We start from the raw sequence: 57,671 nt of genomic DNA on the forward strand, positions 1-57,671 counted from the left end.
AACTGCGTCCGCCGACAGCATCGGCTGGATCGACGCGCCGGTTTCAGGCGGCGTGGCCGGCGCCACCGCCGGCACGCTCGCCGTCATGGCCGGCGGCGCCGCGGTCGACGTCGAAGCCGTCAAGCCCTTGCTCGGCGCCTACGCGTCGCGTGTCACGCACATGGGCGACGTCGGCGCCGGCCAGACCGCCAAGCTGTGCAATCAGACCATCGTCACCGCGACGCTGGCGGCAATTGCCGAAGCGGTGAGCCTCGCGCAACGCAGCGGCCTCGACGCTTCCCGGCTGACCGAAGGTCTGGCGGGCGGCTGGGCCGATTCCGTGCTGCTGCAGACGTTCGTGCCGCGCATGACCCAAACCGGCCTCGCGCCGATCGGCGCGTTCCGGACATTTCAGAAGGACATCGACACGGTGGCGGCGACCGCGTACGAGACCGGCACGCCGATGCCGGTGTCGTCGACGGTTCAGCAATTGTTGCGGCTCGGCGCGGCGATGGGGCTTGGCGAGGCCGACCTGTCGGCCTTCATCGACGTTCTGCAGACGCCGCGCGGCGTCCCAAGCCGGTAGCTCGATGGGCGCGCGGGTTGAATTCGCGATAACCTGCTAAAATATTGGGTTTTTCGCCGATATCACATTCAAAGGGACGCGCCGTGCTGTCTACCGCCAATATCACCATGCAATTCGGGCCAAAGCCCCTCTTCGAGAATATCTCGGTCAAATTCGGGGGAGGGAACCGCTATGGCCTGATTGGTGCGAACGGCTGCGGCAAGTCCACGTTCATGAAGATCCTGGGCAGCGACCTGGAGCCGAGTTCGGGCAACGTCATGCTCGAACCGAACATCCGCCTCGGTAAATTGCGCCAGGATCAGTTCGCGTACGAAGACGTGCGCGTGCTCGACGTGGTGATGATGGGCCACGCCGAAATGTGGGCCGCTATGACCGAGCGCGACGCGATCTACGCGAACCCCGACGCGACGGACGACGACTACATGCACGCAGCCGAACTCGAAGCGAAGTTCGCCGAGTACGACGGCTACACCGCCGAGGCGCGCGCGGGCGAGCTGCTGCTCGGCATCGGCATCGCGATCGAGGACCACAACGGCCCGATGAGCAACGTGGCGCCGGGTTGGAAACTGCGCGTGCTGCTCGCACAGGCGCTGTTCTCGAAGCCGGACGTGCTGCTGCTCGACGAACCGACCAACAACCTGGACATCAACTCGATCCGTTGGCTGGAAGACGTGCTCAACCAGTACAACTCGACGATGATCATCATCTCGCACGATCGACACTTCCTGAACCAGGTCTGCACGCACATGGCCGACATGGACTACGGCACGCTGAAGGTCTATCCGGGCAATTACGACGACTACATGCTGGCGAGCACGCAGGCGCGCGAGCGTCAGCAGAACGCCAACGCGAAGGCGAAGGAACGTGTGGCCGACCTGCAGGACTTCGTGCGCCGCTTCTCGGCGAATAAGTCCAAGGCGCGTCAGGCTACCAGCCGCTTGAAGATGATCGACAAGATCAAGATCGAGGAATTCAAGCCGTCGTCGCGCCAGAACCCGTTCATCCGCTTCGAGTACGAGAAGAAGCTGCACAACATTGCAGTGGTGGCCGAGAAGATTTCGAAGAAGTACGAACGCCAGATTTTCAACGACTTCAGCATTAGCGTGCAGCCGGGCGAACGTATCGCAATCATCGGCGAGAACGGCGCGGGCAAGACCACGCTGCTGCGCTCGCTGCTCGGCAAGCTGACGCTCGATCACGGCACGGTGAAGTGGGCCGAAAACGCGAACGTCGGTTACATGCCGCAGGACACGTACGAAGAGTTTCCGGACGACGTCACGCTGATGGACTGGATCGACGGCTACCGCCAGGAAGGCGACGACGAGCAGATGGTGCGCGGCACGCTCGGCCGGCTGCTGTTCAACGCCGACGACATCCGCAAGTCGGTCAAGGTGCTCTCCGGCGGCGAGAAGGGCCGCATGATCTGGGGCAAGCTCATGCTGGGCCGCCACAACGTGCTGCTGATGGACGAGCCGACCAATCACATGGACATGGAATCGATCGAGTCGCTGCAGATCGCGCTCGACAAGTTCGACGGCACGTTGATTTTCGTGTCGCATGACCGCGAGTTCGTGAGCGGGCTGGCGAATCGGATTATCGAAGTGAAGACGAATGGCACGTTGAACGACTTTGGTGGCAACTACGAAGACTTCCTGCTGAGCCAGGGCGTGCAGTAAGCACGGCTGAACGCCACGCCGCAATCACGTCGCACCGCAAAGCCCGCTTCTCCGAAGCGGGCTTTTTTCATGGCGCGCGCTTCATGCATCGGCCTTCCCCGCAGCGCTGGTTAGAATAGAAGACCATTCCGGCGACACACACAGGGACCGACCATCATGAAGACCTACGAGCAACTTTATATCGACGGCAAGTGGATCGCGCCATCCGGCACCGGCACGATCGACGTGATCGACTCGGGCACGGAAGAGATCATGGGCCGCATCCCTGAAGGCGTCGAGGCCGATGCCGAAAGCGCGATCGCCGCCGCGCGCGTGGCGTTCGACGGCTGGGCCGCGACGCCGGCCGCCGAGCGCGGCGAGTATCTGCGCAAGATCGCCGCGAACCTGAAAGCGCGCACCGACGAACTGGCCGGCCTGATTGCCGGCGAAGTCGGCATGCCGCTGAAGCTCGCGCGCGCTATTCAGGTGGGCGGTCCCGTCTACAACTGGGGTGCGTACGCGAAGCTGGCAAGCGAGTTCCAATACGAGGAACGCGTCGGCAATTCGCTAGTGGTGCGCGAACCGGTCGGCGTGGTGGCGGCGATCACGCCGTGGAATTACCCGCTTAATCAGGTCACGTTGAAGGTCGCGGCGGCGCTCGCGGCGGGTTGCACGGTGGTGCTCAAGCCTTCGGAGATCGCGCCTCTGAATGCGTTCGTACTGGCCGAGGCGATTCACGAAGCCGGGCTGCCGGCCGGCGTGTTCAATCTCGTGAGCGGCTATGGGCCGGTGGTGGGCGAGGTGCTGGCGAGCCATCCATCGGTCGATATGGTTTCGTTCACCGGTTCGACTCGCGCCGGCAAACGCGTGTCCGAACTGGCCTCGGCGACGGTCAAGCGCGTGGCGCTCGAACTCGGCGGCAAGTCGGCGTCGGTCATTCTCGACGATGCGGACTTCGCCGCGGCAGTTAAAGGCACGGTCAGCGCGTGCTTCCTGAATTCGGGGCAAACCTGTTCGGCGCACACGCGCATGCTGGTGCCCGAAGCGCGCTACGACGAAGCACGCGCGCTGGCGAAGCAGGCCGCCGAAGCCTACGTCGCCGGCGATCCGCGCAATGAGACGACGCGTCTTGGGCCGTTGGCGTCGGCGGCGCAGCAGGCGCGCGTGCAGCAGTACATCGCCAAGGGGATCGAGGAGGGCGCCGAACTGGTGACGGGCGGCGCGGGCCTGCCCGACGGCTTGTCGAAGGGCTTCTTCGTCAAACCCACCGTGTTCGGCCGCGTGCATCCCAAGGCGACGATCGCGCAAGAGGAAATCTTCGGCCCGGTGCTGTCGATTCTGACCTACAGGGACGAAGAGGAAGCCGTTCGGATCGCCAACGATTCGCCGTATGGCCTGGGCGGCGCGGTATGGGCCGGCAGCGACGAGCGTGCCGCCGGTGTCGCGCGGCGCATTCGCACCGGCCAGGTCGATATCAACGGCGGCACGTGGAACATGGCCGCGCCGTTCGGCGGTTTCAAGCAGTCAGGCTTTGGCCGGGAAAACGGGGTCTACGGACTCGAAGAATATCTCGAACTCAAGTCCATGCAGTTCAAGGCGTGATTCGACTGACCGGCATCAATAGAAGGGCACACATGACCCGGACACTCGCCCGCTCATTGACCTGAAGCAACGCAGGCTGCGCCCGACCGACGATTATCAGCGTTTCGATAATCCGCCATCGGGCCAGTCATGCTCACCTCTCATTCCTTCCCACCGCTCGTCATTCGCGGCCGCTCACTACTGCCGATCGTGCAAGGCGGCATGGGCGTCGGCATCTCGGCGCACCGTCTGGCCGGCAGCGTCGCTCGCGAAGGCGCGCTGGGCACCATCGCAAGTATCGACCTGCGGCATCATCATCGCGATCTGATGGAACGCTGCCGCGAGTCGCCTGACCGCTCGACTCTCGAAGAAGCCAACCTCACCGCGCTGGCCCGCGAAATCCAGTCTGCCAGGGCATTGAGCGAAGGCCGCGGCATGATCGCCGTCAACGTGATGAAAGCGGTCAGCGCGCAAGCCGACTACGTGCGCGTCGCGTGTGAGAGCGGCGCCGATGCGATCGTCATGGGCGCGGGCTTGCCGCTCGATCTGCCGGACATGACCCAGGGCCACGACATCGCGCTGATTCCGATTCTGTCGGACAGCCGCGGCGTCGCGCTCGTGCTGAAGAAATGGATGAAAAAAGGCCGTCTGCCCGATGCGGTCGTGATCGAACATCCGGCGCACGCGGGCGGCCATCTCGGCGTCAACAACCTGGCCGATCAACACGACGGGCGCTTCGATTTCTTGCGCATCCTCGAGGAACTCGACGCTGTATTCGCCTCGCTCGGCCTGAACCGTCAGGACGTGCCGTTGATCGTCGCGGGCGGCATCAACAGTCACGGGGCTTTGCGCGCACTGCTGAACGCGGGCGCCAGCGGCGTGCAACTCGGTACGCCCTTCGCCGTCACCGAGGAAGGCGACGCGCATCCGAATTTCAAGCGCGTACTGGCTGAAGCTACGCCCGAGGATATCGTCGAATTTGTCAGCGTGACGGGACTGCCCGCGCGCGCCGTGAAAACGCCGTGGCTGATGCGCTATCTGCGGCATGAAACGAAGATTCGCGAAAGAGTCGGCGCGCTCAAACATAGTTGCCCAACAGCGCTCGAATGTCTCAGCGCGTGCGGATGGCGCGATGGTATCGAGAAGTTCGGCCACTTCTGCATCGACACGCGGCTCGCGGCGGCGTTGCGTGGCGACGTGGCGAACGGTCTGTTCTTCCGCGGCCGCGAAGCGTTGCCGTTCGGCACGGCGATTCGCAGCGTGCACGACCTGCTCGAACTGCTGTTGACGGGCGCGACGCGACCGGCTGTCGCAGGGCGCTGGGCATTCTCGCTAGGTTGATACGCGTCAACCTGACGCGCGACGAGAACTTCGACAATCCCCGCATGCAAACAAACAAAGCGGGGAAGCACATGAAGCAGTCGTCCAGAAAAAGAAACAGAATCGGAACCGCCGCCATCGCAGCGAGCCTGCTGTTCGCGGGCGCGCTCGCGCCGCAGGCGCATGCCGCCGGCGACGACGCGATCAGCGGCATTCATGCCGGCGACGTACTGGTGCGTTTGCGCGCCATCAGCATCATGCCGAACGTGAGCACGACCCAGTCTCTGAGCGCGCTCAACGTCGGCGTGAATAACGCGATCGTGCCGGAACTGGATCTGACGTACATGATCCGCGACAACCTCGGCGTCGAGCTGATTCTCGGCACGTCGCGGCATCAAGTTACTTCGAACCTCGGCGGTCTCGGCGGCGTGAACGTACTGCCGCCTACGCTGCTGTTGCAATATCACTTCAATCACGCGGGCCGCATTCGTCCGTATGTCGGCGCGGGTCTGAACTACACGCTGTTCTATAACAACGGCCTGAACGCGGGCGGCCAGCCGATCTCGATCAACAATCACAGCTGGGGACCGGCGTTGCAGGCGGGCGTCGACGTGCAGGTCACCAAGTCGTTGTTCGTCAACGCGGACATCAAGAAGATCTGGATGCATACGGATGCTTCGCTCGGCGGTCAGCCGCTTGGCCGCTTGAGCATCGAGCCGGTGGTGGTCGGTTTGGGTGTCGGGATGCGGTTCTGATTGTCACGCGTCACTTGCCAGCTTGACCGACAAGCATTGCCGTGTGAAAACGCCGGGTGCAGTTCATTCAGCCCCGGCGTTTTCTTTTGACGTTTGAATTCGAGCGGCCAGCGCCGCAAGCATCATGCGGCCGCAAGCCGCCAGGCAAATCTACAGCTTGTCGTTCGCAAACCGCATTGCCGTGCCTTCCTGCTCGATGCGAACCCATACGGCGCGCTTTTCCTCGTCGCTCAGGAAGACCCAGTTTGAGACTTCGCCGGCGGTGCGGCCGCAGCCTTTGCAGACGTCGTCGAACAGCGTGGAGCAGACGCCGATGCACGGGCTGTCGGGAAGATCGTGGAGATTCGAAGCCATCGGAAACCTTGGGGCGGAGAAGCGAAGTTCCGCTATGTTAACCGATGCGCGCCATGCACCCCGCCGTGCGCGACCGGCATGGCCGCGGTTCGCGCACGGTTGGCAGCATCCGCCGCATGTTTCGACGCCACCTTCGACGCGCGAAATTGCCCGCACACATCAACATCAGCGCGCGATGCTGTAGCCGATCCGCGCCATCCAGTGCTGGCGGTTGTTGTAATCGAGCAGGTCTTCGCCGTAGCCGTTGAAATAGCCCACCCAAACGTAGCCGCCCCACGCGCTGCCCAGCAGTCTGGCGAGCGGATAGGTGAATTGCGAATCCACGCTGCCGTACCAGTGCTTGGTGCCCTTGCGCAGCGTGGTCGCCAGTTGCCAGCCGTCCGGGCTGCCGTATTTGACGAGCAAGTCGACATAGCCGCGATAGTCGGCGATATCGGGGTTGCTGCTCGTGCCGACGTAGTAATAGATCTTCGGCGACACCGTCAGGTGGTTGGCCGTCAGATCGCCGAATTCCCAGGTCGGCCGGATAAACGGCATGTTGATGCTGCGCGAGTCCGCGCCCGCCTTGCCGTTCGATTCGTGCGCAACGCCAGCGGCGAAACCCATGCGCGTGAAGAACGGGCTCTGCCAGCCGGTGTCCGGCACGTAGTAGAACAATTGCGGCGAGTAGGTCGTGTCGCGGAACGGCCGCGAATCGGCGGACAGATCCCAGATCGAGGTTTGCGTGTACGCGAAGTACAGGTTGTCGAGGAAGGCTTTGGAGCGCAGATCGTCCGGTATCAGGATGCGGTATTTGAAGCTCAATTGCAGTCGCGCATTCGTGTCGCCGTTGTGGCCGAAGGCGATGTACATCGGATCGTAATAGGAAAGGTGCGAGAGCACGCCGCGTCCGGTGGTCGCGAGCGAATCGCCGGGCGGCGCGATGGCGTCGCCGGTCGGGCCGCCGACCACGGCTGCCGTCGCCGCAACTTGAGCGGGCGTGGTCGCCTGGCTTTCCGCGCGTTCCGCCTGGGCAATCGCGTCCTGCTGCGGGCCGCGATTGATCGCGACGAGCGCCGGCGACGCATCGAAACCCACCGGGTCGATGCGCACCTCGCCACGCGCCGACTGTGACCAGGGCGCCGAGAAACGCACCTTGCGGAACTCGCCTGGCCGCAGATGCAGCGTGTCGGGCGCGCCGGGCTCGCGCTGCAAATCGAGCGGCTGCGGCGACTGTTCGCCGGCGCTCAGCGTCACGCGGATGGTCGGCGGGACGGTTATGGTCAGGGGTTTGGCGTCGTCGGCGGAGTAGAGCAGCGTGATCTGCAACGGCTCGTTGGCCGCGGCCACGCGAGCAGGTTGCAGCATCGCGACCGTCGCGCGCGCCTCGTTGGACAGCGCAGCGCACACGACCAGCGTGGCGGGCAGCATGACGCGGGAGAAGCGCGCCGTGAGTTGACGGAACTGGGGAAAGGCGTTGCGGGCAAGGCGGTCGATCGAAGTGTCAAAGCGCATGGGGCTGTCGTCCAGGAGCATGGGCGGCGAGCGAACCGGACGCGGCGGGCATCGAAAGACGACACCCGTGATGCTCACCGGATCGATCGCGCGAAAGCGCTGAAGGGCGCAAAAATGGGCACAAAAACGGCTGCCGCAGACCACCCGGCAGCCGCGATGAAACAGGCCGCATGGCCGGCGCGCCGCGAAAGCAGGCCGCGTCGCCGGTCATGGCGAGATACTCAGAGAATACTTACAAAGTCACTTCATTGACAGCCCGGTTGAGAAACGGACTCTCAGACGCCGAACGCCAGTTGCCACAACAACGCGCCGTTGAGCGTGACGATGAACGCGGCGGACAGCCACGCGAGCACGAGCGGCACGCCGCGCACGCGCCAGCCGCGCATCAGCTTGGCGTCCGACGTGAAGCGGATCAACGGCACGACCGCGAGCGGCAATTGCAGGCTCAGCACCACCTGGCTTGCCACCAGCAACTGATTGGAACCGTGCTGGCCGAACAGCGCGACCGCGAAGAGCGCCGGCCCGATCGCCAGCGCGCGGGTCAGCAGGGCGCGCTTCCAGCGGGGCAGGCGGATGCGCAGAAAGCCTTCCATGACCGCCTGGCCCGCCAGCGTGCCGGTGACGGTCGCGCTCAATCCACAGGCGAGCAGGGCCGCCGCAAAAAGAATGCCGGCCCAATGCGTGCCGACAAGCGGTGCGATCAGACGGTGGGCATCCGCGAGATCGGTCACGTCGCGATGGCCGCTCACGTAGAACACGGCGGCGGCCACGATCAGCAGCGCCGCATTGATCACGAAAGCAAACGACAGCGATCCGAAAGTGTCCAGATTGACCACGTGCAGCGCGACCTTGATCTGCGCGTCGCTGCCGTCGGGCGCGTGATGCTTGACGAGCGCCGAGTGCAGATAGAGGTTGTGCGGCATCACCGTCGCGCCGACGATGCCCGCCGCGAGCCACACCATGCCCGCGTTGCGCAGCAACTCGACGCTCGGCACGGTGCCGGCGAGCGCCGCGTGCCAGTCCGGCCGCGCCAGCGCGAGTTGGACCACGAAGCACAGGCCGACGAAGCCGATCAGCGTCGCGATCACCGCTTCCAGTTTGCGGCCGCCTTTCTGCTGGAGCGCGAGCAGCGCGAAGGTGCAGACCGCCGACATCAGCACCCCGACCGTGAGCGACACGCCAAGTAGCATTTGCAATGCGACGGCGCTGCCGACCACCTCGGCGACGTCGCACGCAATGATCGCGACCTCGCTGGTCAGCCACAGGAAAAGGGTGCCGCGGCGGCCCGTGCGTTCGCGGCAGACCTGCGCGAGATCTCGCCCGGTCACGACGCCCAGGCGCGACGACAGCCACTGCAGCAGCATCGCCATCAGGCTCGACAGCAGCACCATGCCGAGCAGGCGGTAGCCGTAACCCGCGCCGGCGCCGAGCGCGGTTGCCCAGTTGCCCGGATCGATATAGCCGACCGCGATCAACGCGCCCGCGCCGACGAACGAGAACCAGTGCGGCGGACGTGCCGGCCCATCGGCCGGCAGACGCCGGCGGCGGTTGGGACGCAATGCGAACGGATTTGTGTTCATCGATGCCTGAGGTTCAAGACTGCATCCTCTTGCAAGCCACGTGCCCGCTGCGCGAACGGCGGGCGGCGCGTCGAGGCTGGGACGAAGCGGCGACGCGATTCGCGGCGCGCCGTTGCCCGGCCGGTGAGAGCCTTTGAGGCTATTGTGCACCGTCGAACGCTTCGCGGCTTGCGTGCACTTCGACCTTAGCGGTCCGGTATCGAAGTCACGGATTACGGCCGTGGGCCACCCCCGTTTGCGCGAACGCGGCGCGCCCTGCACAGCGTCAACTTGACAACCAGATAAAAGCGCGCCGGCACGGGTGTTTTTTTCGGGTGGACACGCGCGCATAACCCGCTAAAATTGCGGCCAATTTTCCAGCGGTACGGCTTGCGCTGTACCGTTTGCGCGACAGCCCGGCAATTTTTTTGGAGCGCGCAATAATTGATGGTACTTTTCGGGTTTTTCAGGGGAGCCGTGGGCGCAGTGCCGCGGCGCAGGTGAGGACGGCCGGCAACGGGCCGGTCAGGATCGGAGAACGGAATGAAAAGACGGGTAGTGGGGCAAGTGGCGGCGCTGGTCTTGTGCGCGGCGCCGTGGTTGACGGCTGCGGCGAAAGACACGCAGCTCAACGTGTATAACTGGTCCGATTACATCGCCAAGGACACCATCCCGAACTTCACCAAGCAGAGCGGCGTCCAGGTCAAGTACGACAACTACGACAGCGACGACACGCTGCAAGCCAAGCTCCTCACCGGCAATTCCGGCTACGACATCGTCGTGCCGACCAGCAATTACGCCGGCAAGCAGATCGCCGCCGGCATCTTCGCGCCGCTCGACAAATCGAAGCTGCCGAACCTGAAGTATCTCGATCCTTCGCTGATGGCGCTCGTCGCCGGCGCCGATCCGGGCAACAAGTTCACGGTGCCCTGGGCCTACGGCACGACCGGCCTCGGCTACAACGTCACCAAGGCGCAGCAGATTCTCGGCAAGAACGTGCCGCTCGATAGCTGGGACGTTCTTTTCAAGCCGGAAAACATTTCGAAGCTGAAGGCATGCGGCGTGTCCGTGCTCGACGCGCCGGACCAGATGTTCGCCGCCGCGCTGCATTACATCGGCAAGGATCCCATGAGCACGAACCCGGCCGACTACCGCGCCGCGCTCGAGATGATGAAGAAGATCCGCCCGTACATCACGCAGTTCAACTCGTCGGGCTATATCAACGACCTGGTCGGCGGCGACGTGTGCTTCGCGTACGGCTGGTCGGGCGACGTCGTGATCGCCAAGCACCGCGCGGTCGAGGCGAAGAAACCCTATAAGGTCGAGTACTACATTCCGAAGGGCGGCGCGCCGGTGTGGTTCGACGTGATGGCGATTCCGAAGGACGCGAAGAACAAGGAAGCCGCGCTCGAGTGGATCAACTACATCGAAACGCCGCAGGTGCACGCCGCGATCACGAACGCCGTCTATTACCCGAGCGCGAATCTCGAAGCGCGCAAGTACGTGGACAAGGACGTCGCGAACGACCCGGCAGTGTATCCGTCGCCTGAAGTCATCAAGACCCTGTTCCTGCTGAAGCCGTTGCCGCCGGAAATCCAGCGGCTGCAAACGCGGCTGTGGACTGAATTCAAGTCCGGCCGCTGACCCGCGGCCAGAGTGAACGGGTAAGCATCATCCAGAAGCCCTCGGTGTTCACCGGGGGCTTTGTTCGTCAAACGCCGGAGTCAAGCATTGTGATGAGTAGTGACCAGTCGGGCGCGCTGGCAGGGGCCGTCGCGCCGTCCCCGAGCCTGAACGCCGTTACGGGCGACGCCACGGACAACTTCGTCCAGGTCGTCGATGTCGTGAAAAAGTTCGGCGAGACCGTGGCGGTCAAAGGCGTCAACCTGTCGGTGAAGAAGGGCGAACTGTTCGCGCTGCTCGGCAGTTCCGGCTGCGGCAAGTCGACCTTGCTGCGCATGATGGCCGGGCTCGAAAGCGTGAGCTCGGGCAAGATCCTGATCGACGGTGAAGACCTCGCGCAATTGCCGCCGTACCGCCGGCCGGTCAACATGATGTTCCAGTCGTATGCGCTCTTTCCGCACATGACGGTGGAAGGGAACGTCGCTTTCGGTCTGAAGCAGGAAGGCGTGCCGAAGGCCGAACTGAAGGACCGCGTGCAGACCGCGCTCGAACTGGTGCAGATGGGGCGTTTCGCGAAGCGCAAGCCGAATCAGCTTTCCGGTGGTCAACAGCAGCGCGTGGCGCTCGCGCGTTCGCTGGTCAAGCGGCCCAAGCTGCTGCTGCTCGACGAGCCGATGTCCGCGCTCGACAAGCAGATCCGTCAACGCACCCAGATCGAACTGGTCAATATTCTCGACAAGGTCGGCGTGACCTGCATGATGGTGACGCACGATCAGGAAGAAGCGATGACCATGGCGGGCCGCCTTGCCGTGATGAGCGAAGGCGAGATCGTGCAACTCGGCACGCCGCACGAAGTGTACGAGTATCCGAATAGCCGCTTCTCGGCCGAGTTCATCGGCTCGACGAATCTGTTCGAAGGCCATACGGTTGAAGACGAGCCCGATCACGTGTTCATCGAAACGCCGGACCTGCCGTGCCGTTTGTATGTGAGCCACGGCATCACCGGTCCGCTCGGCATGCCGGTGACGATTTCGGTGCGACCCGAGCGCATCGCATTGACGCGCAAACCGCCTGAAGGCGCCTACAACTGGGGCAAGGGCGTCGTCACGAATATCGCCTACATGGGCGGCTATTCGCTTTATCACGTGAAGCTCGACGCCGGCAAAACCGTGATCGCAAACGTGACGAGCCTCGCGCTGACCGAGATCGATCCGCCCACGTGGGGCGACGAAGTGTACGTGCGCTGGAGCGCATCGGCCGGCGTGGTGCTGACGTCATGAAGCGCTCGTTCAATTCCTTCGCCACGTGGCCGGTGCGGCGCTTCAACCTGACCGGCCGCACCGCGGTGGTGGCCGGGCCGTTCATCTGGTTGCTGCTGTTTTTCCTCGTGCCGTTCCTGCTGGTCGTGAAGATCAGCTTCGCCGATTTGCAACTCGGCATTCCGCCGTACACGGAGTTGACGAAGTTCGCGGACGGCGCGATTCACATCACGTTGGATCTGTCGCATTACGCGTTTCTGCTGACGGACAGTCTGTACTTCGCGACTTATGTGAATTCCGTGGTGGTCGCGGCGATCTCGACGCTATTGTGTCTGCTGATCGGCTATCCGATGGCGTATTACATCGCGCGTTCGAGTCCCGGCAGCCGCAATCTGCTGATGATGGCCGTGATGCTGCCGTTCTGGACTTCGTTTCTGATTCGCGTGTATGCGTGGATCGGGATTCTGAAGAACAACGGCTTGCTGAATAATTTTTTGATGTCGATCGGGCTGATTCACTCGCCCATCGAGTTGTATCACACGAATACCGCCGTTTATATCGGCATGGTCTATTCGTATCTGCCGTTCCTTGTGATGCCGCTGTACGCGCATCTCGTGAAGATGGACATGACGCTGCTGGAAGCCGCCTATGACCTCGGCGCGAAACCGTGGAAGGCATTCTGGCAGATCACGTTGCCGCTCTCGAAGAACGGCATTATCGCCGGCTGTTTGCTGGTGTTCATTCCGGCGGTGGGCGAGTACGTGATTCCCGAATTGCTGGGCGGCGCGAATACGCTGATGATCGGTCGCGTGATGTGGAATGAGTTCTTCGACAATGCCGATTGGCCGATGGCGTCCGCCGTGACGTGTGCAATGGTGTTGTTGTTATTGGTGCCGATGGCGTTTTTCCAGTACGCGCAGGCGAAGGCGATGGAGGAAAGGCGCTGATGAAACCGAACCGGATTTTGCAGTTGATTGCGTTAGGGATCGGTTTTCTGTTTCTGTACATACCGATCGTGAGTCTGATTGTGTATTCGTTCAACGAATCGCAACTTGTTACGGTGTGGACGCGGTTTTCGACGCGCTGGTATGCGGCGTTGTTGCGCGATGACGAGTTGATTGCGGCGGCCTGGTTGTCGTTGCGGGTGGCGTTGTTGACGGCGTTTGCTTCTGTTGTCATTGGCACGTGGGCGGGTTTCGTGCTCGCGCGGATGGGGCGCTTTCGCGGCTTCACGCTGTATACGGGGATGATCAATGCGCCGTTGGTGATTCCAGAAGTGATTCAGGGGATTTCGCTGCTGCTGCTGTTCATCGAAATGGCCAAGTGGTTGGGGTGGCCGGCCGGACGTGGCATTTTCACGATCTGGATCGGGCACGTGATGCTGTGTATTTCTTATGTGGCGATCATCGTGCAGTCGCGGGTGAAGGAATTGCATCCTTCGCTCGAAGAGGCGGCGCTGGATCTTGGGGCTACGCCGTTGCGCGTGTTTTTCTTTATTACGTTGCCGTTGATTTCTCAAGCGCTTGTTTCTGGGTGGTTGTTGTCGTTCACTTTGTCTATCGATGATCTGGTGCTGTCGGCGTTTTTGTCTGGGCCTGGGTCGACTACTTTGCCGCTCGTTGTTTTCTCGCGAGTTCGGTTGGGGTTGAATCCGGAAATGAATGCGTTGGCTACGCTCTTTATTGCCGTGGTTACTGTTGGGGTGGTGGCGACTAATTATTTTATGCAGCGGGCGGAGAGGAGGCGGGCTGTGATGGCGGTTTGAGGTTTTTTTGGGTTTTGGTGGGGGGTGGTTTTGCGTTTTGGCTTTTCCTTGCTTTGTTTGCGGTCTATTAGCGTTGCCCCCGTGCGGGGTGTGGGGACCACTTACTTCTCTTTGCCGGCCAAAAAACCTCAAACCCGATACCCAACCCGAACCCCACCCCAATGCCGCCCGCCAACAAAAACCGGCGCCGACGCATCCTTCATCAACACGAATTCCCCGCCACCCATATCCCGCCGATACGTCTGCAGCAAAAACCGCTTCGTATGTGAAGCCGCGGCAATCCCAGTCCGATCATCGAACATCCGCCGATTCCGGCAATTCGCCGTATTCCAGACCACATCGCCATCGCGCTGCGGCAAAGAAAACTTCAGATTGTGCGTCGGCAAATAACCCCGCAAATCGACCGCGGCGCAAAATGCGACACGCGGATCGAGACCAAGCAAAGGCTCCTGAATAGCGGGCAAAACACGATCGGTCAACGCAGTGAACCGCGTCAAAAACTGCGGCGGATTGCTCCCGACCACCGGCACATAATGCCGGTCGAACAGATCCTCAATCGACACTTCACCACGCGCCACCGCCGTTTCGAATGCCTTGCTCACGGCGGCCGCCGCCCGCTGCACCGCCTCGATAAAACGCGTATCCGCCGTTTCCACACCCGTCGCGGCGGTCAGCTCGATCAGAGTTTCGGACACACCGAGCAGATTCCCCAGGCGGTCCTTCGCCTGCACGAAATTCTCGCTCGAATCCTCGACGCCGCTCGCCATTTCCAGCACCTGCGCCTCGAGTCCGTCGCACTGCGATTCGATCTCGCCGGTCAGCACGGCGATCTGGCCCGCTTCGTCGTTCAGATGCGCGATCGCATCGCCGGTTGCATGCACGACGTCGCCGATCTTGCGCGCGCCTTCGCGCACGCGGTGCGCCCGCGCGGTGTTCACGGATCCCTCGCTGATCAACTGCTCGGTCTGTTGCGTAAGCTGCGCCAGCGTCGTCTCGATCTGCCCGGTGGCCTGCGCGGTCTTCGCCGAGAGGTTCTTCACTTCGGCCGCGACGACCGCGAAGCTCTTGCCGGAGTCGCGGGCGCGCGCAGCTTCGATCGCGGCATTCAGCGCCAGCAGATGAGTCTGACGCGCGATCAGCGAAATCTCCTCGGAGACACGGCTCACATGCGCCAGCGCGCTGCGCAGCGCGCCGATCTGGCTTTCGATGACGGTCACGCCTTCCACGAGTCCGTGAATGTCGGCCAGCGACGCTGCGAGCGTTTGCTGCGATTCCTGCACGCCGGTCGCGGCTTCGGCGGATACGTGGCTCATTTTCCGCGCGGCAGCGGCAATGCGATGATTGCCCGCGAGCGTCTGCGCGGCCGATTCGCGCAACGCGCGGCATACTTGCGCCTGGTGTTGCACGCGCGCGGCCACTTCTTCGACGTGGCCCGATACGTCGCAGATCTCGATGCCCAGTTTGCCTGCTTGCGCGGCAATATCGCCGACGACCGTGTGCGAACGGGCCGAACGGCGAAAGCTGAAACGCGTCATGGTGGTCTCCTTCCCATGCAATATGTTTTCTGCCGCCGCGCTCGGCGCATTCGATCGACGCAATCACCCAACGCGTTTACAGCGTCTCCTCGACGCCTTTACGGCAGTCTTTCAAGCGACTTGATACGGGGTATCCCGCAGTCGTTATGATGTGCGGTCCAACTGCGATCAACACCCGTATCCGCAGACCTTTCCGTTTCTTACCGGTAATTCATGATCGACTCGTTCGCACGCGTTTCGGGCTGGCAACAGCTCTATCATCTGTGGGAGCTGATCGTCATGCTCTGCAAGTTTCTCTGGGGACTGTTGCGTCTGCTGGGCGGCGGCTGACCACGTCGACGCGACGCGAGGGAAGGGCGCGCAAGATTCGCGCGCGCCATATGCACGCGCGAGCACGCGCGAAGCATCGATCGAATGAATCGCGGGGACGAAAGCCGTCGGGTCAGGCCGGCGCGCGACGCGTGCCTTCATCAACCGGAACGCGCGCGCCACGCGTGCCGAGAAAAGCGCGCAGATCGGCCATCACGCGCTCGGGCGCTTCTTCCATCGGAATATGACCGAGCCCCGGATACATGACCGACTTCGCGCCCGGAATGCGGCTCGCGAATTCGGCGGCGTGCGCAGTCGGAATCCAGCGATCCTTCGCGCCCCATAGCACGAGCGTCGGCACGTCGAGTGTCTTCAGCACGTCGGTGTCGACATCCTTGAAGTCGAGCGTGGGCACCATCTTGCCGATCGCCGTGCGCGTGCCTTCGCCGTGGAAGAACTCGACGTAGCGCCGCAGCGTCACCGCATCGATCTTGCGCGGATCGCCATACACGTTGCGCACCGCGCTTTTGACGATGACTTCAGGCAGCCACCACGGCGAGCTGACCCGCACCAGCGCGCTGTTGAACAGGCCGATGTAAATCGGCAGTTTCATCGGAAAGCCCGCCGAATCGATCAGCACGAGCCGTTCAACCGCATCGCGATGCCGCACCGCGTAGTCCCACGCAATCAGCCCGCCGAGCGAATTGCCCATGAAGGTCGCGCGCGAGATGCCGAGCGCCTGCATGAACGTGTCGATGAAGCGCCGATAGGTCGGCAGATTCATCGTTTCGATTGCGCCGCTGCTGGAGCGCAGCGGTCCTGTCACGCCGAACGGCGGCAGGTCGAGGCGGATCACGCGATGCTCGCGCTTGAGTTCATCGGCGACGCGATCCCACGTGTGCAGCGAAGACGCGAAGCCGTGGATCATCACGATGATGTCGCCGCTGCCTTCGTCGACGTAATGCACGTCGGCGCCCATGATCTTCACGAAACTGGAGCCGCTTTGCGTATAGCGCCGGCGCAATGCGTCGCGCGGCACGCTGGTGATGCCGAGGCGCGCGGCGAGCGAGCGCGGCGGCAGCGGGGATGTCGAGGCGGGCGTGGTGGTGTCGATGCTTGCCATGTTTGTTGTCTCCCTTGTAGTTCGATTTCTGGTTCGCGTGGCTTCGAATCGGATTGCATCGGCGGCGTCGTGTTCTCCCGGGCTGTCAGCCGCCGCTCACGGCGTCAGGGCGCGAAGCGGTAGTCGTGCGGACGCGCGCGGCGCGTGCGTTTGCGAAAGCTGAAGCTGAAGCCCGGCCACAACGCTGTCACTTTGCCGCTGCGGGTCTGATAGTAGCTACGACATCCGCTCGCCCACACCGAGCGCTGCATGTCCTTCTGCAAACGCGCGTTGAAATCGCGCTGCACGTCGGGCCGCAGATTCATCGTGCGTGCCTTGCGGCGCCGCAGTACGCGCAGGCAATCGGCGATGTATTGCACTTGCGACTCGATCATGTAGAGCAGCGAGTTGTGGCCGAGGCCCGTATTCGGGCCGACGATCATGAAGAAGTTCGGAAAGTTCGCCACGCTCACACCGAGGTACGCTTCCGGCCCGTCGCGCAGCCACTGGGTGCTGAGATCCGCGCCATCGAGACCGGTCACTTCGAACGGTGCGCCGACGTCGTTGACCTGGAAACCCGTGCCGCAAATGATGGCGTCGGCGGGGCGATGCACGCCGTCGTCGGTCACGATGCCGTCGGCGACGATCTCGCGGATGCCGCTCGTCACCACGTCGACGTTCGGCTGACTGAGCGCGGGATAGTAGTCGCTCGAAAGCACCACGCGCTTGCAGCCGAACCGGTAGTTCGGCGTGAGCTTCGCGCGCAGTTCCGGATCCTTGACGCGTCGTTCGAGGTAGCTCAGGCCGAACTTCATCGGCACCTTCAGCAGTTCCGGTTTGACGACGAACGCGATGGCGCGCGATTCGAGCTGCCAGTAGATCGCACTGCGCATGAAGCGCTGCGTGAACGGCAGATGCTCGAACAGCCAGCGGGTGCGCGCGTCGATCGGTTTGTCGGGCTTGGGCATGACCCACGGCGCGGTGCGCTGGAACAGATCGAGATGCGCGACGCGCGGCTGTATTTTCGGCACGAACTGGGCCGCGCTCGCGCCCGTGCCGATCACCGCGACGCGTTTGCCTTCGAGCGGATACGCATGGTCCCAGCGCGCCGAATGAAACAGTTTGCCTTCGAAGCGGTCGAGCCCGGCGATCTGCGGCATGGCCGGGCGCGACAGCGGACCGCTTGCGGCGATCACGACATCGGCCTCGATGGTTTCACGCACGCCGTTCACATCGATGTCGACATGCCAGACCTGGCGCGCTTCGTCGAAACGCGCCGCGGCCACGCGCGCATTGCAACGCACGTACCGCTCTACATCGTATTTGCGGGCGCAGTGCTTCAGATAGGCGAAGATTTCCGCCTGGCCGCCGAATGCGCGCGACCACGCCGGATTGGGCTCGAACGAAAACGAATAGAGATGCGAGGGCACGTCGCAGGCCGCGCCGGGATAGGTGTTGTCGCGCCACGTGCCGCCGATATCGCCGGCCGCCTCGTAAATCGTGAACGACGTGATGCCCATTCGCTGCAGACGAATCGCCATGCCGATGCCTGCAAAGCCGCCTCCGACAATGGCGATGCGCGGCGCGGCAGGCGGGGCGGATGAGGCAGGCGTCACGGCGGTCTCCGGCATGGGGCGAGTTTCAGGCGTCTACATGTGTCTACTGCGGTATAACGCGCAGGGTAGACAACTGTGCACCTGGCGTCAAGATCGTTTAGAGTACGGCTATTAAACGCGCTTAGCGCGCATCGATTGAAAACACATGACATCCGTACCGGACGCGGCGGCCGCCGCCGAACACGGCGTTGCCGTCGGGCAGGAATTGCCGGCCGGCAAGCGCAAACTGATCGAAGCCGCATTGCGGCTGACGGCAAGCGGCCGCAGTTTTACGAGCCTGGGTTTGCGCGAACTGGCGCGCGAGGCCGGACTCAATCCCAACACCTTCTACCGTCATTTCGACACGCTCGACGATCTGGCGCGCGAAGCCGTGGAGTCGGTGAGCCGCCGTTTGCGGCCGATGCTGCGGCGTGAGCGCTGGCTCGCCGCGCACGACGAACCGCACAGCGTGCCGCGTCGGGCCTGCGTCGCGTTCTTCGCGTTCGCGCTGGAAAACCGCGCGGCGTTTCTGAGCGCGCTCGCCGAATATCATGGTACGTCGCCGGCGTTGCGCGAGGCCGTGCGCGCGAACCTGCACGAAGTGTCGGCGGAAATGGCCGACGACGTCGTTCAACTGGAATTGATGCCGACACTTTCGCGTGAAACCGTCGACGAAGTCTGCACGCAGATCGTGCTGCAACTTTTTCATCTGTCAGCCGAGTATATCGATGCAGGCGACGCGCGTCGCACTGCGCTGATCGCTTATGCGGAGCGCTTCATTGTCAGACTGTTCGCGGGTTCGGTGATGCTGGCGCAGCATGAGCCGGTCAGTGAACTAATGCCGATACGGGCGTGAAGCTCAGAAACGAATTGTCATAACGAAACAGGCTCCGTAAAGGAGCCTGTTTCCGTGACGCATGCTTGTGCGGCTTGATTCGACTTCGGCCGCGCGGCGAAGCTCAGGTGTTGTCGTTCCAGCCGCCGGAGTCGTCGCTGCTGCCCAGATCGACGCCGCCGCCGTTGTCGTTCCAGTCGTTCGAGCCTTGGCCGAAGTCGAGGCCGCCGCCATTGCCGCCGTCGTTGCCGCGACGGCGCGCTTCGTCGTCGACGATCACGTCGCGCTCCACTACGCGCTCACGTCCGGAATTCAACGCTTCGCCGAGCAGCACGCCGGTCAGCAGACCGCCCATGCCGCCGCCGAAACCACCGCCGCCTTGCTGCACGATAACCTGCGGCTGTTGCTGATACGGACCTTGCTGCGGATAGGGCGCTTGCGGCGGATTGCCGAAACGTTCGGCTTCCTGCGCATACGGCGACTGTTGCTGCGCGCTGGCGGGCGGGGCGGCATACGGATCGGGCCGGCCCTCGAGGCGCGCGCGCATGCTGCCGAGCCGTTGCTCGAGTTCGTCGAGCTGATACGGCGGCAGCGGATTCTTGCTGTTCGACAGCGTTTCGACGACGCCGCGCAACTGGTCTTCGGTGGCTTCGACTTCTTTCTCCAGCGCCTCATGACCTTGCACCGTGGAGAGCTTCACGTCGAGCTTGAGCGAACGCACGGTGTTGAGCATCTCCGTGGCGCGCTTGAGCTGCGCGCGGCGCTCGTCGTCGGCGCGCGTATCGCCTTGCGCGCGGGCACGCCGCAAGGTCCAGCGCAGCACCAGCGCGATCACGCCGACGAGGACGAGAATGCCGATCCACATGCCCATGCCAGGGCCATGCCGTTGCGGCGCTTGCGGCGCGATGGCCGACTGCTGCTGCACGGACGGCGCGGTCTGCTGCTGCGCGAACGGGTTGGGCGCGCGGCTGGTCGTGTTGCCACCTGCGGCGCCTGCACGTTCCGCGTCTTTGCGGATGCGCGCTTCGGTCTGCGCGAAGCGGGTCGGGTCGGTGAAGCGGATTTGCGGATCGAGTGTCTTGGCCTGCTGCACCTGGGCAAGCGCGTCGGCGGAACGGCCCTCGCGGTCGAGCACCTGGGCATACAGATAGTGTGCGCGCGCATTGTTCGGATGCGCCTGCAGCACTTCGCTCAGGCCGGCGTCGGCCTGTTGCCAGTTGCCTTGCGACATGGCCGATTCGATCTGCTGAACGGTGGGCACTGCGAACGCCGCGGCCGACGCGAACATCAGTGAGGCAAACGCGGTTGCGAGAAATTTTTTCATTTACGGACCGGGCGCGTTGCGCCCGTCTCCTTCAGTCGATTCCGGCGGCTCACACGAAGGCCGCCGGTATGTACTGCTACCGACGCAATTACTGGGCCGGCGTATTGATCTGCTTCTTCAATGCTTCGAGACGATCTTCGACGGACGGGCCGCGGTTCAGATCCGCGAGCTTGTCGTCGAGCGCCTTGCCGCTCTTCACGTCGGCCGAATTCAGGCGGGCGTCCGAACGGGCATTCGACAGCGCAACCTTGTCTTCGAGCTTCTGGAAATCTTCCGACAGGTTCTTGCCGCCGATGCCGCCCAATGCCGTGGCCGCCACGTCTTTCGCCTGAGCGATCTGCTGCTTGGCTTGCAGAATGTTCGAGCGGGCGTTCAGGTCGTTGCGACGCGTGCGCATGTCTTCGATCTGACTCTTGAGCTGCGCCACCGACGGCTCCAGCGTAGTCAGCTCTTTGGCGAGCGCATCGCGTTCGGCTTCGGCCGTGGCTTGCGCGCCGAGGGCTTCGCGCGCGAGCGCTTCGTCGCCGGATTGCAGCGCGCGCTTCGCGCCGTCTTCGTATTTCTTCGCCTTGTCGGCGGCAACATCGCGCTTGCTTTGCTGCGTGGCCACCTGCGCCTGAATCTCGATCAGCGAGTTCTCGGCTTTGGCGATGCTCTCGTCGAGTTCGCGCACGATCTGGCGCGAGTCGCGCGACGGATCTTGCACGGAGTCGGCTGCGTCGTTCAGGAGACCTTTAAGCGTGCGGGAAATGCTGTCAAAAAGCGACATGAAAACCTCCAAAGAATGTAAACGGCGCTGAATAATCCCGCGCTTAACTGCATTCAACTGCTACTTTACGCCGCTGCACGCGATGCTGCGCAACGTTCGGACCGGAGTTCGGGGCGCGCGCGCCGATTGCAATAGCGGCGACGTAAATTGTTCGATTCGGGTATCGCGCAGCAAACAGTTCAAAGGTTAAATCGCGCGACGCGTCATTCAGCTGCTCGCGGATATTACACCACGCGCTCTCTTAAAACCGACTTAAAGGGCGCGATGACAAATTGGCCAACTTTGCGCGCGGCAAGTGTCGCTGGCGTGAATCGGCGCGGTGCGTGTGTGCCTGGTTTGCGTCTATTGTTGCTCGTACGTGAGCATGGCTGAACACGTCTGGCAGCCGTGCATTCAACGACATTAAAGACGTGCAAGCCGAGCGTATTTTCAATGCGCAGCAGCCGCCTCTAATCGCTGGATGAATACCGAGCTTGCAATGCCGAAAGCTCGCGCATTTTGAATGGCGCCGATGTAACGATATGCAACGTGTCGACGCGCATCGCTCGATGTGCATCGCACAAGCTCGTTACGCGAAACGGCCGCCTTTCGTGCTGGGATCGCCAAGCGGATCATCGTCGTCGCGCGGGGTGTCGACGCGCGGGCGTTTGAGCACGCTGCGCATTTGCGCTTCCGTATCCGTCTGAAGTGGCGAACCTTCCGCCGATGCCGCTTCGGCCGCTGCCACGCGCGCGACGGCTTCAGCGGTTGCCGCGGCTTCCTCGTCGATGCCGGCGGCGAGGGCGGCGGCGAGACCCGCGGGTAACAACGGCGCGGGCTCTGCCTGCCCGGATACTGTGCCCGGTAATGCACCCGTCAATGCGCCCGGCGCAGGCGCGTTGGCCCCCGCCGCGTCATCCATGGAGGCGCCGGTAACGCTGTCGCCAAGCGTTTGCAAAGCCGCCGGCAACGCGGCGCGCGCATGCCGAGTGCCGCGCGCGACCCGTTGCAGCGCTGCATTGAGCGCATCCGGCGCGCGGGGCGCGCGCAAGCGATCGACGATGCTGGCCGCTTTCACCTGTTCACTGGTCGCGCCGAAACTCAGGACCGCGCGCCGCATCAGTTCGCTGACGCTGATGCCCATATTCTCGGCGGTGGTGGTGATCGCGCGTTTCTGCGCGGTCGTGACGAATACGACGATGCGTTCGCTGGGCTTATTCATAGTCGGCTCGCATACTTGTTGGCATGGGCGGTTCAAAGCGGGCATTTGGCGGATGCCGCGGCGCGAGCACGTGTTAGCGCGCGCCGAGTCCATCATATGACGAGTTGCCCCGATGCGGAACGGGCGCGACATGAAAATCCCGTGACATCAACGAGTTGTAGCGTTTGCAGGCGGCTTGTCCACAGGCCTTTCAACATTTTCTGTGAATAACTCCAGGCGCGCGGAAAAGCGCTCGTAGGACCACCCGAAACTACAGACTCCTTTCGCGCGAAGGGAATTCTTACAAAAAAACTAACTTGGACCGCGCGTGATTTCTTTTAAAATGCGCTGTTACGTTGCGCCGGACTCGATCCGGGCGCGCCGTGCGGCCGGCCGGGGGCAAAAGGGCCGCGCGGTGGTTTGCGCCTCAGGCTACGATCCTCGATCACGATCCATGTGCGCGCCATAAGCGCGTGCAGAAAGGCGTTCAGTCATGCGCCCACTATTCCAGTCATGCCAATCATCAAACGACCGCATTCATCCAATTCTCCGTCTGGTGAAGACCGGGACTCCTACCAACGCACTCCAGGACGCAATGCAGCTTCGCGCGATGCCGAGGCCGGCCGCCGTTCACTCGGCGCGACCCTCGCCATCTGGTTCGCCAGCCTGCTCGCGACCATCGCGGTGGTGGGCGCGCTGATCGTCGGCTATGCGCTGGTGGTGATGGGGCCGCAACTGCCGTCGCTCGACGCGCTGACCGACTATCGTCCGAAGGTGCCGCTGCGGGTCTATACGGCGGACCACGTGCTGATCGGCGAGTTCGGCGAGGAGCGGCGCTCGCTCGTGCGCTTCCAGGACATTCCCGATCAGATGAAGAAAGCGGTGCTCGCGATCGAAGACTATCGCTTCTACGAGCACGGCGGCGTCGACTTCATCGGCATTCTGCGGGCGGGCGTCTCCGACCTCTCGCATGGCGGCGCCTCGCAGGGCGCGAGCACGATCACCATGCAGGTGGCGCGCAACTTCTTCCTCTCCAGCGAGAAGACCTACACGCGCAAGATCTACGAAATGCTGCTCGCGTACAAGATCGAGCGCGCGCTGACCAAGGATCAGATTCTCGAGCTGTACATGAACCAGATCTATCTGGGCGAACGCGCCTATGGTTTCGCCGCGGCCGCGCGCGTGTACTTCGGCAAGGATCTGAAAGACATCACGCTGGCGGAATCGGCGATGCTGGCCGGCTTGCCGAAGGCGCCGTCCGCGTATAACCCGGTGGTCAATCCGAAGCGCGCGAAGATCCGTCAGGAGTACATTCTGCGGCGCATGCTCGAACTCAGATACATCAGCCAGGATCAGTACGATCAGGCCGTGAAGGAAGAGATTCACACCAAGAATCCGGGCAACGAATATAGCGTGCACGCTGAGTACATCGCCGAAATGGTCCGGCAGATGATGTACGCGCAGTACAAGGACGAAACCTACACGCGCGGCCTGAACGTCACCACCACGATCGACTCCGCCGACCAGGACGCCGCTTATCGCGCGGTGCGCAAGGGCGTGATGGATTACGAGCGGCGCCATGGCTATCGCGGGCCCGAAGGTTTCGTGCAACTGCCCGCGCCGGGCGACGACCGCGATCAGACGATCGACGACGCGCTCACCGATCACCCCGACAACGGCGAGATCATCGCCGCCGTGGTGACGGACGCGGCTCCGAAGCAGGTCAAGGCGCAACTCGTGGACGGCACGCAGGTCACGATCAGCGGCGACGGTCTGCGTTTCGCCGCCGCCGCGTTGAGTGCGCGCGCCACGGCCGCCACGAAGATCAAGGTCGGCTCGATCGTGCGCCTTATCGCGGACGACAAGGGCAACTGGCAGATCACGCAACTGCCGCAAGTGGAAGGCGCGCTGGTGTCGCTCACGCCGCAGGACGGCGCGATTCGCGCGCTGGTGGGCGGCTTCGACTTCAACAAGAACAAGTTCAACCACGTCACGCAGGCGTGGCGTCAGCCGGGTTCGAGCTTCAAGCCGTTCATCTATTCGGCCGCGCTCGACAAGGGTCTCGGACCGGCCACGATCATCAACGACGCGCCATTGTATTTCCCGTCGAGCACGCCGGGCGGCGACGCGTGGGAGCCGAAGGACGACGATCAGCCGGACGGTCCGATGCCGCTGCGCCTCGCGCTGCAGAAGTCGAAGAACCTCGTGTCGATCCGCATTCTGTCGTTCATCGGCACCAAGTATGCGCAAGACTTCGTCACGCAGCGTTTCGGTTTCGACGCCGACAAGACCCCGCCGTATCTGCCGATGGCGCTCGGTGCGGGCCTCGTCACGCCGTTGCAGTCGGCGGGTGCGTATTCGGTGTTCGCGAACGGCGGCTTCCGGATCAATCCGTATCTGATCAACGAGGTGACGGACGCGCGCGGCCAGCCGCTCTCCAAGGCGCAACCGCTGACGGCCGGGCGCGACGCGCCGCGTACGCTGGAACCGCGTAACGCATACATCATGAACAGTCTGCTGCATTCGGTGGCAACGGCCGGCACGGGCGCGGGCACCAACGCGCTGCATCGTACCGACTTGCAGGGCAAGACGGGCACGACCAACGACGCGAAGGACGGCTGGTTCGCCGGTTATCAGCAGTCGCTCGTGGCGGTGGCGTGGATGGGTTACGACCAGCCGAAGAGCCTCGGCAGCCGCGAATTCGGCGCGCAACTGGCGTTGCCGATCTGGGTGGAATACATGCAGCGCGCGTTGCGCGGGGTGCCGCAAGGCGAGCCGGCGCAACCGGACGGCGTGACTTCAGTCGACGGCGAACTGTTCTATACGGACATGACGCCGGGCAATGGCTTCGTCGCCAGCATCGGTCTGGACTCGGCGAATCCGACCGCTGGTGTGAGCGATGCGGTCGGTGGCGTCGGCCCTGCGGGCATGACGCCGCCGGCGGTGCCGCCACCGAGTGTCTCGTCGAACGAGAAGAAGCAGATCATGGATCTGTTTGAATCGAACAAGCCGTGATTGTTCTCCAAGGGGATTCCCCTGGAGCGCGGCCGGCGTGTGCGGACCGTTTGAATCTTGCGGCCGCGCACGCAGGCAAGTTTTTGAAAGAACAGGAAAACGCCGCCCGGCGAGGCTTTCGCGCCGTTAGTCGGGGGGTGCGACAAGCGGAATGTGTGTCCGGCACGCGCGGTGTGTTTTAATCACGCCGACGGTGCTTTTCTCAAGGGTCCTCAAGGACGCCTGATCCCTAAACGGTTTCGGTCTCCGGCACCATCGCGTCTCGCCGCGAGCGAGACGTCCATTCTCGAACCCCCGCGCCGCGCGAGATCCGGTATGACGCGCGCGCCTGTCACTTCGTCCGCTGGCAATGTAGAGTTGCCGCGGCCGGCGTGTTTGCCATCCAGCATCCACCGGGTCCCGCCTTGTGAAAAGTCGAATCCTGATCTGTCTGATGACAGGTCTGCTGCGCGCGTTTGCCTTTTTGCCGTACAGCGTCGTCGCGCGAATCGGCACCGGTATCGGCGCCTTGCTGTACCGGATTCCCAGCACGCGCCGGCGCGTCGTGCATACCAATCTGAAGCTGTGTTTCCCGGACATGAGCGACGAGGCGCGCGAACGTCTGGCGCGCGCGCATTTTTGTCATGTGATCCGCAGCTATGTCGAGCGCGGGCCGCAATGGTTCGGCAATGCGCGGGCGCTGGCGCGCCTCGTCGAAGTGGAGAGCGCGATCGATCTATCCGACATGGCAGGGCAGCCGACGATTTTTGTCGGCTTCCATTTCGTCGGTATCGAGGCGGGCTGCATGATGTATTCGACGCGGCATCCGGTTGCATCGCTCTATACGCCGATGTCGAATCTGCTGCTCGATGCGATGGCCAAGCGGCAGCGCGGCCGTTTCGGCACGGAGATGATTCCGCGCAGCGATAGCGTGCGGCGCGCGTTGCGCACGCTGCGCGACGGCAAGCCGGTGATGCTGGCTGCGGACATGGACTTCGGACTGCGCGATTCGGTGTTCGTGCCGTTCTTCGGCGTGCCGGCCTGCACGCTCACCTCCGTCTCGCGGATGGCGCGCGCGGCGAATGCGCGGGTGGTGCCGTTCGTGACGGAAGTGCTGCCGGACTATCGCGGCTACAAGCTGAACATCTTCGAAGCGCTAAGCGATTTTCCGTCCGATGATGTGGCCGTCGACGCGCGGCGTATCACCGAGTTTCTCGAGACGCAGGTGAGGCGGATTCCTGATCAATATTATTGGGTGCATAAGCGGTTCAAGAATCGGCCCGCGGGGGAGGCGAGTGTTTATTGATGCGGGGCGGCGCTAAACGCATCTGGAGATGAATGTGCTGCGCGGGCAAGCACTTAGGTGGGATCTCCTGCGTTATCAACAGGGCTGTCAACAAAAGCTGTGGAAAAGTTTTTCCCGCAACGCAACACACCCACAAACATCTGTTCTGTTTAAGTTCAACAGGTTAGATGTTTACATGTTGGATTCGGCGCTGGCTAGAATCCGACCGTGACATCTGTTTTGTGGGGAATATCGTGGGGGAAAATCGTTCGCAAACCATTCGCGAAGGGATGCTCCTGAAGCTCAACGCAGCCGATCATGGCCGCATCCTGAACGATGGCACCGGCCTGTCCGGCAAGGTCTATGCAGGCACGAAAGGCATCAGCGTTCACTTCCGCTATCGCTACCGTTTTCAGGGCGAGCCGCGTGAGATGCCGCTGGGTGCGTGGCCGAAAATCGCGCTCGATGCGATCCGTGCAAACTTCGAGGAAACGAAGCTGCGTGTCGAGCGTGACGGCGATCCGGCCGGCCAGAAAAAGGCCGTCGCGCAGAAGATACAGATTGAACAGGCCCAGCTTGAGCAACAGCAGGAACTGGCCGAACAGCAGCGTGAGCAGGCCGAGCAGCAGTTGACCGTGCACGCGATGTTCGAGGACTGGCATCCCGAGGCGATGATTGACAACACGCCACAGGGCGCGCAGCAGGTCCGCCGCATGTTCGAACTGCATCTGCTGCCCCAGGTGGGCACCCTCCGGGTGCTCGATACAAAACCACCCGACACCACGCGCAGCGCAGCGATTGCCGCCGTGCGTGAGGGTCATGCCATGGCCATGCAGATCATGGAGATTCGCCACAGCCTGCAGCGCTGGGCCGAGTGTGGCAAGGGGATCGCCCGTACCGAGGCGCAGCGTGCGCTCGCGCAGGACGATGATGAAGGCGGCGGGCGGTGGTATAAGGCAGGAGGGAAGCCCTGAAAAAATCACACCCTGTGATTTCCCGGCGCCCGCGAGGGAGTCGTTTCTGCGGGGCCTATCACTAATGCGCGCATACTTTGGCGACAACGGGACGCGGAAAAGTACATCGAACTGAGGGCGGTGCGGCAAGTGACATGACGATGCGAAGTGCATCTGTTTATCGGGACTGAAGTTCGCACTACTATATGGAAGCGGTACTTCCCCAGTGCCGTCACTCTCATTCAGGGGTGGCTTTCACGGCACCCCGTCTTTTTCCTTCTCTCTAGTCTCGTGTCAGTGCGCTTCCATTCGTAGTCACCGGAAATGCCCTGTTCCATGTGTTGCGTCTGACAGACGGATGACAGTTGCCGGGTTGTTTTTCTGCGTTACGTGTAGGTGTGGACGGAAGTCAACATGCCCTTGCGCAAAGCAGGTGTAATTTTAGGAATTGTCGGATTTTCTGTTCACTTCGGTCCCTATAGGGTGCTTGGGAATTAACCAAGTACAACCAACTGGGATAACTATGAAAAGAAAGAGAATTACCGAGAACCCTGTGGGAATGACAGCACGCCTGTTGGCTGCATTCATGCTGCTCAGCATGGCGTTCGGAGCCAACGCGGACGATTGCTTCACGCTTTACGCAAAGTCCGGCGCAACGCCGGGCTCCAAGACCTGCAAGCTGGATGTCACCAGCAATACGCCCGGCGGGATGGGCAACTATGCGTGCATCAATGACTTCGCCTTGATTGATCAGTGGTGCAACTCAACCCAAACCCCTCCTGACGATACCTGCCCGGTGGCAGACCCGGTGTTTCCGGCAAATGGGATTGTCACGCTCTCCGAAACCGACTTTGCAAGTGGTGACACGTCGCCGCTCGTATTCAGTCGTAGCTACCTTTCGAAGCCGTTCGACAAAGGACAGGCAGCGATGGGGGGCTTCTGGTTCAGCAACTGGCAAAGAAGACTTGATCTGACCTCGGTCAATGCGAGCACGCCGAAGATCGCTGCTTACCGGAGTAACGGGCAGCCTCTGATATTCAAGTGGGTTAGCGGAGCGTGGGCGGTGCCGGGAACGTCGGGTCTTTCCCTGACGAAAGCTGGCGACGGATATTTCTACCTCAAAGATGAACGGCTTGGTACGACAGAGGCCTACTCGGATAGCACCGGTAAGATTTATTCTGAGACGACCCGCACAGGTGTGATCCGTAAAGTTTTCTATGACGGCAAGCAGCGGCTGTCAGTGATCACCCAATGGCCAGTCGATAACCTGACTTCGGTAGCTGCGACGTCGATTCGCGTGGAGTACGATAATAACGACCGCATCGTGATGTTGGTAAATCCTTTGGGTAATCCAACGTCTTACGCTTACGACGGAAAAGGCAATCTTGCTTCGGAAACCCAGTCAGACGGCTATGTGCGCCAGTACTTGTACGAGGACGCCCGCTTTCCAAACGCATTGACTGGTATAAAGGATCAATCCGGTTCGCGGGTTGCAACATGGACCTACGATTCCAGTGGACGTGCAATCTCGGTCACTCATCCTGACACGACACGTAATGTTTCACTAAGCTATGGCTCTGGCATAACCACCGTCAGCAACATGTCCGGCAACAGCACGTACTCCTTCAATGTTGGAGACACGTCGCGTCCTGGCTCAATCGTCACACCTGGAGGCACGGTGTCACGCACGTGGGATATGTCAGGGAACCTGAAGCAAAAAGTTACCCCAGATGGAAATACTCAGTACACGTGGGACGGCGCCAACCGGCCAACGAAAGCAATTGCAACCGTCGCGGGCAACAAGACAGTAACGACGATTGAATACAGTGACAGCATCTCGTTGCGCCCACATCTGGTCGCAACACCGGGCAAGGTCAGGGCGTTCGTCTACGACACGGGAGGCAACGTCACTGGCTACGCAGAGTGGCAGACGACCGACCTGACGGGCGAATTAGGAATGCAGGCGGTTGGGACAGGCAGTCAGATGACAGTCGGGGCGCGCTACGACCAGGCAAACCGTATTCTTTCTGCCACCGTAGTCCGAAATGGCACGAAGACTGAAGACTGGACCTACACGTATGACATGCGTGGGAACATCGCAACGACGCAGGATGCCGTTTCTGGTTGGTCAATGCGAACACTTGGTCGTGACGCTGCGAATCGTGCGACGCAAATAGCAGGTAACAGCGGCCAGGCGGGCATCGCTTACGATCAACTGGGTCGCGTATCTTCCTTCCAGTACACCGAGCCAGCTAGTACCGCTAACGGGGGGCTTGCCCGCGTACTGGCGGTCAACTACCGGTATGCGCCCGACGGCACGGTGGCTTCGCGTTCAGCGAGCGTCTCAACGAACGGTGCCTGGTGGCAGCCGATCAGTGATGCGGAACTGGGTATGTGGCTCACTAACTGGGAACTGGGGAACGACCCGGTTGCGCCACCCGCCAACCTGTCAGGACTCCAGTCGGATGCTCCGGCCTTCATTCCTGACATGTGCGTTGAGTGCTACATGGGCTGGAAGGCCAAGCTGACGGGGAAGCTATTTGGAAGTGAACTGAGCGCTTCGATTCCGACATGGGGCGAGACGACTGAGCTGATGCTGAGCGATCAGGCGCAGGTTCCTTACCCAGTGCTTGTGCCGGATCTGACAAGCTCGGCGAAGAGGTCGATACTTTACAGCACCCTCTTCGGAGCCGGAAGCGGGGACGCGGGAATGGTTAAGTGTGGAAGTCACGGGGATAACGACTTTCGAGAGGCCGACTGCCATAGAAAGTACGAGCTAGACATGCTGAACTGCAATACTTTGGGCACAATCATGGGGGGTAAGCGGGGTCGTGCACTATGCAAACAAAACGCGTTCCAAGACTATCAAGAGTGTCGAGGTTATTGATGACTAATGTTCCACCGCGTTCCATCGTTGTCACCTACGACGAAGACCGTCAACAGCTGATTCTGCAATCTGTTGATCCCGCAAGGCGTGCTTCCCTGGTCGCCGGTGCAATTGAGATGCCGATATTGCTTGATGAATTCGACTTCAGACTTGACGACGAGTTCGCGCGCCGGTTTGGCTGTTCCGTGCTCAGTTTGATTGCGCTGGGTCAGCCGGAACTAAAACAATATCTAGTCGCTACGCAGCACCCGCTAGACAAGCCATCAGAGGAGTAAGTAAGAGGCCGACTTGATGCCGTGACCCCGTAAGGGCAGGGATTGCTCCCTGCCCCGCTTGCGAACGCTGTACAGACAAAAAGTATTCGATAGATTCCAGACGTGCTTGGGGTGTTAATGGCTCAATATCGATCGTCAGAACAGTAACTTGTCCGAGGCTCGTTGACCCCTGCCGAGTGTAAAGAGCATGAAGGCGAGGAACCTGTGGAGCTGGCTTTTCATTCTGAACATGAGCGGGTGTTAAGCCGCGAGCTGCGCGTGCGGCGTGCAGGCATCATTTGCAGCTTGAATAACATATTAGTGCGGGAGGACCACTCGCTGTTGAGTGCCTTGGCTACCCACAGAGGACAGTCAGCACCAAGCAAAGTAACCCTATCACCGCTCGCCGTGGGGAACGCGCGTACCGAAGCACATGGCGCGTGCATCGCTGTGATCGTCCAAACCCACCACGCCTTCGCGCAACCACAGTATTATACTGCCGCTCGGATTATCGTATCCCGTTGCCCTATTCGCCGAGGTCGGGCGGATGGCCGTGATGCGCAATCGCAAGCAGAATTCGAATGTATACGGCCCTTGTTAGCAGTCGGCCTCGCGTCTCATCGCTTTGAGTTGCGCGTAACTGATTGTCTGAAAATGTTGGTGACCCTTCATCTGTACGATAAGCTTTGAGTCGTCGGGTGGGATTTGTCCAAACATCTCGTAGTGAAATGCGAGCGTGGTCACGTAGTTGACGGTTGGTACGGTCGAGTGGACTCGCATGTAGCCGCCAGTTTGGACGGCGTTCCAGAATATCTTGTCGCCGACAATGCTTTCAGACGAGTCTTTGAAGAGCCACGCTGCACATGCGGGAAAGGCAGTTCGCGTAAGGAAGTAGCAGTTGGTATCGTTGAAATCGAGTCCGTTGGATTCCTGACAGATGCCCAGCATGCGGCCGTCTGCAGCGAAAATTCTTCGAGTGGCCGTAACCACCTGCGCACCCGTTATCTCGGTTATTGTGCGCATCGATTCGACGTGGTTGGGCTCGTACCAGTTGTCCGCGTCGAGAAAACAGATCGCATCAAATCCATCGGAAGCCGCGCAAGCGGCACCTACGCCGCGAGGGGTATCGCCATAGTCAGCGTGATTGGGAATTTTAATGTGGATCACGCGCTCCCAGCCATCAACGTCGCTGGCAGGGAATCCATCGGCGATCATAAAGTGAATGACGTCACCTTGCTGTGCAAGGATGCTTTCGTGGCATCGTCGCAAAACGTGAAGCGGTTCCTTGTAATAGGCGCTGATGACGGCGACTCGCATGAAGGATTTTCGAGGTATGTGCGGAGTGGCAAATTATATAGATCGGCAGGGTGCCAGAGACTATCTCAATTTCTGGGCCATCTGCGGCGGCACAAAGCACACACGCTATTGCGGTTATCAGGGAGGCTGACACGATTTAACGGATCTGTCGTTTTGAGGCGTTTAGCCAGACAGGTCGAGAGAGACAATTTCGATGAGCATCGCCGTAATGCATCTTTCTGATTCGGATCTAGTGGGTATAACCGAATTGCTGAACGCTTTTTGAGGGGAATGTCTGAGTAGTTCCCCATGCCACGTGCATCGCAGCATCGACAACTCATCTGTCTTAGCTTTAAACAAGTCGCTTGTCTTGGTGGCGACCGCGAGCGGTCGCCGTTAGCTTGAGTGTTTTACAAGACACATGCCTAATATGTAGGCCACCCCAATCGAGGGGAAAGGCAGTTTCCCCGCGCCGCAGCGTGTGGGGAAACGTGGGGAACGATGTTTTGCGGCCTGTGGGGAATGCTCAATTTCCCCGCACATGGCCCGCAATGCCTTATGGCGTGGGGTTGAGCGCTGTGGGGAGATACTTATCCACGGACTTGAGCACACAATCTGTGGATAAATTGATCCCGCATGCACAAAGCCTACAAACATCCATTCTGCGGTTTTGTGGGGAATAACTCTGAGGGAAAGACTCTCAAACAATCAGTGACGGGGCGTTCCTGAAGCTCAGTGCCGTTGATCACAGGCGCGTCGTGAACGCAGTGCGACCGTGATTTAGCGGGTCAGCACAAGCTGGTTCCAGACAAGATCAGGATCGAGCAGGCCCAGACTGTCCGGCCACAGCAGGAACTGGACGAACGCGAGCGCCAATGTGACTTGCGTATAAGATGGGGGGCAACTCGGTTCGGGTTGGTTCCATTCGAGCTCCGCGCCAATGACCGTGATGGATACATATATGGAACGAAACCTGAGCCTCACGAGCGCAGACTGCTTGGGTTCATTCTCGATGTGAATAAGCCGCTTTATCCGGATCAATCAAGTCGCTGGATAGCTCAACTTGAGCGTTGTACGGTCCACGAAGTTAACGTACCGTATTGTTTGAGGATCAGTCATGTGGGTACTGCTCTCAAGCCTGAAGGGCGCAGCCGCACCCTAAGATATGAGCTTGTCGGCCTTGATGAGGGCATCCCGGTGCTTATCTACGTGGTCACTGAAGAGGCGGAGGACGGATTCGTTCTCGACATTTTTTCAGTTGATCGTCTCGATGGCGAGCCGGTGGTCAATTATCCTGAAGCAGGCGATGGGTTGATGATTGTGGACGGTAACAGCCGCGTCGGCGGCGCGGACCTTCGCCACATCTATGGGGGGTTTGATTCTTAGCCAGCCCTTACTATTGGATCTCGCTGCATAACAACTGTCTGGCCCGGACATAACTCACCTTAGAAGGTTCGGGTCAGTACGGCTGATCCCGCGATACAGCGGCGCTGATCAACGAGAGACCGGCAGAGTTGGTTTCTTTCTACAGGGAGCGGCCGTTTTCCCCGTGCCGCAGCGTGTGGGGAAACGTGGGGGGAATGGATGTTTGAGGCGCGCGGGGGACGGTACTTTCCCCACACGCTGCCCGGAAAGCCTTATGCGGCGGGCTGTTTATCACAGGGTGTGATTTTTCCTCAGGCTTATCAACACAAACTGTGGATAAACAGCAGTGCCACCCATCACCCCCGAAGCGCTCAACACCGCATCCACCGGCACCGCAAGCAACAAACCCATTCGCTTCAACCACTTAAGCCTGTAGCCCCAGAGTTATCAACAACCCTGTCAACATAAACTGGGGATAACGTTGAGGCATCCCAGGGTCTTCGTTCAGTGAAAAAGCCACCGCTCAACGCCTGCTGGTTCATTCCGTACCGCACGCACAATTCGCCTTCCGTTCAATGAGTTAGCCTTCTTGTCAGATAGTTTTCAACAGGCTCATCAACAAAAAGCGGGGATAAGTCGGCGGCCATCCCTACGGAATCCCAGGTTTAAGCTATTCGGCGATGCCCGCGTTAGCTGCCGGAACCGCGGATGCCGAAGCCGCAGACGCCGCCGACTCCACCGGCGGATTCCCCATCGCCTGAAACAACGCTGCCGTGTCCGTCAGACGCGCGCTCGTATAATGGATCTCATCAAGCTGTGCGTTACGGAACTGCTGTTCGCTTGAACGCGCCGACGCAATAGGCAACGCACCCAGCCGATAACGCCCCGAGGTTTCGTCGAAGATGCCTTGCGCCGAGCGCGCGGCAATGTTCGCCGCGTCCAGCGCCTGCGAGTCGTGCTCGAGCGCGGCGAGCGTGTCGGCGACGTTCTGGAACGCGGCCAACACCGTCTGTTTGTACTGCGAGACCGTGGCATCGTAGGTATCGACAGCCGCGCGCCGTTGCGCGAACAGGGCGCCGCCATGAAACAGCGGCTGCGACAGCGATGCACCGATGCTCCAGATCGCGCCAGCACCGGAGAGCGCCACTGGCCAGCTAAAGCCGCCTTGTCCCATCGACGCACTCAGCGACAGACTCGGAAACATCTGCGCCGTAGCGACCCCCACGTCGGCGGCCGCGGCCTTCAACGCGGCGTCGGCGGCCTGAATGTCGGGACGGGCGCGCAGCAGTTCCGACGGCACCACCACCGGCACCTGTTCGGGCACGTGCAATTGCGCGAGTTCCACGTCTTCAGGCGCCGCGTCGGGCGTCCGGCCGAGCAGCACCGCCAGCGCGTGACGTGTGCTCAGCCATTGCTGCTTAAGACCCGGCAAGCTCGCCGATAGACTGGCCGCGCTCTGTTGCGCGCTCAACTGATTCGCATGCGAGACCGCGCCGAGCGCATAGCGCCGCTGCGTGTCGCGCGCCTGATCGTTGGCGATCGTCACGAGCCGTTCGGTTGTCTCGATCTGCGCATGCAGCGCGGCGCTCGTGATCGCGGCGGTCACGATGTTGGCGGCGAGCGCGCGGCGCGCGGCGTCGAACTGATACGCCTGTACGTTGACGCGCGCGGCGAGCGCCGCGTCGGCCAGACGCGCGGCGCCGAACAGGTCGAACGTATAGTGCGCCTGCAATTGACCGACGAAGATGTTGTAGAGAAACGTGTTCGGTCCGGCCTCGGGAATCGCCAGCGCGCGATTGCGGGTCGCCTGGCCGCCGAGGTCGATGGTCGGCAGCATCGAACTGCCGATCTGCGCGCGCAACTGCTCACGCGCGGCGGCGAGGCTCTTGTCGGTCGCGGCGAGCGTCGGACTGTTGCGCAGGCCTTCATCGACAAGCGCGTTCAGCGCGTCCGACTGATACAGCTTCCACCATTCGGGCACCGGCTTCGCGCCGACCACGAACTGTTGGGTGACGCCCTGGGCGGGCACGGTTTGCGTCGGCTGCGCCTGTGCGCCGTAGTGGGCCGGTTGCGGCATCGCGGGCGGCTCGCCGCTCGGCCCGAACGAGCAGGCGGCGAGCGCGCATGCCATGCCGGCGAGGGCGGCGCTGCGCGCGTATCGGGAGAAGACGAAAGTGGCCATGCTTAATTCCCCGTATGCTTCGGGCCGGACGTCTGCGGCTCGCGCTCATCGGCACGCACGCGGAACGACACGGCGTACAGCGCGGGCAGATAGAACAGCGTGAGGATGGTGGCGCTCGTAATCCCGCCCATCAGCGCGGTCGCCATCGGGCCGAAGAAGTTCGAGCGCAATAGCGGAATCAGCGCGAGCACGGCGGCCGCCGCGGTCAGCGTGATCGGCCGGAAGCGCCGCACGGTCGCGCCGACAATCGCATCGAAACGCTTATGTCCCGACGCAATGTCCTGTTCGATCTGATCGACCAGAATCACCGAGTTGCGCATGATGATGCCGAACATCGCGATCACGCCGAGCATCGCGACAAAGCCGAACGGCTGGCCGAACAGCAGCAGCGTGAGCACCACGCCGATCAGCCCGAGCGGCGCGGTCAGCACGACCATCAGCACGCGCGCGAAGCTTTGCAGCTGGATCATCAGGAGCGTGAGCACGGCGATGATCATGATCGGCATCTGCGCATTGATCGAGGTCTGGCCTTTGCCGCTTTCCTCGACCGAGCCGCCGATTTCGATCCGGTAGCCGACCGGCAGGGTCGCGCGAATCGGGCCCAGCGCCTTGTCCACCGCATGCGTGACGTCGATGCCTTGCGCGCCCGGCGCGACGTCCGACTGCACGGTGAGGGTCGGCTGCCGGTCGCGTTCCCAGATCACGCCGTATTCGAGGTCGTTGCGCAAATAGCCGAGCGTGCCGAGCGGCACGGGACCGTTCGGCGTGGGCATCGCCAGCGTGACGAGTTGCGCGGGATCGACGCGTTCGGCCTTCGGCGCGCGCAGGTCGACGCTGATCAGCTTGTCGCGTTCGCGATACTGCGTGACGGTGTAGCCGGAGAGCGTCATCGCGAGGAAGCTCGAAATGTCGTCGGAGCTGACGCCGAGTTCGCGCGCTTTTTTCTGATCGACTTCGAAGCGCACCGAACGCTCGGCGGGTTCGTCCCAATCGAACTGGACGTTGCTGGTGCCGTGGTCGGAACGCATGGTCGCGGCGACGCGCTCGGCGATCGAGCGCACGGTGGCGATATCGTCGCCGCTCACGCGGAACTGCACCGGATAGCCGACCGGCGGTCCATTTTCGAGGCGCGACAGGCGCGTGCGAATCGCCGGAAAGTTGTTGCGCAGTTCCGGTTCGAGCCATTGCGCGAGTTTCTCGCGATCCTTCACCGACTTCGCGGTGATCACGAACTGCGCGAAGTTGGGTTGCGGCAATTGCTGATCGAGCGGCAGATAGAAACGCGGCGCGCCGGTGCCGACGAAGTCGACCGTATGATCGATTTCCGGGCGGCCCACCAGCGCTTTTTCGAGCCGCTGTGCCTGCCGTAGCGTGGCTTCGAACGACGCGCCTTCGGGCAGGCGTACATCCACCAGCAACTCGGGACGGTCCGAACTCGGGAAGAACTGCTGCGGCACCAGCGTGAAACCCGCCATCGCCAGCACGAACAGCGCGACGGTAATCGCCAGCACGACGAAGCGCCGCTCGATGCACCAGCCGATCCAGCCGCGCAGGCGCCGGTAGAAACGCGTGTCGTAGATGTCGTGCTCGTGATCGTCGGGCAGATGCGCTTCGTGCGCCTCGCGTTTGCGCTCGGGCAGCAGGTGATAACCAAGCAGCGGAATCAGCACCACCGCGGCGAGCCACGAGGCGATCAGCGCGATCGCCGATACTTCGAAAATCGAGCGCGTGTATTCGCCGGTGCTCGACTTGGCCAGTGCAATCGGCAGAAAACCGGCGACGGTGACGAGCGTGCCGGTCAGCATCGGAAACGCGGTGCTGGTGTATGCATAGGCCGCGGCGCGCGTGCGGTTCCAGCCTTGCTCCAGTTTCACCGACATCATCTCGACGGCAATGATCGCGTCGTCGACGAGCAGTCCCAATGCGAGCACCAGCGTGCCGAGCGACACCTTATGCAAGCCGATGTCGAACAGATACATGCATAGCGCGGTCACCGCGAGCACCACGGGGATCGAAATCACGACCACCATGCCGGTGCGCACGCCGAGCGACACGAGACTCACCACCAGTACGATCGCCACCGCTTCGGCGACGGCTTCGAGAAAGTCGTCGACCGAACGCGCGACTGCGTCCGGCATGCTCGACACTTCGACCAGTTGCAAGCCGGCGGGCAGCGCCTTTCGCAATTGCCCCATCTGCTGATCGAGCGCCTTGCCGAGACGGATCACGTCGCCGCCCGGCTGCATCGTCACGCCGATGCCGAGCACGGCCTTGCCGCCGGCGCGCATTTGCGTGACGACGGGGTCGTCGTAGCCGCGCTTGATCGTGGCGATATCGCCGAGACGGAACGAGCGGTTGTTGATGCGGATCAGCGTGTCGGCGAGCGCGTTGACGTCCTTGAACTGGCCGGTGGGGCGCACGAATACGCGGTCGTCGGTCGTGGTCAGCGTGCCGGCTTGCGAGACGCTGTTCTGCGAATTGATCGCCTGGCCGAGTTGCTGCGGCGAGATGCCGAGGCGCGTGAGTTGCGTGTTGGCGATCTCGATGTAGATGTGCTGATCCGGATCGCCGAAATAATCGACCTTGCCGACGCCCGGTACGCGCAGCAGCACCGTGCGCAACTGGTCCGCGTAGTCGTGCAGTTGCGCGGGAGAGAAGCCGTCGCCTTCGAGCGTGTAGATGTTGGTGTAGACGTCGCCGAATTCGTCGTTGAAAAACGGGCCTTGTATGCCTTGCGGCAGCGTCGACGCAATATCGCCGACTTTCTTGCGCACCTGATACCAGGTCTCGGGCACGTCCTTGACCGGCGCCGAGTCCTTCATCGAGAAGAACATCAGCGATTCGCCGGGGCGCGAGTAGCTGCGCACGAAATCGATGGCGGGCGTCTCCTGCAATTTGCGGCCGATGCGGTCCGTCACCTGTTCCTGCACCTGGCGCGCGGTGGCGCCCGGCCAGAAGGTGCGGATCACCATCACGCGGAACGTGAAGGGCGGGTCTTCGGACTGCGCGAGCCGCGTATAGGCGAGGATGCCGAAGGCGGTCGCGAGCGCGATCAGGAAAACCACCAGCGCCTGATGGCGCAACGCCCATGCGGACAGGTTGAAGCGTCCTTCTTCATGCGGGGTGCTCATGAAGCGAAGTCCTCGGGATGCAGCGGCGCGATCGCGCGGACTTTTTCACCGGCGCTCACCGTATGCACGCCTTGCAGCACGACGCGTTCGCCGTCCTTGAGACCTTGACCGATCACGACGGTGCGTTCGTTGTAACGCGTGACCGTCACGCGGCGCAGTTCCAGCACGTTATCCGCGGCGCGCACGATCCAAACGGCGGGCTGCGTGCCGTCATGGAACAGGGCGGTGGCGGGCACGGTGAACGAGCCGTGCTGATTGGCCGAGGCGTTCGCGGGCGCGGCGAGTTCGATATCCGCGGTCATGCCGAGGCGCACGTCCGGGCCGGGATTGCCGAGCGTGAGTTTGGCGCGATAGGTGCGGCTTTGCGGATCGGCGGCGGGCGACAGTTCGCGCACGCGCGCGGTGAATTTGCGCCCCGGCAACGCGGCGAGCGTGACGTTGGCGGTTTGCCCGACCGAGAGCGCGGCGAGCGCGCTTTCCGGCACGTCGCACACCACGTCGATGTCGCCGCTCCACGCGAGGTTGTAGACGGCCTGGCCCGCGGAAACGTTCTGGCCCGTGTCGGCCTGTTCGGCGGTAATCACGCCGGCGTGATCGGCGGTGAGCGTGGTGTATTGCAACTGGTCTTTCGACAACGCCGCCTGCTGCGCGGCCTGATCGCGCTGCGCGAGCGCGGATGCGTACGCATTGGTGGTCTGTTCGAGTTGCGCGGGCGCGATCAGGTTTTCTTTGGCTTGCGCCTGATCGCGATCGAGTTGCTGCTTCGCATACACGAGAGCGTGCTGCGCGGCGGCAAGTTGCGCCTGCGCGCTCGCCGCATTCTTCTGTTGATCCGCCGGATCGAGGCGGGCGACGATCTGCCCGTTCTTCACCACATCGCCGAGACGCACGCGCCGCTCGACGATCTTGCCGCCGACGCGAAACGACAGTGGCGTCGAATAGCGCGCCTGCACCTCGCCAGGCAAGGATGCCGCCTGCGTGGCGCTGCCGTCCGCATGCACGGCGACGGCCACCACCGGACGCGGCTCAGGCGCCGTGGCTTCCTTCTTCGAACACGCGGCCAGCGTGACTACGCCGGCCAGAACCAGCACGAATGCGGCGCGCTGCAGGCGCGCGAGATGACGATACCGATGGGACTGCGGACGCATCGAGGACGATGCGGGAAGACCGGGACGCTTCACAATTACCCCAACTGGAGACAGCGAACGAACAGGGCAAGCCGCAGCGGCCCGCCAGCGAAGACGCGCCGGCCGTTCATGCAATTGGCATACGCGACTGATTCGGAATGACGCAGTGCATTCTAATACACACCTGTATTTGAATGTTGGAGTGAATTTGAATTCTTTTCAGTGCTAGACTTGCGCCCATGAAACGGCAACGACTGACACGCGAGCAGAGCAAGGACCAGACGCGCGAGCGTCTGCTCGACGCTGCGCAAGCAATTTTTATGAAGAAAGGGTTTGTCGCGGCGAGTGTCGAAGACATCGCCGCGGCGGCGGGCTATACGCGTGGCGCGTTCTATTCGAACTTCGGCAGTAAGAGCGAGTTGTTTCTCGAACTATTGCGGCGCGACCACGAGGTCATGCAGGCAGGGCTGCAGGCTATTTTCGCGAACGCGGCTTCGCGGGAAGAAATGGAAGAGCGCGTGCTGCGCTACTACAGCAACCTGCATCGCGAGAACAAGTGTTTCCTGCTGTGGGCTGAGGCGAAGCTGCTTGCGGTGCGCGACGGCCGCTTCCGGATTCGCTTTAACGCGTTCATGCACGACAAGCTCGAGCAATTGGGCGCGTACATCCGCGAGTTTTCGGCGCGGGTCGGCACGCCGATGCTGATGCCGCCGGAGACGCTGGCGATCGGCCTGATGAGCTTGTGCGACGGCGTGCAGTTCTTCTACACGGTCGACCCGCAGAACGTGCCGGCGGAGAGAGTTGAAGCGGTGCTGGCGGGATTTTTCGCCCGCGTGGTGTTCGGGCGCGATGCGTAAGCGCGTTGAAACGTGCGATCAGTTGGTGGGCAACTGCGCGCAGGCGTCGGCAACCGGCGTGGCGCATACGTACGAATACTGGCCGCTGTAGCGCAACACTTCTTCGCCCACATGCAGGACCACCTTGATGTCTGGGCAGCGCTCATAAGCGATGAATGCCGAGCAGGCCGCGGCGGACCAGCAGACCAGTGAGAACGCGATTTTTTCGAGAAGCTGAAAACGGTGGGTCATGGCGGATTGAATGCGATTGATTTCTTTCGGACGCCATGTTACCAGAATGCTAGGGTTTATACCTAGCCGAAATCAGCGATAAAGGTCGTGATAAAGCTTCTGATCACGCGCGTTATCAGCCCGCAAGCGTGACACGAGCGCCTCGGAAACCTGTCCGGATTGTCATGTTCAGGTCAGGGTTGGGACATGATCGGGTCGATACAATCGGATCGTTGGGCAAGCCCGCGCGCGCCTTGCCGCGCGGGTCGATACAGGCGCGAGGGGTGCGCCGGCCCGGCTTTACCGAGGCAGGAGTCGTCCCATGAACCAATTGCAGTCGATGCGCGTATTCGTCAAAGTGGCCGACCTTGGCAGTTTCGTCGGCGCGGCAGGCGCGCTCGATCTTTCCACGGCGGTCGTCACGCGCCATGTCGCCGACCTCGAAGCGCGCCTCGGCACGCGGCTGCTCAATCGCACCACGCGCCGGCTGTCACTGACGGAATCCGGCACGACCTATCTGGAGCGCGTGCGCCACATTCTCGACGACCTGGAAGGCGTGGAGCAGATGGTGGTGGCGCGCAATCACGAGCCGGTCGGCACCTTGCGCATCGTCGCGCCGGTGGTGTTCGGGCTGCACAGCCTCGCCCCCGTGGTGCAGTCTTATGCCGCGCGTTATCCGGATGTGGTGCCGGACGTCACGCTCGCGGATCGTCATGTCGATCTGGTGGAAGAGGGCTTCGACGTCGGCATATTCGTGGCGCGGCACATGCGCAGCGCGAGCATCGTCACGCGACGGCTCACTACCGGCTATTTGACGGTGTGTGCGACGCCCGCGTATCTGGCGCAGCACGGCACGCCGACGCGGCCCGAGAATCTGCTCTCGCATCCGTGTCTGAGCCGGCCGTCCGAGCAGGGCGGCGAAGAGCGTGTGTTCACCGGACCGGATGGCGAAGTCCGCGTGCGCCCGACCAATGCGATTGTCGCGAACAATACGGAGATGGTCAGACAGTTCGCGCTGCTGGGCATGGGCGTGGCGATCCTGCCGAGCTATCTGATCGGCCGCGATCTGGCCTCCGGGCGGCTGGTGCCGCTGCTGCGCGAGTACCGTTTGCCGCAGATCGAAGTCACGATCGCCTATCCGAGCCGCCTGCATTTGCCGGCGAAAGTGCGCACGTTTATCGATCACCTCGTCGAGTATTTCCAGCAGCCGGAGCAGCAGACGCGCGATCCGCGTGCTGTGACGCCGGCGCGTTCCGGGACCGGGGCGGCGGAGGTTGCCGCGGACATCGACGACCTGTCGGTGCCGGAATTGACTGCCGACGCAGGGCGTTCCTTGCACAAGGCTGCGCGCTCGCGGATCGCGGCTTCGTCGCCGTTTTGATGGCGGGTGCGAGCGGGTATCGGAGCTGGAAAGCGCGGCGTCAGGGCGTTCTCTTCGCGGCGCATTTCCCATGTCGCATGTCGCGTGTCGCGCTACGCCTCGAGGCGCGGCTGCAAAGCCGCGCTGGCAACTCAAAAACTCAAATCCACACGTCGTTCGCCGCCGTCCGTTCGCTGACTTCCTCGCCGGTATTCTTCACACCGCGCGGCTCGATCAGCAGTAGCTTCACTTCACGTTCGGCGTAGGGCTTGTGCTCGATGCCCTTCGGCACCACGAACATTTCCCCCGCCGAAATCAGCACGGAACCATCGCGCATGTCGATGCGCAATTGCCCGTCGAGCACGATGAACGTCTCATCGGTGTCGGCGTGCTCGTGCCAGATGAAATCCCCTTCGATTCGCACGAGCTTGAACTGATAGTCGTTCATTTCGGCGACCACGCGTGCTTGCCACTGGTCGTTAAAGAGCCCCAGTTTCTGCGCGAAATTGATGGCCTGATACGGCCGTTGAGTGACCTGAGCGTCGGACATCGCAGTGCTCCTCCTGAGCGGTTGTGTCAGGCAGGAAGCGTACGGCGCAAGCGGGATCCGGGTCTTGAACGTTTGTGCGCGATCGTTCGGCGCGGCGCGTTCAGGCGCGCCTTCGCTCAGCGCGTGCCGGCTGAAGGCAGGCCGAGCATCTTCAGCCATTGCGCCGGTGCGACGCCCCAGGCGTGCTTGAAGTGCCGCGTCATGTGGCTCTGATCGGCGAAGCCGCTCGCTGCCGAGGCGTCCGCAAGCGACACGCCCTTGAGCACCAGTTCCCGCACGAGATCGAGTCGCCGCATGGTCAGATAGCGATGCGGACTGGTCCCGAACAGCGCGCGAAAATCGCGGGACAAGCTCCAGCGGTCGCGACCCGCCGCTGCCGCGAGTTCATCGAGCGTGACGGCGCGATCGAGCGACGCCAGCAGGTAGTCGCGCGCAAGCGTTGCCGCGCGGTAATCCACCGGACGCGGTGTATCCGGCGCGCCTGCCACCGTGTCGAGCGCGACGGCCAGATCGTAGAGCGCGCTGTCCTGTTCGAGCGGATCGATGGCGCTGTCCATCGCGCGCAGCAGGCTTTCCGTGGCGGCGAACAGGCGCGGGTCGTTCGACAGCCCGCCTTCCAGAAATGGCAGGGGTTTGCCGCTGAGCGCCTGCTGGAACAGCGCCGGATCGACATAGATCATGCGGTAGTGGAAACCATCGCCGGTGCCGGCCTGGCCGTCGTGCGCTTCGTCGGGATGCAGCACCATCGTGCCGCCGGGCAAGCTGTTGCGGGTGCTGCCGCGATAGCGAAAGCTCTGCACGCCGGACAGCGTGCGGCCGATCGCATAGGTATCGTGGCGATGCATCGCGTAGCCGGCCTGATGAAAGAACGCCTCGATCCGCTCGATGCCGCTCGCGCCGGCCGTTTGCGGCGAGCGATAGATCCAGTCGGAACCGCGCCTGTTCTGGGCCGACGAAAGCGTGCGCGAAGGGGAAGACGGCTGGGAAAGCGGCGGCGATGAAGCCGGTTCCTCGCTCATCCGCCGAGCCCCGGGCCGTAATTGCCGCTGATGTAGCGCGTCACCGAGGCCACGTCGGCGTAATCCTGCTCCGGCAGGCCGTCGAGCATCGCCAGCACTTCGTTGCTCGCGCCGGCTTCGCGCGCGGCGTCGACGAGCGCGTCCTTGTAGGTCGGAAACTGGACTTCGCTCAGAAGATCGCTGATCTGCAGGTCAATCGATTCGCCGGGAATAGCCGATGCGGTCATGCAAACGCTCCTGTTGATACGGTTGGAGGTGATGAGGACGTGAGTGTTGCCACTGAACGAAACGCCAGAGGCCGCGTTATTTGCGCATACCGCTTGAGTTGAGAAAGTGCACGGACGCGCTTGCCGTCGTCGCCGCTTCGGGGCAGCGAAGTCTCACGCATACAACCGGCGCGCGCTGACGTACATGCCGGCGTCAGGTCTGCAAATGCTCGTTCTGCCCGGTGAAGCTTCGATCGAGATGCCGCGATTTGGGCAGCGCGATATGTTGCCATTGTTGCGGACCATTATTGTCCGTGGCCGCAACGTCCGGCGCCGCCGGGGCGACGGGTGCTGCGTTGGCGCGTTCGGCAAGACTATTGGCGTTCGTGCTGTCCGGCGCGGTGTGAACCGGCGCGGCGAAACACGAGGCTGACAGCGTCACCATGGTCAACAGTGTCGAGGTTTTCATCCCGACCTCCTAAGCTCATGCGGCGCTGACAGTTGAGCAAGCGCTGTGCCGTCCCCGCGTCGAAAGGACGGCGCATGCTCCGCGCGGCGTGGCCGAGGTGCTGCGATCGGCGGCTACGCGCATCTTCCATCTTATGCGCGCAAATTCTGCAGAGCGCGCATGTTTGCGGCAAAACCGTATTGTCGATTTCAGATGATCGCAGAAACGCGGCAACAGCGCAGCAGCGCCGTCGCGAACGGTCGTGCGCCGGCAATGTTGCAGTGCGGCGGACGCGGTTCTAACGCAGCACGTCGAAGCGCGTCCACGGCCACGAAGGCCGATCGCGCATATAGCCGTTCAGCCAGTTCCACTGCGGATGCCGCTTCATGAACGCCTGCGCGTCGAACGGCCGCCCGCAAGGATGGCCCCAGCGCGCGCTGAACGCCATCTCGCGCGCCATTTCACTGTCGACCACTTTGCCGTCATTCGCGCCCCACGGATTGAACGGCCCGTGATCGGTGCCGCCGAAGCGCGCGTCGTCCAGTTCCAGATGCCCGCAGATGGTGCGCGAACAAGGGTTGTCGTTACGGTCGAGGTAGACGTCGTGATGATCGGCGATCATCTCCTTGGCCAGTTCCACGTCGATCTTGCCGCGATGCATTTCCTCGAGCTGCATGAAGCGCAGGCGCCGTGCGCCGTTCTTGCGCACGTCCGTATAGTCTTCGCCTTCGCCGAGGCATTCCTGGTTGCGGATCTTCAGATCGGTCGCGGTGTTGTAGCCGCTGTAGAAACCATCCTTGGTGCTCTCGAAACCGGAGAAGTGCAGGCCGAGTTCGTAGCGCGCGATCTCGCCGGTCTTGGCGTCGCCCAGCAGCCAGCTGTTCGCGTAGCCGCCGTTATTGGCGATCGCGAACATTTCGCACCATTCGCCGATGCTGTTCGCGTACTGCGACGCGCGCCGCGAGCGATAGAACTCGGGCGCGCCCGCCGCGTTGTAGCCCACGAAGTTCGAGATGGTGGTTTCCGTCACCATCAGCCCGGCGGCGGTGACCCAGAAATCCGTGAGACTGGAAATGCAGCCGGGCAAGCCTTGCATGAGGATGCGGTTGCCCTGGTCGGGCACGATGTCGAAAATCACGTTGAACGCGTCGCCGGCGGCGTAGCGGTCCCACGAGTTGTGCGCCATCACGATGCGGCCGTCGCGCGTTGCGCGGCCGGTGGAGATGAAGGCGCTGCAGTGGTGCCCGCGCCGTCCGCGCCACGGCTTCACGCTGAGGTTCGGCTGCTTCTGCGACGCGTGGGTCGGCCACCAGCTTTGCAGCAGATCCATGTAGCCGTTCCACGCCAGCACTTCGGCGAACGGCAGCTTCGCGCCGTCGGCGATGCCCTGGATTTCGTCGGCGAATTCGGTGTCGAGTTTGTTGGCGAACTGCGAGACGGCGGCGTTGACGAAAGTCTCGAAGTCTTCGCCGGTGTCCCACTTCGCGAGGTAGCGGGCGGTGTGGATCGCGTTGCGGATTTCGCCGGCGAGCAACTGGCCGTGTTGCTCGCCGCGATCGTACGGCTCGCCTTCGATATGCAGGAAAATCCAGCCCGCCTGGTCGCGGCGCACGGCATCGAGGGACGGTTCGCTCATCTTCGCTCCGATCGAAGGACGGGCGTCTCGGTGCGCCCGTTCTGGCGTAACGCGCGCTGTCGGCGTTCGCCGCAGCGGTCTGTCCATTGTAGAGAATCTGCCGCGCTTTGCACGGGCCCCAAAGAGACCGCGGGCGCGGCCTGGAGGCGGATTGGGCGCGGCGCCTAACGCGTCGGATTCATGCGGAAATACGCGTCGAGCAGCGAGGTTTTGTAGACCACGCCGGCGAGCGTGGGATGCGCCGCGCTTTCGATCACCGGCAGGCGCTCGCCCTGAAACGCGAGGAAGTGCTGCAAGGCTACGCCGAGCGGCATGTCCGGCGTGAGCACGTCGAAATGCGGCTGCAAATAGTTCGCCGCGGTCTTCGCGGAGGTGTCGCTGCCGTCGAGCAGATCGGACGTGATGTCCTTCAAGGCGACCACGCCCAGAAACGCGCCGGACTCGTTCGCCACGTAGAGATACTTCACCGGATATTCGAGGAACACGCGCGTCATGTCCTGCACGGTCGCGTTGGGCAACACGACGGTTTCGGCGGGGCGGATCAGTTCGCGCATCTGCGTGGCGCGCAGTCGCGAGCGCTCCTGTTCCTCGTGATTGCGGCGCAGCGTGATCTCGTACATGGAAGTCTTGCCGATCGCGCGCGACACGAAATAGGCGACCACGCACGAGAGCATCAGCGGCAGCACGACCTGATAGCTGAGCGTCATCTCGAAGATCATCAGGATCGCCATCAGCGGCGCCTGGGTCGCGCCCGCCAGAAACGCGCCCATGCCGACCATCGCGTACGCGAACGGCGCCGACGTGCCGTGCGGCCACAGCGCGTGCATGCCCTGGCCGAACAGCGAGCCGACTACCGCGCCGACGAACAGCGTCGGCGTGAACACCCCGCCGACCGCGCCGGAGCCCGCCGTTGCCGCCGTGGCGACGAGCTTGAACACGAGCACGAGGACGAGCGCGCTCCACGTCCACGGCGAATGCAGGATCGCGTTGACGACGCTGTAGCCGTTGCCCCATACCTCGGGCGTCCAGACCGACAGAATGCCGACCACCAGGCCGCCGAGCGCGAGCCTCACGGGCAGCGGCACCGGCAGTTTGCGAAAGCTTTGCTTCGACGCGTCGAGCAGCCGCAGAAACTGCGGCGCGGCCGCGCCGCACAGCGCGCCGAGCGCGACGAACAGCAGCACTTCCAGGCCCGCCACCGGCGGAAACACCGGCATTTCGTACGGGGGCTTGTAGCCGGCGAATTCACGCATCGTGATGTTGGCGACCACCGCCGAAACCACCACGGGTCCGAAGCTCTCCATCGCGATCGAGCCGAGCACGATCTCGGTGACGAAAAACGCGCCCGCGATCGGCGCGCTGTACGCCGAGGTGATCCCGGCCGCCGCGCCGCAGGCCACCAGCAGACGCAACCGCGGCGGATCGAAATGCACCCAGCGTCCGATCAGCGAACCGGCGAGCGCCGCCAGTTGCACCATCGGACCTTCACGGCCGATCGACCCGCCGCTCGAAATCGTGAACAGCGACGACACGCTGCGCCACAGGCTCAGCTTGACCGGCACCACGCCGTCGCCGATCGCGACCGCTTCCATGTAATCGATGTGATTGCACTTGTCCTCGTAACGCCGCGCGATCAGCAGAAAGAAGCCCGCGATCAGGCCGCCTGCCGCAGGCAGCCAGATCCGCACGGTCCACGGCAAGCCGCGCGCCATTTCGACGAAACTGCCGGACTTGCCGACGATCGCGAATTGCAGCAGCGCAATGCCTTCGCGAAAGGCGATCGTCGCGAAGGCGCCGGCGACGCCGACCACGACCGACCAGATCAGCATCGTGTGAGCGTCGGAAAGGCGGAACAGATCTTGGGCGCGGGTGCGCAGCTTCAGCAGGAATGAAAGCACGTCGACGGTACGGGTCGTGAAAGTGGGTTGAACAGCGCGCACGGTAACAGCATCGCGCCCGCTTTGGACGGCGGGCGCGAAACGTCAAGTGAGCGAAGGAAGAAGGCGCGGCTCAAGTCGCCGCCTTGTCGAGTTCCGGGTAGTGCCGGAAGATGCAGGCCTCGTTGTGTTCGATGCGCCGCTCGGACTGCAGATACGCGGCGATGTTCGGCCGCTCGATCACCGCGTCGTGCAAGGCGGCGAGCCGCGGGTAGTGTTCGCCGAAGCGCTTGAGCGCGCGCGGAAACGCGTATAGCAGGCCGTCTATTAACTGGAACATGGACAGGTCGACGTAAGTGAGCGCGTCGCCCACCATGAACTGATCGCCGGCCGGATTCTGTTTGAGCACGCGCTCGAAGTACGACATGAACTTCGGAATGCGGTTGTCGATGAAGTCGTGCGCCCGCACTTTGGCGGCGTCTTTCTGGTCTTCGTAGTACAGCGCGCTGGCGAGCGGGTGATGCGTGTCGTGCGCCTCGGTGATCATGTCCGCGATGGTCAGTTGCAGGCCGTTGGCCACATAGCGCAGGCTCTCCACCGAGGGTGCGAGGTTCAGCCGCGGGCCGAGATAGAACAGGATGTTGGCGGTCTGCGCGATCACCAGGTCACCGTCTTTCAGAAACGGCGGCGCGAACGGCGGATACGGCTCGTCCTTGCTCTTCATCACCGACATCATCGTCTTGGTGCCGAGACCGTCGGACGGTTCGCCGCGCGCCACTTCCACGTAGTCGGCGCCGGCTTCCTCCAGCGCGAGCCGCACGAATTCACCGCGGCCTTGCAAGCCATCCCAGTAGTAAAGTTCCAGGCTCATCGATCGATCCTCATTCCGGTTGCATTGACACAGACGCGAAGACGGGGCGCAAAACGGAGCGCGGAAGCGGCCCGCCTAAGCGTGCTGCATGAGCTGACGACGCCAGCAACCAGTATGCCGCGCGAGCGTGACGGATGGTGCTCCAGAATGCGCAAAACCCCGCACGCGGCGGGGTGGGTTTGAAGGCGAGGGCGGCCTAGCCGAACAGGTGCTGGACAGTCCATGTAATTCCGAGTCCGCCGGCAACCAGCCACACATACAGGATGAAGCCCGTAGTCAGCGCGCGGGGACCGGCCTGACGGATCTGCGCAATACGCGTTTCGATGCCGAGCGCGGTCATAGCCATCGTCAGCGCGAAAGTGTCCAGCGTGTTGAGCGTGCTGGTCGCGGCTTCCGGCAGCACATGCAGCGAGTTGATCACGACGAAGGCGAGAAAGCCGAGCGCGAACCAGGGAATCGCCAGCTTGCGCGGCGCGTTGCCGTGAGCGCCTTCCTGCGCGCCGGCCGCAGCCGAATCGCGCCGCGCCGAGCGATTTACCCACATGCCGACCACCAGCAGCACCGGCACCAGCAACATCACGCGAGTCATCTTCACGATGGTGGCGATGTGGGTCGCTTCCGGGCTCACGTTGCTGGCCGCGCCGACCACCTGCGCCACTTCATGGATCGTGCCGCCGAAAAACAGGCCCGCGCCGACCGTGTCCAGATGCAGCCAGCCCGCCTTGAACAGAACCGGGTAAAGGAACATCGAGAGCGTGCCGAACAGCACCACGCTGCCCACGGCCATCGCGCTTTTGTGCGGCTTCGATTGCAGCGTCGATTCGAAGGCGAGCACGGCGGCGGCGCCGCAGATCGCGCTGCCCGCGGCGGTCAGCAAGGCCGTGTCGCGATCGAGCTTCATGATTTTCATGCCGGCCCACGTGCCGATCACGAGCGTGCTGACCACGATCAGAACCGATTCCGCGAGGCCGGGCACGCCGACCTGAGCGATTTCCTGCAGGCTGACGCGCAGCCCGAAGAAGGCCACGGCGATGCGCAGCAGCTTGCGCGCCGAAAAATTGACGCCGGCCGCCCAGCTGGCGGGCATGCCGTCGCGCAGCGCGTTGCCGTAAATGGCGCCGGCGACGATGCCGACGATCAGCGGGCTCAAACCCAATCCGGCGATGGCGGGAATCGCGGCGATGCGCGTGACGGCAGCGGCAAACAGCGCGACGAACAGAACGCCGTTGAGCTGCCCGCGGGTGGAAAACCCGGCGGGCGTCGTGCTGGCGGCGGTGAGATGAGCGGTGGACATGGAGCAGCCCTTTTCTGTGACTGACGAAGATGCGATGGGGCTAATCCTAAATTAGAGATATCGATATGAAAAATCGTGATTTAGAATGTAAGGTATCGCTCCAGCCGATACTTTGACCTACATGACCCCGGATCAACTTATAACTTTCGCGGCCGTCGCCGAGCATCGCAACATCAGCCGGGCGGCTGTGGCGCTGCATTTGTCGCAGCCGGCCGTGTCGGGCCAGTTGCGGCAGTTGCAGGACGAATTCGGCGAGCCGCTGTATCAGCGTGACGGCCGCGGTGTGCGTCTCACGCCCGCCGGCGAGCAGCTCGCCAGCTACGCCACGCGGCTGCGCGACACCTGGCGGCAGGCGCATGCATACCGCGACGCCTTGCGCGGCCTCGAGCAGGGCACCTTGCGGATCGGGGCGAGCACTACGCCCGCGAGCTACCTGCTGCCGTACCTGATCGCCGACTTCCATCGCCGCTATCCGGACGTGACGCTGCATACGGCGGACGGCAACACCACGGAGATCGTCGGCGCGCTCGATTCGGTGGACATCGCGATGATCGAGGGGCCGGTCGGCGCGGATCTGCCGCCGGACACCGCGGTGCACTCGTGGCGCGAAGACGAGATCGTCGCGATCATGCCGCGTACGCATCCGTTGGCGCAGTCGGCGGAGTCCGGCAATGGCGGCCAGGCGGGGCTGGCGGCTTTCGGCGAATATCCGCTGGTGTTGCGCGAGGCGGGCTCGGGTGTGCGGCAGATCGTCGAGCGGGCGTTCGCGCGGGCCGGCGTGCCGATGCGCGTGGCGCTGGAGATTGCGGGCGTCGAAGGCGTGAAGGAAGCAGTGCGCGCGGGCATGGGCATCGGTTTTGTGTCGGCCATGTCGATGCGGCACGAGGACCGCGCGCTGTGCCTGCTGTCGCTCAGTCCGGAGCCGCTCACGCGGCGCCTGTCGATTCTGGTGCCGCATGCGAGCGCGCCGTCGCGGGTGGTGGAGCAGTTTCTCGCGCTGTGTCTCGCGGACGAGCCTTGAGGCTTCGGTGCTGGCAGCCGACGCCTCGCGTACGGATGGTTTAGCGCAAAAAGCGCGTCACGGTCACGGGCTGGCGCCCTGCCTGTATCGTCGCCACTTGGGCCATGAGTTGTCGCTGGTGCTGTTGGAGCCGTCGGCCGCCGGATCATTTTTTTTGGTGAGCGCCTTCAATTGACCAGGCCGGCCCGCAAATTCCACACCGTGCCAACCGCGCCTGGGGATTTCCACTATGGTGCATGGCGGCGCCCTCGGCGCACTATTCGGGCATCGGAAGCGCCTCGGCGCTTTTTTTCGAAGTGCATTTGGAACCGGTTCCAAATGCCGATCACGAGACAGATTTGAGTAAATTCGACATGGCTGATGCAGTGGACGTGGTGATCGTCGCAAGCGCATTCGGGATGAACGCGGTCCGTACGGACGGTCATCTCAAGTGGGCGCAAGCAAGCAAACAGGCCGGCGCGGCGGGTTTCGAAGTGCGCCGCGAACTGTTCGCCGACGAAACCGACGCCGCGCCGCACAACTTGCGCGAACTCGGCAGGCAAATTGCGGAACTGGGCTTGTGGTCCGTGTACTCCACGCCGGCTTCGCTGTACACGGCGCAGGGCAAGCTCGACGCCGAAGCGTTGCGCCTCTCGATCGAAGAAGCGCTCGCGCTCGGCGCGCGTTTCGTGAAGTTGCAACTCGGCGGTTTCGCCACCGACGCCAATGCCGCCGTGATCGCCGATCACATGCGCTGCGCGGAATTGCGCCTCGTCGTCGAAAACGGGCAGTTGGCCGAGGGCGGTTCGCTCGCGCAGTTCACCGGCCTGTTCGACGCGTTGGCGCGCGAAGGCCACGCCAATGTGCTCGGCATGACCTTCGACATCGGCAACTGGGCCTGGCGCGAGGTAATGCCGCTCGATGCAGCCGCGCCGCTGGCGGCGCATGTGGACTACATCCATTGCAAGACAACGGTGGGTGAGGGCGCGCGACGCTTTCCCGCCGCCCCGGCCGCCGACGACGCGCAGTTCGCCGCGGTCCTCGACAAGCTGCCGCGTCATGTGCCGCGCGGTATCGAGTTTCCGTTCGATACGAGCCGCACCGATGCGGACGCGGCGCATTACGTCGCGTGGCTGGCTGCCGCATGAGCGGCATGTGGAACCTGAGAGAAGGCAGCGACACCGGGAAAGCACGCGGCAACAAGCACGCGGCAAACGGAACGCAGCAACGGAAGGCGTAAGCGGTAGGCGTAAAAAACGGTAGGCGAGAACAGCACGCAGCGAACCTTGCGCTGCAAACCGTAAGCGACAACCATCTACGCAAAAAGACACAAACACACAAAACACGCAGCAAAAAAAGATCACGCAGGAGCGAAGCATGAGCAAGACAACCGCAGCACTCGATGTCATCACCTACGGCGAAGCGATGGCCATGTTCGTGGCCGCCGAAACCGGCCCGCTCGCGGGCGTCGGGCAGTTCACGAAGCGCGTCGCCGGCGCCGATCTGAACGTGGCGATCGGTTTGTCGCGCCTCGGCTTCAAGGTCGGCTGGATGAGCCGCGTCGGCAACGATTCGTTCGGCCAGTACGTGCGCGACACGTTGACGAAAGAGGGCATCGACCAGGGCTGCGTCACGACCGACGAGCGCTATCCGACCGGCTTCCAGCTCAAGTCGAAAAACGACGACGGCAGCGATCCGGCGATCGAGTATTTCCGCAAGGGTTCGGCGGCGAGCCATCTGTCGCTGGCCGACTATGCGGCCGACTACGTCCTGCAAGCGCGTCACCTGCATCTGACCGGCGTGGCGCCCGCGATTTCGGCGAGCTCGCGCGAACTCGCGTTTCACCTCGCGCGCGAAATGCGTGCCGCCGGCAAGACGATTTCGTTCGACCCGAACCTGCGTCCGACGCTGTGGCCGTCGCGCGCCGCGATGGTCGAAGGTCTGAACGCGCTCGCCGCGCTGGCCGACTGGGTGCTGCCCGGCATCGGCGAAGGCGAGATTCTGACCGGCTATACGCAGCCGGAGGACATTGCGAAGTTCTATCTGGAGCAGGGCGCGCGCGGCGTGATCATCAAGTTGGGCGCGCAGGGCGCGTACTTCCGCACTGCCGACGATGCCGCCGTGATCGCCGGTCAACCGGTTGCGAAAGTCGTGGACACGGTCGGCGCAGGCGATGGTTTCGCCGTCGGCGTGGTCAGCGCTTTGCTCGAAGGCAAGTCGCTGCCGCAAGCGGTGGCGCGCGGCAACCGCATCGGCGCGTTGGCGATTCAGGTGATCGGCGATTCGGAAGGGCTGCCGAGCCGCGCCGAACTCGATGCGTTGGAAGCGGCCGGCGCGCGGTCCGTCGCGGTCGCGGCCTGAAGACCGAAAGGACCGCGCAGCTCGCAAGACCGCAAGCCGCGTTGAACCAGGCCGCTTCGATAACAGCAAGAGCGCTCGAACAGAGCGCCCCATGACCGTCCATCATTGTTTCGGGAAGCCGTCCAAGGAGACACCCCATGACCTCATCGCTTGCGATTCGCCGTTGGTGGACGATCATGCCGATCGTATTCATCACCTATAGCCTCGCTTATCTCGATCGCGCGAACTACGGTTTCGCGTCGGCCGCCGGCATCAACCAGGATCTCGGCATCAGCAAGGGACTGTCGTCGCTGATCGGCGCGCTGTTCTTCCTCGGTTATTTCTTTTTCCAGATCCCCGGCGCGATCTACGCGGAACGCCGCAGCGTCAAGAAGCTCGTATTCTGGAGCCTGATTCTGTGGGGCGGTTGCGCATCGCTCACCGGCATGGTCAGCAATATCCCGTCGCTGATGGTGATCCGCTTCGTGCTCGGCGTGGTCGAAGCCGCGGTGATGCCGGCCATGCTGATTTTCATCAGCAACTGGTTCACCAAGAGCGAGCGCTCGCGCGCCAACACTTTCCTGATTCTCGGCAATCCGGTGACGGTGCTGTGGATGTCGGTAGTGTCGGGCTATCTGGTGCATTCGTTCGGCTGGCGTCACATGTTCATCGCCGAAGGCGCGCCCGCGATTCTTTGGGCCGTATGCTGGTGGTTCATCGTGAAGGACAAGCCGCAACAGGTCTCGTGGCTCACGCAGCAGCAGAAGGACGACCTCGCCGAAACGCTGCGCGCCGAGCAGGCCGCGATCAAGCCGGTGCGCAACTACAGCGACGCGTTCAAAACGCCCGCGGTGATCAAGCTGTGCGCGCAATATTTCTGCTGGAGCATCGGCGTGTATGGTTTCGTGCTGTGGCTGCCGTCGATCCTGAAGAACGGTTCGACGCTCGGCATGGTCGAAACCGGCTGGCTCTCGGCGCTGCCTTATCTTGCCGCGACCATCGCAATGCTTGCAGCTTCGTGGGCATCGGATAAACTCAACCGCCGCAAGGTGTTCGTGTGGCCGTTCCTGCTGGTCGGCGCGGTCGCGTTCGCGGCTTCGTATGCGCTCGGCTCCACGCATTTCTGGCTCTCGTATGCCTTGCTGGTGATCGCCGGCGCCGCGATGTACGCGCCGTATGGCCCGTTCTTCGCGATCGTGCCGGAACTGCTGCCGAAGAACGTCGCGGGCGGCGCGATGGCGCTGATCAACAGCATGGGCGCGCTCGGTTCGTTCGTCGGCTCGTATGTGGTCGGCTATCTGAACGGCGCGACCGGTTCGCCCGCCGCGTCGTATGCATTCATGAGCGTGGCGCTCGTCGCCGCCGTGATTCTGACGCTGATCGTCAAACCGCAGCAGCAGGAAACCAGCAATGCGGCCACCGCTCGCCACCCCGTCGCAAGGAAAATAAGCTGATGAAGAAGATCGTCGCCTGGAAGTCGTTGCCCGAAGATGTGCTCGCTTATCTGCAGCAGCATGCGCAAGTCGTGCAGGTCGATGCCGCGCAGCACGACGCGTTCGTGGCCGCGCTGAAAGACGCGGACGGCGGCATCGGGTCGAGCGTGAAGATCACGCCGGCGATGCTCGAAGGCGCGACGCGGCTCAAGGCGCTCTCGACCATCTCGGTGGGCTTCGACCAGTTCGACGTGGCCGATCTCACGCGCCGCGGCATCGTGCTCGCGCACACGCCGGACGTGCTGACCGAGTCCACCGCGGACACGGTGTTCTCGCTGATTCTCGCGTCGGCGCGGCGCGTGGTCGAACTCGCCGAGTGGGTGAAGGCGGGGCACTGGCAGCACAGCATCGGGCCGGCTTTGTTCGGCGTCGACGTGCAGGGCAAGACGCTCGGCATAGTCGGGCTCGGGCGGATCGGCGGCGCGGTGGCGCGGCGCGCGGCGCTCGGCTTCAACATGAAGGTGCTGTACACCAACCGCAGCGCGAACCCGCAGGCCGAAACGGCTTACGGTGCGCGGCGCGTCGAGCTGGCGGAACTGCTTGCTGTGTCTGACTTCGTTTGCCTGCAAGTGCCTTTGACGCCGGAGACGAAGCATCTGATCGGCGCGGCTGAATTGAAATCGATGAAGAAGAGTGCGATCCTGATCAACGCCTCGCGCGGCGCGACCGTCGACGAACAGGCGCTGATCGAGGCGCTGCAGAATGGCACGATCCACGGCGCCGGTCTCGACGTGTTCGAGACCGAACCGCTGCCGGCCGACTCGCCGTTGCTGAAGCTGGCGAACGTGGTCGCACTGCCGCATATCGGTTCGGCGACGCACGAAACGCGTCATGCTATGGCGCGTAATGCGGCGGAAAACCTGGTCGCCGCGCTCGACGGCACGCTGACCAACAATATCGTCAACCGCGAAGTGCTTGGCAAGACAGCCGAATGACGAGCCGAGCAAAGAACCAAGCCATGAACCGACCCGCCCGCGCCACGAGGAGCCGATGAGCACGACGCCGCAGGCCACGCCGCGCCGCGCGACGATCACCGACGTCGCGCGCGAAGCCGGCACCGGCAAGACCAGCATCTCGCGCTATCTGAACGGCGAGATGAGCGTGCTGTCGCCTGAACTGCGCGCGCGCATCGAGGCCGCGATCGCGCGCCTCGACTATCAGCCGAACCAGATGGCGCGCGGCCTCAAGCGTGGCCGCAACCGCTTGATCGGCATGCTGCTCGCCGACCTCACGAACCCCTACACGGTCGAAGTGCTGCAAGGCGTGGAAGCGGCATGCCACGCGCTCGGTTTGATGCCGCTGATCTGCCACGCGGCGAACGAAGTCGAGATGGAGCGGCGCTATCTGCAACTGCTCACCACGTACCGGGTGGAAGGCGTGATCGTCAACGCGCTCGGCGTGCGCGAGGAAACGCTGCGGCCGGTGGGCGGCGGCGGAATTCCCGCGGTGCTGGTGGACCGTTCGGTGGATGGGCTCGTCACGGATATGGTCGGGCTCGATAACCGGGCGGCGGCTGAACTCGGCACGCGGCATCTGCTGGATAACGACTTCGACGATATATGGTTTGTCGTTCAGCCATTCGAGCAGGTCAGTTCGCGGCAACTGCGCGAAGCGGCGTTTCGTGAGGCGATGGGCGCTCAGGGCGAGCACGGCGAAGGCAAAGGCGCGGCACGCGGTCACACGCTGGTGCTGAACCTCGCGGATGCAGCCGACGTCGAGCGCAGCCTCGCCGAACTGGACCGCGCGATCGATGCAGCCGCCCACGCGCGCGACGCCGGCGCCACGGGCAACGCCGCGCGCATCGCCCTGTTCGCGGCGAACGCGCCCGTCGCGCTATGTCTCGCCTTGCATCTGAAAGCGCGCTACGGCGCCGACTGGCAAGCCCGCGTCGCGCTGCTTTCCATCGACGACCCCGACTGGGCCGAACTGACCGGCGTCACCACGATCCGCCAGCCGACCTACGAGATCGGCTACCGCGCGGTCGAGTTCCTGCACGAACGCATCGAAGGCGTTCAGACCACCGCGCGCGACTGTCTTCTGCCGGGCGAATTGATCGTCCGCGCCTCCACGTCGCGCTGAATTCGCGCCGATCTGCGATCATTCGGGCTGCGGCGCGCAGCGGGTGCGCGCCGGACATCGCAAGGAAACTCATGGTTGTTGAACCGCTTACCCTCTCGAGCCTCGCCCTCGCGACGCTGCTCGTCGCCGCTTTACCCTTCCTGATTTACCGCCGTCTGCGCCGGCCGCTCGCGCTCAAGCCGCGTGACGCCATCACCGGCATCGCCGTGTTCGCGCTGTTCGCCATGGTGATCGAGCGCGCGCTGAACGACTACGTGCTGCATCGGAACGAAGCGACCGCGAACTTCCTGTCGAATCCGCTCGCCTTCGTGGTGTACGGCGCGCTGGCCGCGGGTATTTGCGAGGAAGTGGGGCGGTTCATCGGCATGCGGCTGCTGC

The 57,671-nt window shown here is 62.8% G+C and carries 47 protein-coding genes (2 of these 47 running past the window's edge); 25 read left to right on the forward strand and 22 right to left on the reverse strand.

All coding sequences use genetic code 11. The features are described 5' to 3' along the window. From PQR54_RS22750 to PQR54_RS22770, 5 genes are all read left to right on the forward strand, one after another. A protein-coding gene (locus tag PQR54_RS22750; RefSeq protein WP_408249552.1) for an NAD(P)-dependent oxidoreductase crosses the window boundary here: on the forward strand, positions 1-565 show its 3' portion. The gene continues 365 nt to the left of window position 1, outside the view; 565 of the gene's 930 nt are visible here — the last part of the coding sequence; its start codon lies off the left edge, out of view; the stop codon is at positions 563-565. A gap of 83 nt (positions 566-648) precedes the next feature. Then, positions 649-2,241: an ABC-F family ATPase gene (locus PQR54_RS22755; RefSeq protein WP_408249554.1), complete on the forward strand. Its 1,593-nt coding sequence runs from the start codon at positions 649-651 to the stop codon at positions 2,239-2,241. Between the two features lie 156 nt (positions 2,242-2,397). Further along, positions 2,398-3,822, forward strand: coding sequence for an aldehyde dehydrogenase family protein (locus tag PQR54_RS22760; RefSeq protein WP_408249556.1), 1,425 nt, complete (start codon positions 2,398-2,400; stop codon positions 3,820-3,822). Positions 3,823-3,951: 129 nt separating this feature from the next. Further along, the gene (locus PQR54_RS22765) at positions 3,952-5,142 is read left to right on the forward strand and encodes an NAD(P)H-dependent flavin oxidoreductase (RefSeq protein WP_408249557.1); all 1,191 of its coding nucleotides are present in this window, start codon (positions 3,952-3,954) and stop codon (positions 5,140-5,142) included. A 71-nt stretch (positions 5,143-5,213) separates the two neighbouring features. After that, positions 5,214-5,876 (forward strand): OmpW/AlkL family protein, encoded by a 663-nt coding sequence (locus tag PQR54_RS22770; protein WP_408249559.1) that lies wholly within the window; start codon positions 5,214-5,216, stop codon positions 5,874-5,876. Positions 5,877-6,026: 150 nt separating this feature from the next. On the opposite strand, the gene PQR54_RS22775 is transcribed toward PQR54_RS22770, so the two are convergent. The 3 genes from PQR54_RS22775 to PQR54_RS22785 all read right to left on the reverse strand — a co-directional run bounded on the left by PQR54_RS22775 (position 6,027) and on the right by PQR54_RS22785 (position 9,304). After that, positions 6,027-6,230, reverse strand: a complete 204-nt coding sequence (locus PQR54_RS22775; protein ID WP_310814890.1) for a DUF1289 domain-containing protein — start codon at positions 6,228-6,230, stop codon at positions 6,027-6,029. 165 nt (positions 6,231-6,395) lie between these two features. Then, positions 6,396-7,724 (reverse strand): phospholipase A, encoded by a 1,329-nt coding sequence (locus PQR54_RS22780; protein WP_408249561.1) that lies wholly within the window; start codon positions 7,722-7,724, stop codon positions 6,396-6,398. 275 nt (positions 7,725-7,999) lie between these two features. Beyond that, on the reverse strand, positions 8,000-9,304 hold the full coding sequence (locus PQR54_RS22785) for an Nramp family divalent metal transporter (protein ID WP_408249563.1): 1,305 nt from the start codon (positions 9,302-9,304) through the stop codon (positions 8,000-8,002). A gap of 522 nt (positions 9,305-9,826) precedes the next feature. Between PQR54_RS22785 and PQR54_RS22790 the strand changes: the two genes are divergently transcribed. The 4 genes from PQR54_RS22790 (at position 9,827) to PQR54_RS22805 (ending at position 13,930) form a co-directional block, all read left to right on the forward strand. Then, entirely contained in the window at positions 9,827-10,927 is a 1,101-nt protein-coding gene (locus tag PQR54_RS22790; RefSeq protein ID WP_408249565.1) for a polyamine ABC transporter substrate-binding protein, read from the forward strand. A 92-nt stretch (positions 10,928-11,019) separates the two neighbouring features. Further along, entirely contained in the window at positions 11,020-12,186 is a 1,167-nt protein-coding gene (locus PQR54_RS22795) for an ABC transporter ATP-binding protein (protein WP_408249567.1), read from the forward strand. Beyond that, positions 12,183-13,112 carry an ABC transporter permease subunit gene (locus PQR54_RS22800; RefSeq protein ID WP_408249569.1) on the forward strand — a complete coding sequence of 310 codons (930 nt, stop codon included), beginning with the start codon at positions 12,183-12,185 and terminating at the stop codon, positions 13,110-13,112. Before PQR54_RS22795 ends, PQR54_RS22800 begins: the two co-directional genes overlap by 4 nt. Further along, positions 13,112-13,930, forward strand: a complete 819-nt coding sequence (locus PQR54_RS22805) for an ABC transporter permease subunit (protein ID WP_408249571.1) — start codon at positions 13,112-13,114, stop codon at positions 13,928-13,930. Before PQR54_RS22800 ends, PQR54_RS22805 begins: the two co-directional genes overlap by 1 nt. Positions 13,931-14,058: 128 nt before the next feature. On the opposite strand, the gene PQR54_RS22810 is transcribed toward PQR54_RS22805, so the two are convergent. The 3 genes from PQR54_RS22810 to PQR54_RS22820 form a co-directional block, all read right to left on the reverse strand. Beyond that, a complete protein-coding gene (locus PQR54_RS22810) occupies positions 14,059-15,465 on the reverse strand; it encodes a methyl-accepting chemotaxis protein (RefSeq protein ID WP_408249573.1) in 1,407 nt (468 codons plus the stop codon). Positions 15,466-15,907: 442 nt separating this feature from the next. Then, the gene (locus PQR54_RS22815; protein ID WP_408249575.1) at positions 15,908-16,897 is read right to left on the reverse strand and encodes an alpha/beta fold hydrolase; all 990 of its coding nucleotides are present in this window, start codon (positions 16,895-16,897) and stop codon (positions 15,908-15,910) included. 104 nt (positions 16,898-17,001) lie between these two features. Then, the gene (locus PQR54_RS22820) at positions 17,002-18,492 is read right to left on the reverse strand and encodes a flavin-containing monooxygenase (protein WP_408249577.1); all 1,491 of its coding nucleotides are present in this window, start codon (positions 18,490-18,492) and stop codon (positions 17,002-17,004) included. Between the two features lie 145 nt (positions 18,493-18,637). On the opposite strand from PQR54_RS22820, the gene PQR54_RS22825 reads away from it, so the two are divergent. Then, complete coding sequence (locus tag PQR54_RS22825; protein WP_408249579.1) at positions 18,638-19,327, forward strand: TetR family transcriptional regulator; 690 nt, start codon at positions 18,638-18,640, stop codon at positions 19,325-19,327. A 103-nt stretch (positions 19,328-19,430) separates the two neighbouring features. Here the strand turns inward: PQR54_RS22825 and PQR54_RS22830 are convergent, their stop codons facing one another. The 3 genes from PQR54_RS22830 to PQR54_RS22840 all read right to left on the reverse strand — a co-directional run bounded on the left by PQR54_RS22830 (position 19,431) and on the right by PQR54_RS22840 (position 22,600). Further along, complete coding sequence (locus tag PQR54_RS22830) at positions 19,431-20,630, reverse strand: tetratricopeptide repeat protein (protein WP_408249581.1); 1,200 nt, start codon at positions 20,628-20,630, stop codon at positions 19,431-19,433. A gap of 88 nt (positions 20,631-20,718) precedes the next feature. After that, on the reverse strand, positions 20,719-21,399 hold the full coding sequence (locus PQR54_RS22835) for a PspA/IM30 family protein (protein ID WP_011488613.1): 681 nt from the start codon (positions 21,397-21,399) through the stop codon (positions 20,719-20,721). Positions 21,400-21,967: 568 nt separating this feature from the next. Continuing rightward, positions 21,968-22,600: a hypothetical protein gene (locus PQR54_RS22840; protein ID WP_408249583.1), complete on the reverse strand. Its 633-nt coding sequence runs from the start codon at positions 22,598-22,600 to the stop codon at positions 21,968-21,970. Positions 22,601-23,092: 492 nt separating this feature from the next. Here PQR54_RS22840 and PQR54_RS22845 point away from each other — a divergent pair, with 492 nt between their 5' ends. From PQR54_RS22845 to PQR54_RS22865, 5 genes are all read left to right on the forward strand, one after another. Beyond that, positions 23,093-25,594 carry a penicillin-binding protein 1A gene (locus tag PQR54_RS22845; RefSeq protein WP_408249585.1) on the forward strand — a complete coding sequence of 834 codons (2,502 nt, stop codon included), beginning with the start codon at positions 23,093-23,095 and terminating at the stop codon, positions 25,592-25,594. A gap of 406 nt (positions 25,595-26,000) precedes the next feature. Next, on the forward strand, positions 26,001-26,879 hold the full coding sequence (locus tag PQR54_RS22850; RefSeq protein ID WP_408249587.1) for a lipid A biosynthesis lauroyl acyltransferase: 879 nt from the start codon (positions 26,001-26,003) through the stop codon (positions 26,877-26,879). Between the two features lie 269 nt (positions 26,880-27,148). Next, positions 27,149-27,832, forward strand: a complete 684-nt coding sequence (locus PQR54_RS22855; RefSeq protein ID WP_408249589.1) for an Arm DNA-binding domain-containing protein — start codon at positions 27,149-27,151, stop codon at positions 27,830-27,832. Between the two features lie 538 nt (positions 27,833-28,370). After that, positions 28,371-30,698 (forward strand): DUF6531 domain-containing protein, encoded by a 2,328-nt coding sequence (locus tag PQR54_RS22860; protein ID WP_408249591.1) that lies wholly within the window; start codon positions 28,371-28,373, stop codon positions 30,696-30,698. Next, on the forward strand, positions 30,698-30,973 hold the full coding sequence (locus tag PQR54_RS22865) for a hypothetical protein (RefSeq protein WP_408239697.1): 276 nt from the start codon (positions 30,698-30,700) through the stop codon (positions 30,971-30,973). Before PQR54_RS22860 ends, PQR54_RS22865 begins: the two co-directional genes overlap by 1 nt. A gap of 576 nt (positions 30,974-31,549) precedes the next feature. Here PQR54_RS22865 and PQR54_RS22870 read toward each other — a convergent pair. Further along, on the reverse strand, positions 31,550-32,269 hold the full coding sequence (locus PQR54_RS22870) for a glycosyltransferase (RefSeq protein WP_408249593.1): 720 nt from the start codon (positions 32,267-32,269) through the stop codon (positions 31,550-31,552). A 1,098-nt stretch (positions 32,270-33,367) separates the two neighbouring features. Here PQR54_RS22870 and PQR54_RS22875 point away from each other — a divergent pair. Further along, the gene (locus PQR54_RS22875; RefSeq protein WP_408249595.1) at positions 33,368-33,634 is read left to right on the forward strand and encodes a hypothetical protein; all 267 of its coding nucleotides are present in this window, start codon (positions 33,368-33,370) and stop codon (positions 33,632-33,634) included. A gap of 649 nt (positions 33,635-34,283) precedes the next feature. Here PQR54_RS22875 and PQR54_RS22880 read toward each other — a convergent pair. Genes PQR54_RS22880 through PQR54_RS22890 form a run of 3 tightly spaced genes read right to left on the reverse strand, consistent with a single transcriptional unit; the run spans position 34,284 to position 40,074 of the window. Beyond that, positions 34,284-35,795, reverse strand: coding sequence for an efflux transporter outer membrane subunit (locus PQR54_RS22880; protein ID WP_408249597.1), 1,512 nt, complete (start codon positions 35,793-35,795; stop codon positions 34,284-34,286). Between the two features lie 2 nt (positions 35,796-35,797). After that, entirely contained in the window at positions 35,798-38,926 is a 3,129-nt protein-coding gene (locus tag PQR54_RS22885) for an efflux RND transporter permease subunit (protein WP_408249599.1), read from the reverse strand. Next, the gene (locus PQR54_RS22890) at positions 38,923-40,074 is read right to left on the reverse strand and encodes an efflux RND transporter periplasmic adaptor subunit (RefSeq protein ID WP_408249601.1); all 1,152 of its coding nucleotides are present in this window, start codon (positions 40,072-40,074) and stop codon (positions 38,923-38,925) included. The genes PQR54_RS22885 and PQR54_RS22890 overlap by 4 nt, the downstream gene beginning before the upstream one ends. Positions 40,075-40,292: 218 nt before the next feature. On the opposite strand from PQR54_RS22890, the gene PQR54_RS22895 reads away from it, so the two are divergent. Next, positions 40,293-40,910 (forward strand): TetR/AcrR family transcriptional regulator, encoded by a 618-nt coding sequence (locus PQR54_RS22895; RefSeq protein WP_408249603.1) that lies wholly within the window; start codon positions 40,293-40,295, stop codon positions 40,908-40,910. An 18-nt stretch (positions 40,911-40,928) separates the two neighbouring features. Here PQR54_RS22895 and PQR54_RS22900 read toward each other — a convergent pair whose 3' ends face one another. After that, entirely contained in the window at positions 40,929-41,141 is a 213-nt protein-coding gene (locus PQR54_RS22900) for a hypothetical protein (protein WP_408249605.1), read from the reverse strand. Between the two features lie 301 nt (positions 41,142-41,442). On the opposite strand from PQR54_RS22900, the gene PQR54_RS22905 reads away from it, so the two are divergent. Then, the gene (locus tag PQR54_RS22905; RefSeq protein ID WP_408249607.1) at positions 41,443-42,501 is read left to right on the forward strand and encodes a LysR family transcriptional regulator; all 1,059 of its coding nucleotides are present in this window, start codon (positions 41,443-41,445) and stop codon (positions 42,499-42,501) included. Positions 42,502-42,640: 139 nt separating this feature from the next. Here PQR54_RS22905 and PQR54_RS22910 read toward each other — a convergent pair whose 3' ends face one another. The 8 genes from PQR54_RS22910 to PQR54_RS22945 all read right to left on the reverse strand — a co-directional run bounded on the left by PQR54_RS22910 (position 42,641) and on the right by PQR54_RS22945 (position 50,381). Next, positions 42,641-43,030 carry a cupin domain-containing protein gene (locus PQR54_RS22910; protein WP_408249609.1) on the reverse strand — a complete coding sequence of 130 codons (390 nt, stop codon included), beginning with the start codon at positions 43,028-43,030 and terminating at the stop codon, positions 42,641-42,643. A 116-nt stretch (positions 43,031-43,146) separates the two neighbouring features. Beyond that, positions 43,147-44,049: an AraC family transcriptional regulator gene (locus tag PQR54_RS22915; RefSeq protein WP_408249611.1), complete on the reverse strand. Its 903-nt coding sequence runs from the start codon at positions 44,047-44,049 to the stop codon at positions 43,147-43,149. Beyond that, the gene (locus PQR54_RS22920; RefSeq protein ID WP_408249613.1) at positions 44,046-44,276 is read right to left on the reverse strand and encodes a DUF2795 domain-containing protein; all 231 of its coding nucleotides are present in this window, start codon (positions 44,274-44,276) and stop codon (positions 44,046-44,048) included. The genes PQR54_RS22915 and PQR54_RS22920 overlap by 4 nt, the downstream gene beginning before the upstream one ends. Positions 44,277-44,469: 193 nt before the next feature. Further along, complete coding sequence (locus PQR54_RS22925) at positions 44,470-44,724, reverse strand: hypothetical protein (RefSeq protein ID WP_408249615.1); 255 nt, start codon at positions 44,722-44,724, stop codon at positions 44,470-44,472. A gap of 277 nt (positions 44,725-45,001) precedes the next feature. Next, entirely contained in the window at positions 45,002-46,339 is a 1,338-nt protein-coding gene (locus PQR54_RS22930) for a C45 family autoproteolytic acyltransferase/hydrolase (protein ID WP_408249617.1), read from the reverse strand. Between the two features lie 164 nt (positions 46,340-46,503). Beyond that, complete coding sequence (locus PQR54_RS22935) at positions 46,504-48,237, reverse strand: ClcB-like voltage-gated chloride channel protein (RefSeq protein ID WP_408249920.1); 1,734 nt, start codon at positions 48,235-48,237, stop codon at positions 46,504-46,506. A 112-nt stretch (positions 48,238-48,349) separates the two neighbouring features. After that, positions 48,350-49,087, reverse strand: a complete 738-nt coding sequence (locus tag PQR54_RS22940) for a glutathione S-transferase (RefSeq protein WP_408249619.1) — start codon at positions 49,085-49,087, stop codon at positions 48,350-48,352. A gap of 196 nt (positions 49,088-49,283) precedes the next feature. Beyond that, the gene (locus PQR54_RS22945; RefSeq protein WP_408249621.1) at positions 49,284-50,381 is read right to left on the reverse strand and encodes a YeiH family protein; all 1,098 of its coding nucleotides are present in this window, start codon (positions 50,379-50,381) and stop codon (positions 49,284-49,286) included. A 121-nt stretch (positions 50,382-50,502) separates the two neighbouring features. On the opposite strand from PQR54_RS22945, the gene PQR54_RS22950 reads away from it, so the two are divergent. The 7 genes from PQR54_RS22950 to PQR54_RS22980 all read left to right on the forward strand — a co-directional run. After that, a complete protein-coding gene (locus PQR54_RS22950; protein ID WP_408249623.1) occupies positions 50,503-51,402 on the forward strand; it encodes a LysR family transcriptional regulator in 900 nt (299 codons plus the stop codon). Positions 51,403-51,755: 353 nt separating this feature from the next. Continuing rightward, entirely contained in the window at positions 51,756-52,529 is a 774-nt protein-coding gene (locus PQR54_RS22955) for a TIM barrel protein (protein WP_408249922.1), read from the forward strand. A gap of 229 nt (positions 52,530-52,758) precedes the next feature. Further along, entirely contained in the window at positions 52,759-53,742 is a 984-nt protein-coding gene (locus PQR54_RS22960) for a sugar kinase (protein ID WP_408249625.1), read from the forward strand. Between the two features lie 137 nt (positions 53,743-53,879). Continuing rightward, on the forward strand, positions 53,880-55,175 hold the full coding sequence (locus PQR54_RS22965; protein ID WP_408249627.1) for an MFS transporter: 1,296 nt from the start codon (positions 53,880-53,882) through the stop codon (positions 55,173-55,175). Next, the gene (locus PQR54_RS22970; RefSeq protein WP_408249629.1) at positions 55,175-56,149 is read left to right on the forward strand and encodes a 2-hydroxyacid dehydrogenase; all 975 of its coding nucleotides are present in this window, start codon (positions 55,175-55,177) and stop codon (positions 56,147-56,149) included. The genes PQR54_RS22965 and PQR54_RS22970 overlap by 1 nt, the downstream gene beginning before the upstream one ends. 55 nt (positions 56,150-56,204) lie before the next feature. Then, positions 56,205-57,293 carry a LacI family DNA-binding transcriptional regulator gene (locus PQR54_RS22975; RefSeq protein WP_408249631.1) on the forward strand — a complete coding sequence of 363 codons (1,089 nt, stop codon included), beginning with the start codon at positions 56,205-56,207 and terminating at the stop codon, positions 57,291-57,293. 71 nt (positions 57,294-57,364) lie between these two features. Then, on the forward strand, positions 57,365-57,671 hold the beginning of the coding sequence (locus tag PQR54_RS22980; RefSeq protein WP_408249633.1) for a YhfC family intramembrane metalloprotease. Its footprint extends 512 nt past the window's final position; only the first 307 of its 819 coding nucleotides appear in the window; its start codon is at positions 57,365-57,367; the stop codon falls past the right edge of the window.

Source organism: Paraburkholderia phytofirmans (assembly GCF_046028095.1).
In the GTDB taxonomy this organism is placed as follows: domain Bacteria; phylum Pseudomonadota; class Gammaproteobacteria; order Burkholderiales; family Burkholderiaceae; genus Paraburkholderia; species Paraburkholderia phytofirmans_A.

What these genes read in the sequence shown, in the direction of transcription:
- PQR54_RS22900 (WP_408249605.1), bottom strand. Translation starts at nt 41,141, where the DNA reads ATGACCCACCGTTTTCAGCTTCTCGAAAAAATCGCGTTCTCACTGGTC.
- PQR54_RS22920 (WP_408249613.1), bottom strand. Translation starts at nt 44,276, where the DNA reads ATGACCGCATCGGCTATTCCCGGCGAATCGATTGACCTGCAGATCAGC.
- PQR54_RS22865 (WP_408239697.1), top strand. Translation starts at nt 30,698, where the DNA reads ATGACTAATGTTCCACCGCGTTCCATCGTTGTCACCTACGACGAAGAC.
- PQR54_RS22845 (WP_408249585.1), top strand. Translation starts at nt 23,093, where the DNA reads ATGCCAATCATCAAACGACCGCATTCATCCAATTCTCCGTCTGGTGAA.
- PQR54_RS22975 (WP_408249631.1), top strand. Translation starts at nt 56,205, where the DNA reads ATGAGCACGACGCCGCAGGCCACGCCGCGCCGCGCGACGATCACCGAC.
- PQR54_RS22880 (WP_408249597.1), bottom strand. Translation starts at nt 35,795, where the DNA reads ATGGCCACTTTCGTCTTCTCCCGATACGCGCGCAGCGCCGCCCTCGCC.
- PQR54_RS22790 (WP_408249565.1), top strand. Translation starts at nt 9,827, where the DNA reads ATGAAAAGACGGGTAGTGGGGCAAGTGGCGGCGCTGGTCTTGTGCGCG.
- PQR54_RS22910 (WP_408249609.1), bottom strand. Translation starts at nt 43,030, where the DNA reads ATGTCCGACGCTCAGGTCACTCAACGGCCGTATCAGGCCATCAATTTC.
- PQR54_RS22950 (WP_408249623.1), top strand. Translation starts at nt 50,503, where the DNA reads ATGACCCCGGATCAACTTATAACTTTCGCGGCCGTCGCCGAGCATCGC.
- PQR54_RS22955 (WP_408249922.1), top strand. Translation starts at nt 51,756, where the DNA reads ATGGCTGATGCAGTGGACGTGGTGATCGTCGCAAGCGCATTCGGGATG.
- PQR54_RS22970 (WP_408249629.1), top strand. Translation starts at nt 55,175, where the DNA reads ATGAAGAAGATCGTCGCCTGGAAGTCGTTGCCCGAAGATGTGCTCGCT.
- PQR54_RS22795 (WP_408249567.1), top strand. Translation starts at nt 11,020, where the DNA reads ATGAGTAGTGACCAGTCGGGCGCGCTGGCAGGGGCCGTCGCGCCGTCC.
- PQR54_RS22870 (WP_408249593.1), bottom strand. Translation starts at nt 32,269, where the DNA reads ATGCGAGTCGCCGTCATCAGCGCCTATTACAAGGAACCGCTTCACGTT.
- PQR54_RS22760 (WP_408249556.1), top strand. Translation starts at nt 2,398, where the DNA reads ATGAAGACCTACGAGCAACTTTATATCGACGGCAAGTGGATCGCGCCA.
- PQR54_RS22800 (WP_408249569.1), top strand. Translation starts at nt 12,183, where the DNA reads ATGAAGCGCTCGTTCAATTCCTTCGCCACGTGGCCGGTGCGGCGCTTC.
- PQR54_RS22835 (WP_011488613.1), bottom strand. Translation starts at nt 21,399, where the DNA reads ATGTCGCTTTTTGACAGCATTTCCCGCACGCTTAAAGGTCTCCTGAAC.
- PQR54_RS22965 (WP_408249627.1), top strand. Translation starts at nt 53,880, where the DNA reads ATGACCTCATCGCTTGCGATTCGCCGTTGGTGGACGATCATGCCGATC.
- PQR54_RS22890 (WP_408249601.1), bottom strand. Translation starts at nt 40,074, where the DNA reads ATGCGTCCGCAGTCCCATCGGTATCGTCATCTCGCGCGCCTGCAGCGC.
- PQR54_RS22905 (WP_408249607.1), top strand. Translation starts at nt 41,443, where the DNA reads ATGAACCAATTGCAGTCGATGCGCGTATTCGTCAAAGTGGCCGACCTT.
- PQR54_RS22915 (WP_408249611.1), bottom strand. Translation starts at nt 44,049, where the DNA reads ATGAGCGAGGAACCGGCTTCATCGCCGCCGCTTTCCCAGCCGTCTTCC.
- PQR54_RS22815 (WP_408249575.1), bottom strand. Translation starts at nt 16,897, where the DNA reads ATGGCAAGCATCGACACCACCACGCCCGCCTCGACATCCCCGCTGCCG.
- PQR54_RS22930 (WP_408249617.1), bottom strand. Translation starts at nt 46,339, where the DNA reads ATGAGCGAACCGTCCCTCGATGCCGTGCGCCGCGACCAGGCGGGCTGG.
- PQR54_RS22785 (WP_408249563.1), bottom strand. Translation starts at nt 9,304, where the DNA reads ATGAACACAAATCCGTTCGCATTGCGTCCCAACCGCCGCCGGCGTCTG.
- PQR54_RS22825 (WP_408249579.1), top strand. Translation starts at nt 18,638, where the DNA reads ATGACATCCGTACCGGACGCGGCGGCCGCCGCCGAACACGGCGTTGCC.
- PQR54_RS22810 (WP_408249573.1), bottom strand. Translation starts at nt 15,465, where the DNA reads ATGACGCGTTTCAGCTTTCGCCGTTCGGCCCGTTCGCACACGGTCGTC.
- PQR54_RS22925 (WP_408249615.1), bottom strand. Translation starts at nt 44,724, where the DNA reads ATGAAAACCTCGACACTGTTGACCATGGTGACGCTGTCAGCCTCGTGT.
- PQR54_RS22830 (WP_408249581.1), bottom strand. Translation starts at nt 20,630, where the DNA reads ATGAAAAAATTTCTCGCAACCGCGTTTGCCTCACTGATGTTCGCGTCG.
- PQR54_RS22885 (WP_408249599.1), bottom strand. Translation starts at nt 38,926, where the DNA reads ATGAGCACCCCGCATGAAGAAGGACGCTTCAACCTGTCCGCATGGGCG.
- PQR54_RS22770 (WP_408249559.1), top strand. Translation starts at nt 5,214, where the DNA reads ATGAAGCAGTCGTCCAGAAAAAGAAACAGAATCGGAACCGCCGCCATC.
- PQR54_RS22860 (WP_408249591.1), top strand. Translation starts at nt 28,371, where the DNA reads ATGACAGCACGCCTGTTGGCTGCATTCATGCTGCTCAGCATGGCGTTC.
- PQR54_RS22805 (WP_408249571.1), top strand. Translation starts at nt 13,112, where the DNA reads ATGAAACCGAACCGGATTTTGCAGTTGATTGCGTTAGGGATCGGTTTT.
- PQR54_RS22940 (WP_408249619.1), bottom strand. Translation starts at nt 49,087, where the DNA reads ATGAGCCTGGAACTTTACTACTGGGATGGCTTGCAAGGCCGCGGTGAA.
- PQR54_RS22780 (WP_408249561.1), bottom strand. Translation starts at nt 7,724, where the DNA reads ATGCGCTTTGACACTTCGATCGACCGCCTTGCCCGCAACGCCTTTCCC.
- PQR54_RS22895 (WP_408249603.1), top strand. Translation starts at nt 40,293, where the DNA reads ATGAAACGGCAACGACTGACACGCGAGCAGAGCAAGGACCAGACGCGC.
- PQR54_RS22945 (WP_408249621.1), bottom strand. Translation starts at nt 50,381, where the DNA reads ATGTCCACCGCTCATCTCACCGCCGCCAGCACGACGCCCGCCGGGTTT.
- PQR54_RS22960 (WP_408249625.1), top strand. Translation starts at nt 52,759, where the DNA reads ATGAGCAAGACAACCGCAGCACTCGATGTCATCACCTACGGCGAAGCG.
- PQR54_RS22855 (WP_408249589.1), top strand. Translation starts at nt 27,149, where the DNA reads ATGCTCCTGAAGCTCAACGCAGCCGATCATGGCCGCATCCTGAACGAT.
- PQR54_RS22840 (WP_408249583.1), bottom strand. Translation starts at nt 22,600, where the DNA reads ATGAATAAGCCCAGCGAACGCATCGTCGTATTCGTCACGACCGCGCAG.
- PQR54_RS22765 (WP_408249557.1), top strand. Translation starts at nt 3,952, where the DNA reads ATGCTCACCTCTCATTCCTTCCCACCGCTCGTCATTCGCGGCCGCTCA.
- PQR54_RS22775 (WP_310814890.1), bottom strand. Translation starts at nt 6,230, where the DNA reads ATGGCTTCGAATCTCCACGATCTTCCCGACAGCCCGTGCATCGGCGTC.